Below are 56,739 nucleotides of genomic sequence, written 5' to 3' on the forward strand. Positions count from 1 at the left end.
GACCTCCTGGTGTTCGGGTGCAGATGTCGCAATCCACACCGAACCCGGAGGTCCTCACCCACATCAAGATCATCCTCAGCGTGTCAGCCATCACCAACGTCCCCGAACAGCACACCTAGCTCGTGAGGTGCCCGTCCGCGAGGGTGAGGCTCCGGGCGCGCAGCGTGGCCCTGGCCGCTTCGTCGTAGGCCTGGTCGTTCGCCCGGGCCGGGCGGGTGCGGTCGAAGAACTGGCCGGTGACGCCTTCGACTTCCGGGGCGACGGCGAGACGGCGAGTGGCCTCCACTCCGGTCTCGAGGCTGTCGGAGCTGAAGCCGATCTCGGACAGGACGATCTTGGTCGGCATGTACGTGCCCGGGTGCAGGCAGGTCGCGGTCAGCTCGGCGGGCGCGAACCGCTCGGCGAGGTCGAAGCAGTGCATGATCTGCGCCAGCTTGCTCTGCCCGTACGCACGCGTGCCCGAGTAGTCGCGTTCCAGCATCAGGTCCGCGAAGTCGAGCGGGTGCTGGCCCAGTGACGCGACGTGGACGACGCGCGCGGCGCGGTCCGCCGTCGCCGAGGCCCGCAGCAGCGGGATCAGGTTCTCGGTCAGCACGAAAGTCGCCAGGTAGTTCACCGCGAAGCGCAGCTCGTAGCCGTCCCGGCTGGTGCGGCGCTCCCGCCCGTCGGGCTCGCCGGAGCCGATGCCGGCGTTGTTCACGAGCACGTCGAGGCGGTCGACCCGCTCCGCGATCGTGCCGGCCAACCGGGCCACCTGGGCGAGCTCGGACAGGTCGGCGGTCACCGTGACCGGCGCCGGAGAACCGGCCGCGCGGACCTCGGCGGCGACCCGCTCGAGCTTGCCGGGGTCGCGACCGTGCAGGACGAGCCGGACGTCCTCGGCCGCGAGGCGCATCGCCAGCGCGCGGCCGAGGCCGTCGGTGGCGCCGGTGATCGCGACTGTCCTGGTCGGCGCCGCCGCGCTACTCATCCTCGGCGCCCGGGTCCAGCTCGTCCAGCGCCGCGACGTAGTCGTCGAGGTCGAACTCCAGCTCGCCGTCCTCGTCGTAGGTCAGGTGCTCCTCGAGCACCGCGGTCAGCTCGGCCAGCACCTCGTCGCGCTCCAGGCCGGACTCGGTCAGGCGCTGGGCGGCGATCCAGGTTTCGGCGGGCTCGCCCTCCCACAGCTGGTCGACGACCGTGGTCAGCGCGACCGCCCGCAGCTCCGACTCCTCGTCGTCGAACTCGGCCGCGAACTCGCTCAGCACCAGCATCCGCCGCTGCTCGGGGTCGGACGGGTCCAGCTCGACCTCGTCGTCCTCGGTCTCCACGGTCAGCGACGGCAGGGCGAACTGGCGGCGTTCCAGCAGGTCCTGCACGTCCTCCGGGGTCAGGTCCTCGGACCCGGTCAGGTAGGCGTCCAATGAGGACTCCTCCTCCGGGTCGCGGTCGTCCAGCCGGTCCTCGACCGCCTCGACCAGGGCGGTCAGCGCGTCCTCGGGCAGGCCCTGGCGGTCGCCGAACACCCGCGCCCACACCGGCAGCAACGCGGCCATCGCCGCGTCCTGCTCGTCGGTCAGCTCGATCTGCCCGTCGTCCACGAAGTCCACAAAGGACTCCAGCTTGGCCGGGCCGACGCGCAGCGGCTGCCGCGCGTCGTGCTCCAGGCCGAACTCGATCAGCCGCAGCGCGACCACCCGGGCGTCCTCGGTGTCGCCGACCTCGTCCCCGGCGGCGGCGAAGAACGAGTCGATGATCTCGGCCTGCTCCTCGACGGTCAGCGGCTCCGGCTCCTCGACCTCGGCCGGCTCCGGCAGCGTCCGCAGCCGGGCCAGCGCGAGCGCGCGGAACCGGACGAAGTCCTCGCCCACCTCGGGCTCGGCCTGCCACTCGGTGCCGGCGAAGGCGTCCGCGATCACCTCGTGGGCCTGCTCGGGGGCGATTTCCGCGGACTCGCCCACCGCCCGCAGCTCGGCGAGCACGTCCTGCGGCGACTCGACGATGGCGGCGTCGGTGACCCAGCCGCCGAAGCTGCCGTAGTTGATCGAGACGACCAGGCCGTGGTCGCCGAACGACACCAGCACCGAGCTCTCGTCGCCGTAGACGTCGGTGGTGCGCCAGCACTGCCCCGGCGTGACCTGGTTCAGCCTGGCCGCCCAGGCCGGCTCGGGCAGCCCGAACTTCTCCAGCGCCAGGGCCGCGGCCTCCCGCTGGTCCTCGTCGGTGGCGAGGACGCGCAGCGCGGCCAGCGGCGCGACCAGGCGCTCCGGCTCGGCGGTGTCGGCGGCGAGGTCGATCAGCCCGGCCGCGAGGTCGTCGTCGGCCTCCCACCACTCGCCGAGGATCTCCGAGGTGACCAGCTCTACGCGGGTCGGATCGGCGTCGTTCCCCAGTTCGGCGAAGGCGTTCAGAACCTCGTCGAAGGCGGTCTCCGGCTGCGGCACCTCGGTCATGGCGGACATAGTCGCACCAGCCGGGCCCGGGCCCACGCGCGGGACCGGCGTCTCAGTCCGTGGGCAGCGCGATCCGGGCGTTCCGGATTTCGGTGAGCAACCGGACCTTCCGCTTGTGCTGTCCGACCAGCTCGGCGAGGTAGGGCGCGAAGTCCGCCGGGCGGCCGACCGTGCGGTAGAGCGTGCGCAGGCGGCGCAGCGCGCGGGCCGCCTCGCGGTAGTGCTCGGCGGTCCGGCCGCCGATCAGCTCCTCGACGTGCCCGCGGTGGACCGCCAGCAGCTCGGCCGCCTCGTCCTGGCGGTCGGCCGCGACCAGTGCCTCGATCAGTGCGTCCGCGTGCTCGAGCGTCGGTTCGCGGTCGAACTCCGCGCGGCGCAGGCTCAGCACGTCGTCGGCGAGCTCGGTGGCCGCCGGGTCCTGCTTGAGCGCCCGCGCCGCGTAGGTGATCGCCTCGCTCGTGCGGCCGGCGGCGCGCAGGACGCGGACGATGCGCAGGCTCGCCTCCATCCGCGGCAGCTGCTTGGACAGGATCGCGACCAGCCCGTCGACGTCGCCGGAGATCTCCACGAGCTGCTCGTGCAGGCGCTCGGCGACCGGCCGCTTCGCCGGGTCGGGGCGGGCCCGGTCGACGTGGGACCGCAGCTGGGCCAGCCCGGTCTCGCCGAGCGGACCGGCGAACTCGGCCAGGTCGATCTCGGCCCGCCCGTCGAACGCGACCCCGGCGAGCCAGTCGGCCAGTTCGACCGGGTCCGGCGGCCGGGCCGCACAGGCCCGCGCGTAGAGGCCCAGAGCGCGGCGCAGCTCGGTGCCATCGCCCTCGTCGCGGCTGATGCGCTCGACGGTGCGGCGGGCCAGCGGGGCGACGTCGGCGCGGGTGCCGGAGTCGAGCAGCCGCTGCACGGTGTCCAGCACCGGGCCGATCTTCGAGTGCTCCGCCGCGGGTTCCGGCGTCCCGGCCCGCAGTTCGAGGGACCGCCGCAGCTCCGGATCGCGTTCGGCCTGGTCGTGCAGCAGCCCGGCCAGCGTCTCGGAGTCGAGGGAGGACAGGTAGGCGCGGAGATCCGTCACCCCGCACATCCTGGCCTACTCGCGTCGCAGCGCGATCGGCGCGGCACCGCCCGTTTCATGATCGACATCCGCGTCCTCCTCGGCGAGCAGGTCGCGGAACTCCTCGATGATCTCGTCCAGCTCCTCCAGCAGCCGCTCGATCGCGGCCGGCCGCAGCCCGGACCGCTCGCCGGCCCAGCGGCCCCACAGCGGCAGAACCTCCGGCAGGGTTTCCAGGAACTCGTCCGGGAAGCCGTCGGCGTTGAGCACGTCCTCCAGCAGGAGGTCGAACTTGCCCGGCCCGACCCGCAGCGGGCGGCCGAAGTCGTCGTCGCAGCCGTAGTCCACGACGAACCGGACGCAGTCGGTGAACCAGCGGTCGTCGCGGCCGCCGCCCGCCTCGGCGAGGAACGCGCGCACCAGCTCGTCCCGCTCCGCCTCGGTGAACGCCGGCGGCTCCTCGGGCGGGTCGGCGGGCGGCATGGCGCGCAGCCGGGCGGCCAGCAGGGCGCGCAGCGGGGTGAGCGGGTCCTCGGCGATCACGTCCGGCAGCAGGGCCGCCGCGCTGTCGTTGACCGCGACCGCGTCTTCCAGGATGCGGCGCGCCCGTGACAGCGGGAGCCGCCCGGTCACCAGGACCTCGCTGGCCTCCTCGCTCGCGCGCATGCTGTCCACCAGGTCGTCGACCTGGTCGGTGAGGTACACGTCGCCCAGGCCGCCACCGCTGAGCTCGACCTCGGCGACGAGCCCGTGGGCGTGCCCGGACCGGTCCCCCCGCAGCACCAGGGTGGCGCCGTCGCCGAAGACGTCGGCCTGCTGCCAGCACTCGGTGACGGTCAGATCGGCCAGGTCCCACGGCGGTTCGGGCATGGCGGCGAACGCGTCGGCCGCCGCCGCGGCGCGGGTGCGCTGCTCCTCGGTCAGGGCCAGGTGCTGCAGCATCCGCAGCAGCGCGCGGGCGGCCGGGCTGGGCCGGCGCGCGGCGTCGTCGATCAGCGGGAGCACGACGTCGCGACCTTCGTCGGCGGGGTGCCACAGGTCGCCGAGGATCGTCGAGGCGATCAGCTCGACCTCGATCGGATCGCGCTCGGCCAGCGCGTCCTCGGCGTCGGCGAGCACGGTCTTCAGCAGCTGGCGGCGTTCGTCGGAGACGCCGGGCTTCTTCTTGGCGGGCTTGCGCTTCCGGCTGACCGGGCTCATGCGCCCATGGTGGCAGCTTTCCGGCCGGACACCACCTTCGGCACGGCGATGCGGGCGTTGCGGACCTCGACCAGGAGGCGGGTCTTGCGCTTGTGGGTCTCGACCAGGCCGGCCAGGTACTCGCCGAACTCCGGCACCCGGTCCGCGCGCTTGTGCAGGGCGCGCAGCTCGCGCAACCGCTGGGCCGCCTCGCGGTAGCCGCCGGGGTCCTTGAGCTGGATCAGCTCCTCGACGTGCAGGCGGTAGACCGGGATCGCCTCGGCCGGGTCGTGTTCGGCGAGGCGGGCCAGCGCCTGGGCGCGCTCCTCGGGCCAGCGGCCGAGCTCCTCGGCGGCGGCGCGCAGGGCGCGGTAGGTGTCCGGGGACGGGTGGCGGCGGAACTCGGCCCGGCGCAGGGCGAGTACGCCCTCGCGGGGGTGCACGACGGTGCGGGCGGCGTGCGCGATGGCCTCGCCGTGGCGGCCTGCCGAGCGCAGCAGGCGGACGATGCGCAGCGCGGTCGCCGGCGTGGGCGGCTGGGCGGACAGGATCGCCAGTAGCGTGTCGACGTCGCCGGTGACCTCGGCGAGCTGCTCGGTCAGGCGGCGAATGACGTCGTTCTGCGGGGCCTGCGTGAGCGCGGCCTTGAGGTGCGCGAGGCCTTCGTCGCCGAGGGCGGGGGCGAAGTCGGCGAGGTTGATCTCGGGCCAGCCGGGCCGGTCGAGCTGGGTTTCCAGGATCCAGTCGGCCAGCTCGCGCGGGTCGGGGCGGTGGACGGTGCAGGCGCGGGCGTACAGGCCGATCGCGCGGCGCAGCTCGGCGCCGGTGGCGTCGCTGTCGGCCATCCGGCGGGCCAGCGGCGTCAGGTCGGCCTGGGTGCCCGCGTCGAGGAGTCGTTGCAGCGTGTCGAGGACCGGGCCGACCTTGCCGTGCGCGACCGCGCGCAGCTCCAGCTCGTGTCGTAACCGCGGGTCACGATCGGCCTGTTCGAGGAGGAGTTCGGCCAGCGTCTCCGCATCGAGAGTGCGCAGGTAGGCACGCAGATCCGGGGCCGAGGTCATGCGGACAATCCTGCCGCACCCGATGGGAGGAGAACGTCACCCAAGAGCGTCGTCTTGCCTGACGCTGCGTGAGCATCAGCAGGGGCTGAGCCACTGGAAGAAGTAACCGGTCTCGGCGCCACGATCGAGGTCGTCCAGAAGGGGGACGGGCGAGATCTCCGGGACGCTGCGCGGGTACGGGCGCCAGCGGCCCGCGTCGGCGAGGTAGTAGAGCGACCACATCTCGTCGAGGCCGTACCGGAGCTGGGCGAAGGGCCGTTCGGCCGGCCCGTCGCCCGCCCGGTCGGCCCGCCGCTCGACGAGGGTCACGATGCGCCCGCGCCAGCGGGACATGACCGTGTACTCGCCGCGCTGACCAGCCGGAACCCGCCGCTCACACCAACGATCGATCTGGCGTTGCTGGAGCTCGGGGATCGGCGACATACCCACAGTGATACCGCAACCCGATCGGGTCGTGCGGCACCGGATACTGCGCCCTGTGACGCTCGACGATCTGCAACGACGGCTGGCCGAGTTCGCCGCCGCCCGGGACTGGCAACGGTTCCACACGCCGAAGAACCTGGTGATGGCCCTGTCCGGCGAGGTGGGTGAGCTGACGGCGCTGTTCCAGTGGCTGACGCCGGCGGAGTCGGCCGCGGTGCTCGAGGACCCGGAGTCGCGCGCCGCGGTGCTCGACGAACTGGCCGACGTGACGATCTACCTCGCCCGGCTGGCCGACGTGCTCGGCGTGAACCTCCTGGAAGCCGCGGAGGCGAAGATCAACCGCAACGAGTCGCGGTTCCCGGTTGATCGTTTCGACTAACCTGGCAGCCCAATGGGGGAAACGAAGTGGCTCTTGTTCGGCACAGCGCCGATCACCTTCTCGCGGCGGCGAAGGCCGGTCAGTTGCCCGCAACGTTGACCGAGCAGGCGAAACACCAGTGGGGACACCGTCCCGGCCAGAGCGAGATCCGCTCGTGGGTGTCGTGGTGTTCGGCTGTTGCGCGCCGCGCCGGATCAGGGCGGGAGTCGATCCTCACGAGATTCTCAGCCAGCAGTTCGGGCTGATACGGACGCGACGACGAAATGCCAGGGCCGTCCGCCTTGTGCAGGTTCACCATCCCGTGCGTTCAGCCTGCGGCCACTGCTTCAGCTCGGCCGGGACGTGGCGCGGCGCTCGGCCGAGGAGTTCCTCCACTTCGAGCACGCGCCGACCAAGCCGTTGCTGAACCTGGCCGCCCGGGAGATCCAGGAGCGGGAGCAGTTCGTGCTCCTGGACGAGCAGCAGGTCGCGGTCGAGGTGGTGATGCAGGCGGTCGAGCGCGCACGCGCGGCGGCGACCCGGACGGTCGTGGTCGTGCTCGGCGGGCCCGGCTCGGGCAAGAGCGTGATCGCGCTGAGCCTGCTCGGCGAACTCGCCCGCAAGGGCCGCCGGGTGCACCACGCGACCGGTTCCAGCGCGTTCACCAACACCATGCGCAAGATCGCGGGCAGGCGCAACCGGCGCGTGCAGACGCTGTTCAAGTACTTCAACGATTACATGGAGTCCGAACCGCGCGAGCTGGACGTGCTGATCTGCGACGAGGCGCACCGCATCCGCGAGACCAGCGTGAAGCGCTACACGCCGCGGCAGCTGCGGGAGAAGGCCGGGCGGCAGATCGACGAGCTGATCAACGTGGCGTCGGTGCCGGTGTTCCTGCTCGACGAGAACCAGACCGTGCGGCCCGGCGAGATGGGATCGCTCGCGGAGATCACCGCCGCGGCCGACGCCCTGCGGTGCCGGCTGGAGGTGGTGCGCCTGGCCGGGCAGTTCCGCTGCGGCGGGTCCGACGCGTTCGACACCTGGGTGGCCCGGCTGCTCGGCCTCGACCGGTTGCCGCCCGTGCCGTGGAGCAAGCTGGGCGACGACTTCGTGGTGGCCAGCGCCGCCTCGCCGGACGCGCTGGACGCCTGGTTGCGGCAGCGGATGGACAGCCACGGCGGCACCGGCCGGCTGTCGGCGGGCTACTGCTGGCGGTGGAGCGACCCGGAGTCCACGCCGGACGGCAGGCGGCTCGTGGACGACGTCGTGATCGGGGGGTGGCGCCGGCCGTGGAACGCCAAACCCGGCCAGCGCGTCCCGGACGCCCCCGAGTCGTACTACTGGGCCTCCGACGAGCGCGGCTTCGGGCAGGTCGGCTGCATCTACACCGCACAGGGCTTCGAGTACGACTGGTCGGGCGTGATCTTCGGCCCGGACCTCGTCCGCCGCGACGGACGCTGGATCGCCCGCCGCGAGTACTCCCACGACCCGGCCGCGAAGAAGGCCGACGACCTGGAGTTCGGACGGCTGGTGCGGAACACGTACAAGGTGCTGCTGACCCGCGGGATGCAGGGGACCTGCCTGTACTCGACCGACCCGGAGACTCAGGCGTTCCTCGAGGAGATGGCCGGGTAACGGCTCTGTGAGTAGCGGCTCTGGGGGTCACCCACCGTCCAGCCGCCGAGCAACAGGCCGACACCGATCGCGCCCAGCGGGATCCCCGCGCCCAGACCCGCGCCGCCGAACAGGGCGATCACCGTCAGGAACATCAGGACCAGGCCGGTGCCCATCATGATCCAGGCGATCCACCGGCGGTCCCGCGGAACCGGTGGCAACGCGGCGGCCGGCGTCGGCACGGGAACGGGAGGCAGCACCGCCGTCGGCCGCGGCGGGGGCGCCACGCGTTGCTGCGGCGGGACCAGGCCCAGCGTCTGCCACGCGGTGGGCACGTCGAGCACGGCGGCGCCCAGTTCCCGCGCCCGCGTCAGCCGCGGTTCGGTGGCGGGAACGTCGTCCGCGACGGCGAGGTGCGTCACCGTCGCGGTGAGGTTCTTGGCGAGCGGGATCCGGGCCGCCAGCACCGCGGCGCGCAGCGCGTCGGCGGCGGCGCTCCGCCCCAGGACGAGCACCCGCGTCCGGTCCGCGGCGGTCGCCCGGCGGAGGTCCCGCAGCGCTTCCGGAACGCCCAGCGCCTGGGCCACGTGCCGCAGTTCGCGTTCCTCCTCGTCGGTGACGATGCCGTCGGACTCGGCCACCGCCCGCATCGCGGCGACGAAGTCGAGGTGCGCCCCGCGCACGTCGGACGGGGACATGCCGGACGCGGCGGCCAGCGCGGCCAGGTCGGCGGCTTCGGCGTCGGACAGGTGGTGGTCGGCGAGCGCGTCGGCGAGCAGGTCCGCATACGGCGTGCCCGCCGCCTCGATGCGGTCGACCAGGCCCGAAATCCACGTTCCGGCGGCCGCGCGCGCGGGCTCGGGACGGCTCACCGCGCGTCCGGTGACCGCCAGGCGCGGCAGTCGCGGCAGGTCGAACCGGCGCTCGAAGGCCAGTCCGTGCGTGGTCACGAGGGCAGCCAGGACCTGCGCGCACGCGCGGGCGTCGGGAGCCGCCATGTGCGCGGGGAACCCGCCGAGGCCGAGTGCCTCGGCGACGGTGGTCAGCCGGTAGTTCGGCAACCGGAGGGCGGCGCGGGCGGCGGCGAGCGTGCAGACACCCGGCAGCGTGGGCAGCCGCAGACCGATCCGCTCCAGCTCCGCGGCCAGGAAGCCCTGCTCGAACGCCAGGTTGTGGCCGACGAGCACGCTGCCCCGGCACAGGTCGAGCAGCTGCCCGACGACCTGGCCGAGTGGGGGCGCGGAGTCCAGCTGCGCCCGCGTGATGCCGTGGACCCGCGCGGGCCCCGGGTCGACTCCGGGCCCGGGATCGACCAGCGTCGAGAACTCCCCCAGCACCGTGCCGTCGGCGCGGAAGCGCACCGCCGCCACTTCGATGATCCGGCCGGGCTGCAGCCCCGTGGTCTCGAAGTCGATCGCGGTGAACTCGGCACCGGTGGCCGGAAAGCGGCCCGAACCGGACACGGGGACGATATCGATGAGCATTCCGGCTTCCCTGGTCGAGGATTGACGCGTAGTCCATCGCGCCGGACGGGAAAACGTTCCAGGCGAAACAGAATCGTGATCATCGGCGGTCCCGTAACGAATGTGGGACGCGCAGCGAGAAAAGAGCCGTGCCCGATTCTCCCGCCGCGCCGAAACGACGCGTACCCAACTGGATCAAGATCGTCCTCGCCGTGTTCGCGGTGCTCTTCGTGCTCGGCGCGGTGTTCGGAAAGCCCACCGGGAAACCGGTCGCGCAGCCCGCGCCTGCCACCACGACGTCCGCCTCCCCCAGCAGCAGCCCGCCCGCGGAGCCGGTTTTGCGGGTGATCCGGGTGACTGGATCGAGCGTGATGGTCAGCGATACCGCGGGAATCTCGAAAACCGTTTACGTTCCCGGAATCCAGCCCGCCGCGGATTGTTACGGAACGGAGACCGCGAACTGGGCCACGGCATTTCTGGTCGGCAAGGAAGTGACCCTGCGGTCGGTCAGCGAGGAGGCCGGGAAGACGCTGGCGCACGTCCTGCTCGCCGATGGCACCGACTACGCGGTCGCCGCCCTGCAGGGCGGTTACGCGCGTTTCGTCGCGGATGCGGTCACCGACTCCTACGCCGACGTCCTGCGGGCCGCGGAAAGCGCTGCCAGCGCGGCGAAGGCGGGGCTGTGGGGGCCGCCCTGCAACGGCAGCCCCACCACCCCGCCGGTCGCGCCGCCGCCGGTCACCGTTCCGCCCGCTCCCGCGAGCACGCCGAAGCCCAGTACCCCGAAGCCCAGTACCGAGAAGCCGACGGAGGAACCGGACATCTCCAGCGCCTACTACGCCAACTGCTCGGAAGCGCGGGCTGCCGGTGCCGCTCCTCTCCACGCCGGGGAGCCCGGGTACCGCGCGGCTCTCGACCGGGACAAGGACGGCGTCGCTTGTGAGTGACGTGGTCGCAGAACCTGTGATATCCACGACCGGTGGACCCCATCGTGCAGACGCGTTCCGGCTCCGTTCGTGGTGTGGCTGACGGCGATGTCAGTTCCTTCAAGGGCATACCGTTCGCCGGGCCGTTGACCGGCGCCGCGCGGTTCCAGGCGCCCACCCAGCCGGAGGCGTGGGACGAGACGCGGCCCGCGGACCGGTTTTCGGCCTCGCCGCCGCAGGGGTCTCTCTTTCCCGGCATGCCGTCGGCCTGGCAGCCGGGTGAAGGGGACGACTTCCTGAGCGTCAACGTGTGGACCCCGGACGCCGGTGGCAGCGGTCTGCCCGTCATGGTCTGGATCTACGGTGGCGCCTACCTCATCGGCACCGCGCGCCAGCCCGAATACGACGGCACCAACCTGGCCCGGGCCGGGGTGGTCGTCGTGACGTTCAACTACCGCGTCGGGCTCGAGGGGTTCGGCTGGCTGCCCGGGGCGCCCGCCAACCGGGCCTTCCTCGACCAGCTCGCGGCGCTGCGCTGGGTCCAGGACAACATCGCGAACTTCGGCGGCGACCCGGGCAACGTGACGATCTTCGGCGAGTCCGCGGGCGGCACGTCCGTCGCGGCGCTGACCGCCTCCGACGCCGGGCGCGGCCTCTTCCGCCGGGCCATCGGGCAGAGCATCGCGCAGGGGTTCCTCTCCGAAAACCGCGTGCGGCGCACCACCGAACGCATCGCCGCGGCCCTCGGCGTTCCGGCCACGCTCGACGGCTTCGCGCAGGTGCCCTCCGAAGCCATCCACGCCGTCCAGATGGTGCCCGGCGAGATCACGCCGTTCGGCCCGGTCGTCGACGGTGAGCTGGTCACCGACCTGCCGTGGCGCAACCTGCGCGCCGAGGTCGACCTGGTCGCCGGCTTCAACCACGACGAGTTCACCCTCTTCGTCGCCGGCCAGGACCTCTCCGGCGCCGACCCCGCCGCCACCGCCGACGCCGTGGGCCTGCCCGCCGGCGCGATCGCCGAGTACCGGGCCGCCCACCCCACCTTGTCGGACGCCGACCTGCACGTCCTGATCCTGTCCGACCGCACCTTCCGCCTGCCGTCGCTGTGGTCCGCGCAGAACCACCCGGGCCGCAGCTGGTGCTACGAGCTGACCTGGCAGTCGCCGGCGTTCGGCGGCCTCCTGCGGTCCTGCCACGCGCTCGACGTGCCCCTGACCTTTGGCAACTTCACCGGCCCGCTGGCCGAGATGCTGCTCGGCAACCCGGCGCCGCCGGAAGCGGACGCGCTGTCGAAGGAGATCCGCAAGGCGTGGGTCTCGTTCGCCGCCACCGGCGACCCGGGCTGGCCGGAGTACGACAAGGACAACCGGCTCACCCGCATCTGGGACGTGCCGGCCTCGGTCACCAGCGACCCGATCGCGAGTTCGCGACGGATCTGGGAGGCGGCGGCCTGACCGCGGCCGGCGGTCGAAGACCTCCCCGGCGAACTAGGCTCGGGGTATGGCCATCGAGGTGCTGCTCGTCGACGATCACGAGGTCGTGCGGCGCGGCCTGCGGGAAATGCTGAGCGACGAACCGGACATCGAGGTGGTCGCCGAGGCCGGGAGTGCCGACGAGGCACTCGCGGTCGCCATGCACGTCGAGCCGGATGTGGCCGTGGTCGACGTGCGGCTCGGCGACGGTGACGGCGTCGCGCTCTGCCGGGAGCTGCGGGCGCGGCCGAACCCGCCGTACTGCCTGGTCCTCACCGCCTTCGACGACGAGGAGGCGATGGTCGGCGCGATCATGGCCGGCGCCTCCGGCTACCTGCTGAAACAGGTCCGCGGGCAGGACGTGGTCAACGCCGTGCGGGAGGTCGCCGCCGGCCGGTCGCTGCTCGACCCGGTCACCACCGCCCGCGTGCTGGACAAGCTGCGCCACCCCGCCGAGGACGAGCTGGCGCGCCTGACCGACCGGGAACGCACGGTGCTGGAGCTGATCGGCGAGGGCCTGTCCAACCGGGAGATCGCCGAGCGCCTGTTCCTGGCCGAGAAGACCGTGAAGAACCACGTCACGTCGGTGCTGTCGAAGCTGGGCATGCAGCGCCGCACGCAGGCGGTGGCGTGGGTGGCGCGTCGGGCCAAGTAGTCAGGCCAGCTGGTAGCCGCGGCCCGGCCGGACCAGCGCGGCGGCCAGCCCGATGGCCGCGCCGAGCACGGTGTCCACCAGCCGGTCGGCGGTGACGGCCAGCGTGTCGACCGGCGCCGACATCGAGCCGAGCAGCAGCACCAGCGGCGTCACGAACACCATCGCGAGCGCGTAGTTGCGGATGACCGTCAGCTCCGCGCCCAGCAGCGCGACCACGATCAGCGTGAGCTTCACCGGCTGCGGCAGGTCGAGCGTCAGCAGCAGCGCGGCCACCAGCACGCCGACCACCGTGCCGGACACGCGCTGCACGAAGCGGTGCATCGTGTGCCGCAGGTGCGTGGCCTGCAGGACGGCGGCGGCCGCGACCGTCGCCCAGTACGGGTGGCCCAGTCCGAGCGCGTGTGCGAGCAGCCCGGCCGCCAGCACCGCGGCGAACACCTTCACCGCGCGCGGCCACTCGTGCGATGACCGGTCCACCGCCGCGCGCAGCCCCTCGCGCCACGAAGTCGCCCGGGCATGGTCGTGGTCGAAGAACAGCCATCCGGACAGCGCCACGCCCCAGGCGACCAGCGCGCCCGCGGCCGCGGCCCCGACCTGCGCGGCGACGCCCGGCCAGCCGACCGGGACGGCCGACGTGGTCCCTGCGGCGAAGACGAACATGAGCCCGCCGGGCGGCCCGGACCGGATACCGTCCGTGAACAGTTTCGCGGCCGCGGCGACCAGCGCGACCATGATCGCGACCGGCACCGGGCCCCAGCCGGCCGCCGACGCGATCCCGCCGAGGCCGACCGCGAGCGTCAGACCTGCGCCGATCACGGCGAGCAGCCGGGCCCTCACCGGATACGGCTCGAAGCGGGCGTGCACCGCGGTCATCCCGCCGAACGCCGCGGCGGGGGCCAGCTCGGTGTGCCCTGCGATCACAACCGCGACCAGGACTATGTTCGCCCCGGTCATGGCCCGTAACGCGGACACCAGGGCCCGGTCGGCCGGGCGCAGGTGCCACCAGCCGCGCGGCGACAGCGCGCGGAAGAGGTCGTGGCGGCCGAAATCATTCACAAGTAAAATACTAACGAACGATTCGTGTGCGAAGGAGCTCAGCGGTGAGTGATCTCGTCGACAGAGTGCGGCGGCAGTGGCAGGACGTGCACCCCGGGCTCGACACGTCCGGGATGGCCGTTGTCGGCCGGGTACTGCGGCTCGCCTCGCTGATCCGCCGCGCGACCGACGACCTCCTGCTGGCCAACGACCTGAACCGCGCCGAGTTCGACGTGCTGTGCGCGTTGCGGCGCAACGAGGTGCTCAACCCGGGCCAGATCAGCCGCGAGATGCTGTCCTCCGGCGCCGCGATCACCAAGCGACTGGACCGCCTGGAGCGGCTCGGGCTGGTGTCCCGGACGGCGAGCGAGCGCGACCGGCGCGTGGTGCAGGTCCGGCTGACCGAGCAGGGCGTGCGGCTGATCGACAAGCTGCTGCCCGAACACCTCGAGGGCGAGAGGGTCGCGCTGGCGAACCTGGAACCGGAGCAGCAGGAAGAGCTGGCGCGGCTGCTGAAGGTGATGCTGGAGACGGTCGAAGGCGTCGGGTGAGGTGGGCGGCCCGACGAACGTAGCGCCGCCGCGGGCCCGGTCGACAGGCATTGAGGAACGGCTCAGGCCTGGTCGGCTTCCCGTAGTGCGTCGATGACGCTGCTGAGGTGCCGGCGGATCGCCGCGGCGGCCGCGGCCGGGTCGTGGGCGCAGATGGCCTCGATGATCGCCAGGTGTTCGGGCAGCGAGACCGACGGACGGCCGGGCCGCATGGCCAGCCGGAACTGGTGCCGCACGCTCTGTGCGCGCAACCGCTCCAGCACCTGGCCCGCCGTGTGCTGCCCGGAGATCTCCCGCACCCGGCGGTGCAGCTCCTGGTTCAGCCCGGAGTAACCCATCACGTCCCCGGACGCGACGGCCTTGCGCATCGCCTTGCCGAGGGCCTTCAGCTCAGCGATCTCCTCATCGGTGACGCGCTCGGCGGCCTTCTCCGCACACAGGCTCTCCACCACCATGCGCACCTCGGAGATCTCGATGGCCTCCTCGAGCGACACCGCCCGCACCCGCGCGCCGCGGTTCTGCACCCGTTCGACCAGGCCTTCGTTGGCGAGTTCGAGCAGCGCGGTGCGGACGCCCGCGCGGCTCGCGGCGAACTGCTCGGACAGGTCGGCCTCGACCAGCCGCTGGTTCGGCACGAACTCGCCCCGGATGATCGCGTCGCGGATGGCGTCCGCCACCGGCTTCTCGACTTCGGCCCGCTCTGCCATGCCCGCTCCCGCTCGGTTTGTTGACGATTTTGTCGTGCACATCGTCTACTCGAAATGGTAGTCGCTGGCCGAGGAGGAGCCGTGGTGCGCGGGTACGACCCGGTGGTGGCGGGCGAGTTCGCCGCCGAGGGTGCGGACCTGGCGCTCAGCGTCAACAGCTCGGCCGCCGCCGTCGGCGCGCTGCGAGCCGGACTGCCGACGGTGAGTGGCGTCTGGGCCGACCTGAACACCGCCTCCCCCCGGCAAGAAGCGCGAACTCGCCGCGATCGCCGCCGACGCCGAGATCGACTTCGCGGACATCGCGATCATGGCTCCCGTCCCCGGGCGAGGGCTGCGCGTGCCGATGCTCGCGAGCGGCCCGGCGCGGACACGGTGTCGAAACTGCTGGGCGCGTGCTGCGGAGCGTGTTCTTCAAGGGCATGTCGGCCGCCGTCGTCGAGGCGCTCGCGGCCGCCCGCGCCGCGGGGGTCGAGGACTGGTTGCGCGAGGTGATCGCCGACGAGTCCACTGTGGAGCGACTGGTCACGGGCAGCGTCAAGCACGCCACACCGGCGAGATGGCGGCGGCGTCCCGCGATCAGCTGGCCCGCTTGTCCAGCGGCAGCTCGAACGCGACCAGCGTGCCCAGGCTCGGCGAGGAGTTGAGGTAGAACTTCCCGCCCGCGCGCTGGGCGCGTTCCTCCAGGTGCCGCAGACCGCGGGTCTGCACGTCCTGCGGCACTCCGGCGCCGTTGTCGCGGACCCGCAGCTTGACCCCGTCGGTGTCGCGGACCAAGGTCACCCTGGTCTCGCTCGCCCCGGAGTGGCGGACCACATTGGACAGTGCCTCGCGCAGTGCGGCGCGGATGTGGTCGGCCCGCTCGGCGGGGATGTCGGCCAGCTCGCCGGACAGCTCCAGCGTGGGCGGGAACCCGAGCAGCTCGCCCGCGATCCGCACCTCGGCGCGCGCCGACTCGGCCAGGTCGGTGGCCGGTGGTTTCTCGGCCGTCTCCGGCTCCGGCGACCGCAGCTCGCGCACGGTGTGCCGGATCTCCTCGATGGTCTGGTCGAGCTGGTCGATCGCCTCGCCGAGCCGGGTCGCGTCGGTCGAGGCGAACCGCTTGCGCATCCGGCGGCGCACCCGGTCCAGCTGCATGCCGGCCGCGTACAACCGCTGCACGATCACGTCGTGCAACTCGCGGGCGATGCGCTCGCGCTCCTGGTAGAGCGTGATCCGGTGCCGGTCGTTGGCGGCCTCGGCCAGCGCCAGCACGACGCCGACCTGCGCGGCGAACGCGGTCAGCACCTCGACAGTGGCCTCCTCGAACGGCCGCCCGGCCCGCTCCCGGTACACCGCGAGCGCGCCCAGCACCCGGCCGCCGGAGCCGAACGGCGCGGCGGCGAACGGGCCGAACCGGCGCAGCTCGGCCGGCACGTACGGGGCCGTGCGCGGGTCGGTGGTCATGTCATCGGCCACCACCGTGACCCCGCCGCGGGCGACCTGCCCGGCCGCGGACTCGGGGGGCAGCACCACGCCGCGCGGGTCCTCGTTGTGCGTCCCGTAGGCGGCTTCGACGGACACCTTGCCGTCGTCCGCGCGGACCATCACCAGGCACAGGTCGGCCCCGGCGAGCTCGGCGGCCCGGTGCACCACAGAGTCGAGGACCGCGTCGGGGTCGCCGCCGGACAGGGCGGCGGTGGTGATCTCCGTGGCCGCGGACAGCGCGCGGGCGGCGAGGGTGGGTTCCATGAGCAAGGTCAAGCGTAGCCGCCTTCCAGGGCCGGCATCCGCATGCTGACGTGCCCGTCACGCACGTCGAGGACGAGGTCGGCCTCGGCCGCCTCCTCGGCGTGGTGGGTGACGTGCACGACCGTGCGGCCGGCCAGTGCGGTGCGCAGGTTGGCCCGCAGCCGCCGCGCGGTCGGCTCGTCGAGGTGCGCGGTCGGCTCGTCGAGCAGGACGAGGTCCGCTCGCGGGGCCGCGACCAGTGCCCGCGCGACCGCGAGCCGCTGCGCCTGCCCGCCGGACAGGCCGCTGCCGGCGTCGCCGAGGACGGCGTCCAGCGGCAGGTCCAGGCAGGCCAGGCGCAGGGCTTCGCGCAGCCGGTCGTCGTCGGCGTGCGGGTCGGCCAGGCGCAGGTTCTCCGCGACGGTGGTGGAGACCAGCTGCGGTTCCTGCGGTGCCCAGGTCACCTCCGCGGCGGTGATCAGGCGCCCGCGCTGGGCCGGGAGGAACCCGAGCAGCGCGGCGAGCAGGGTCGACTTGCCGGCACCCGAGGGTCCGACGACGGCGACGTGCGCGCCCGCGGGGATCCGCAGGTCCACGTCCCGCAGGACCGGGGTGGTCCAGCCGAGATCGGCGTGGTCGAAGGCGATCGGGCCGTGTGCCACGGGCGGCTGCGGCTGCGCGCGCTCCACGTCGGCGATGCGGGCCATCGCCGTGCACAGCGGGTCCCAGTGCTGGGCGACCGGCGGCAGCGTCGCGAGGACCTCGGCCAGGGCCAGCGGCACCAGGGCGAGGACGGGCGCGAGCACCGGGTCGATGCCGGAGCCCGCGGCCAGACCGACCCCGGCGACCGCGGCCGCACCGGTGACCACCGTGATCAACGCGTCTGCCGCGCCCGCGCCGAAGGCCTGCCGCCGGGCCTGGTGGGCCAGCCGGTCGTCGGCCTCCGCCAGCTCGGCGCGGCGACGGCGGTGCGCGCCGATCGCGATCAGCTCGGCGGCGGCGTCGAACAGGCCGAGCACCTGGGCGCTGACCGTGCGGCGGCCGCTCGCGAGGGTGGCGGTGGCCCGGCGTTCCAGCCGCAGCGCGAGCGCGGGCGCGGCGAGCGCGCCGGCCAGCACGGCGACGGCGAGCACGAGCCCGGCGACCGGCAGCAGGATCGTCTGCACGGCGATCGCGCCGGCCAGCACCAGCACCGCGACCAGCGGCGGCGTGACCACGCGCGGCAGGAGATCGCGGACGGTGTCGACGTCGGCGACCAGCCGCCGCTGCCCCTCGCCGAACCGCAGGCCGAGCGCGCGGGCGGGGCCGAGCCGGACCAGCCCCCGCCACAGCCGGACCCGCAGCCGTCCGGCGATCCGGAACGCGGCGTCGTGCGTGATCAGCCGTTCCAGGTAACGCAGCGCCGCGCGGCCGAGCCCGAAGGCCCGCACCCCGACGACCGCGACGGTGAGCGTCAGGATCGGCGGCTGGAACGAGGCCTTGGCGATGAGCCAGCCCGAGGTCGCGGTCAGCGCCACTCCGGCCAGCAACGCGAGCGCCCCGACCGCGGCACCGCCGACGAACCGCCTGCTCACCACTCCCCGCAGCGACTGCGGCTTCCCGGCAGCGGCGACGGTGACGTGTGGCGTCGTCGTCGTGGCAGCGGCCGGGAGGTGGCTTTCCCGGTGGTGCGCGGCCAGGAGGACGGCCGTGCCCAGCGGCAGGGTGGACTCGATGGCGGCGTCGACCAGGGCGGCGTTGGCGGCGTCCTGGTGCGCGGTGGGCTCGTCGAGCAGCAGCAGCCAGGCGCCGTGCCGGACCCGCAGCAGCGCCCGCGCGACCGCGACCCGCTGCCGCTGGCCGGTGGACAGCTCGTGGACCGGCGCGTCCGCCAGCCCGGCGAGGTTGAGTTCGATGAGCAGCGCGTCGACCTCGACCGGGTCGGGCGCCTGGTCCAGCGCCAGGTCCAGCTCGGCCCGCACGGTGCCGCCGGTGAACGCCGGGTTCTGCGGGACCCACGCGATGTCCCGGCGGAAAGCCGACATGTCGACCTCGCTCAGCGGCAGGCCGTCGACCAGCACCGTCCCCGCGGCGGGCCGCACGAAGCCGAGCAGCACGGCGAGCGTCGTCGACTTGCCCGCGCCGCTCGGCGAATCGAGCCGGGTCAGCGTGCCGGGCCGCAGCGTGAAGGTCTCCCCGTCCGGCGCGAAGCCCCCGCGCCGCGCGACCCGCAGACCTTCGACCCGCACCTCGCCCCGGCCGGGGATCGCGCTCCCCTCCGGCGTGACCGGTTCGGCGAGCACGTCGGTGACGCGGCGGACCGCCTCGACGCCGTCCTCGCTGGCGTGGAAAGCCGCACCGACCGCGCGCAGCGGCTGGTAACACTCCGGCGCGAGGATCAGCACGCCGAGCCCGATCGCCAGCGACAGGTCGCCGCCCACCAGCCGCACGCCGATGACCACGGCGACCAGCGCGACCGACAGCGTGGCGGCCAGCTCCAGCACGAACGCCGAGGAGAACGCGACCTTCAACGTCTTCAGCGTCGCCCGGCGGTGCTTGTCGGACACCCGCCGCACCGCCTCGGCCTGCGCCTCCGCGCGGCGGAACGCGGCCAGCACCGGCAGCGCGCGCACGAGTTCCAGCAGGTGACCGGACAGCCGCTGCAGCGCGTCGGTCGCGGCGGCCGAGCGGTCGGCGGTGTACTTGCCGACGAGGATCGCGAACATCGGCAGCAGCGGCACGGTCAGCGCGATGATCACCGCGGACGGCCAGTCGGCGAACAACACGGCCGCACCCGCGCCGAGCGGCACCACCGCGGCGGTGACCAGCGCGGGCAGGTAGTCGGTGAAGTAGGCGTCCAGCGCGTCCAGGCCCTTGGTGGTCAACGCGGTCAGCTCGCCCGGCCCGCGCCGCGCGATCCACTCCGGACCGAGCCGCAGCGCGTGGTCGACCACCTTGGAGCGCAACTCTTCCTTGGCTCCGGCCGCGGCCCGCGCCGCGACCACTCGCAGCGCCCACGCGATCAGCGCACGGGCGAGGACCACCCCGCCGAGCGCGGCCAGCTGACCGGTGGCGATGCCGTGCCCGGCGACCACCGCGGCACACACCGCGGCGAGCAGGAAGGCCTGTGCCACCAGCGCCGCCGCGTTGCCGAGCGCGAGCAGACCGGTGAGGGCGAGCGCCCGGCGCGCCGCTGCGGACAACAAGGGCAGCGCGCCGAGCGGACCCTTTCCCGGACGCGTGGTGTCCGTTGTGGACACCGATGCGGGAAGGACGGAGCGTCCGGGAAAGCTCATGGGGTGTGCACCGGCGGGATGTGGGCGGCGCTGATCCGCTTGCGGAACACCCAGTACGTCCAGCCCTGGTAGACCAGCACGGCCGGGGCGCCGAACGCGCCGACCCAGGTGATCACCTCGAGCGTGTACGGGCTGGACGCGGTTTCCGCGACGGTGAGCGAGTTGGCCGGGTCGAGCGTCGAGGGCAGCACGTCCGGGTAGAGCGCGCCGAACAGGGTGACCACGGCCGCGGCGATCATGACGCCGAGCGCGGCGAAGGCCTGCCCGTCCCGATCGGCCACCAGCTTGCGCCACGCGACCACGGCGGCCACCACCGCGACCGCGAGCGCCACGACCGTCCACAGTGCACCCGACCGCCACTGGACCACCAGCAGCAGGCCGAACAGCGGCAGCAACGCGACCGGCAGCGCGCGGATGGCGAACACGCGGGCTCGTTCCCGCAGGTCCCCCGCGGTTTTCAGGGCCAGGAACGCCGCGCCGTGCACCAGCGCGAACCCGACCACGGCGAGCGCGCCGAGCAGCGTGTCCCAGCGGATCGACTCGAACGCGCCGCCGATCCGGTTGCCGTGCGCGTCCAACGGCAGCCCGAGGATCGTGGTGGTCAGGATGAGCCCGACGCCCAGCGGCGGGATCCACGAGCCGAGCACGATCACGCGGTCCCAGTTGCGGCGCCAGCGCTGCGAATCGACCTTGCCGCGGTACTCGAAGGCCACCCCGCGCCCGATCAGCGCGAGCAGCACCAGCAGCAACGGCAGGTAGGTGGCCGAGAACAGCGACGCGTACCAGTTGGGGAAGGCCGCGAACATCGCGCCGGCCGCGACGATCAGCCAGACCTCGTTGCCGTCCCACACCGGGCCGATCGTGTTGATCATGACCCGCCGCTCGGTGTTGTCGCGGCCGAGGATCGGCAGCAGCATGCCGACGCCGAAGTCGAAGCCCTCCAGGAACAGGTACCCCAGCCAGAAGGCGACGATGATGCAGAACCACAACGTTTCCAGGCTCATGGCCGTCCCCTAGTAGGCGAAGGCAAGCTCATCCTTGCCCTCTTCGTCGGTCTTCTTGGGCGGGATGACGCCGTCGATGCCGCCACGGACGTACTTGCGGATGAGGAACACCTCGACCACGCCGAGCACCGCGTACAGGGTGGTCAGGGCGATCAGCGAGGTCCACACCTCACCGGTGGAGATCCGCGACACCGCCTGCGCGGTGAACATCCACACACCGTCCACACCGGACGGGTTGGGCACCACGACGAACGGCTGGCGGCCCATCTCGGTGAAGATCCAGCCCGCGCTGTTGCCGATGAACGGCGTCGCGATGCTCAGCAGCGCCAGGCGCGGGAACCACTTGGTGTCCGGGATCCGGTTCTTGCGCGTCAGCCACAGCGCCAGGAGCCCGGTGCCGGCCGAGATCGCGCCGAAGCCGATCATGATCCGGAAACCCCAGTAGGTCACCGGCAGGTTCGGCACGTAGTCGATCGGCTTGCCGGCCAGCTCGCCGAGCTGCGGGTCGTCCGGGTAGTTCGTGCCGTAGCGGGCCTGGTACTCGGTCACCAGGTCCTCGACACCCTTGACCTCGGTGCTGAAGTCGCTGTGCGCGAGGAACGACAGCAGCGCCGGCACGTTGAACGTCTTGACGTCCTCGCAGTTCTCCGAGGTGACGTCGCCGATCGCGATGATCGAGAAGCTGGCCGGCTGCTCGGTGTGGCAGAGCGCCTCGGCCGAGGCCATCTTCATCGGCTGCTGCTCGAACATCAGCTTGCCCTGGACGTCGCCGGTGATGGCGAGCACGGCGAACGCGACGATGCCGGTCCATCCGCCGAGGCGGATCGACGACCGCCACACCGCGCGGTGCTCGTCGTCGGTCTTGCGTTTGCGCCACAGGTGCCAGGCGGCGATGCCGACGAGGAACGCGGCGGCGACCGAAAACGCGCCGGCGATGGTGTGCGGGATCGCGGCGAGCGCGGTGTTGTTGGTCAGCACCGCCCAGATCGAGTTCAGCGTCGGCTTCCCGTCGACGATCTCGGCGCCCACCGGGTGCTGCATCCACGAGTTCGCGGCGAGGATGAAGTACGCCGAGGCGATCGTGGCCAGCGAGAACGCCCAGGCGCAGGCCAGGTGCACCTTCTTGGGCAGCCGGTCCCAGCCGAAGATCCACAGACCGAGGAACGTCGACTCGACGAAGAAGGCGACCAGGCCCTCCATCGCCAGTGGCGCCCCGAACACGTCACCGACGAAGCGGGAGTAGGCGTTCCAGTTCATCCCGAACTGGAACTCCTGGACGATGCCGGTCACCACGCCCATGGCGAAGTTGACCAGCAGGAGCTTCCCCCAGAACTTGGTCATCCGGTAGTAGCGCTGCTCACCGGTGCGGACCCAGGCGGTCTGCATCCCCGCGACGAGGACCGACAGTCCGATGGTGAGCGGGACCATGAGGAAGTGGTAGACGGTGGTGATCCCGAACTGCCACCGCGCCAGCTGGAGCACGTCCACGTCATTCAGACTGCTCGCTCCCGCGGTCCGGCATCAGGTCCCGCGGTCCTGATCGTCCCGGGACCAAGGTCCCGGTGCCCGACACAGCTTTGACAAGCGGGGCGCTCGTTCCGTATCTTTCGGATTAACCGGGGCGTGCGCCCCGCTTATCGAAGGAACGCATGAACGAGCTGGTACTGGTCACCGGAGCCACCGGACAGCAGGGCGGGGCGGTCGCGCGGCGGCTGCTGGCCGATGGCTGACGGGTCCGGGCGCTCACCCGCGATCCGGCGAAGGCGGCGGGACTGGCCGGGGCGGAGGTGGTGCGCGGCGACCTGGCGGATCCGGATTCGATCGCCGCGGCCGTGGCCGGCGTGTCCGGGGTGTTCAGCGTGCACCCGGGTCCACTCGCGCCCGGGCAGGACGAGGTCCGCGCCGGGAAGCTGGTCGTCGACGCGGCCCGGCGGGCCGGCGTGCGGCACCTGGTCTACAGCTCGGCCCTCGCGGCGGACGTCTTCCAGCCGCCCAAGTGGGAGATCGAGCAGCACCTCGCGGCGAGCGGCCTGTCGTACACGATCCTGCGGCCGTCGTCGTTCATGGAGAACTACCTGAACCCGCTGTTCGGCCTGCACGACGGCGCGCTGCGGACCGCGCTCGCGCCGCACGTCCGGCAGCAGCTGATCGCGCTGGACGACATCGCCGCGTTCGCCGCGGCCGGGTTCGCGGGGCGGCTCGACGGCCGCACGCTGCCCCTGGCCGGCGACGCGCTCACCCCCGGCGAGGTGGCCGCGGCCGTCGGCGCGGCTCTCGGCGTCACCGTGCCCTACGAACAGCTCGACATCGAGGAGTTGCGCCGGGTCAATCCGCGCTTCGCCCGGGGTTACGAAATCCTCAACAACAACCCCGAGCCGACCATCGACATCCCGGCGCTGCGGGCCCTGCACCCTGGACTGATGACCTTCGCGCAGTGGCTGGAGCGGACCGGTTCCGCCCAGCTCAAGGACGTTTTCGGAGCGGCGAAAAAAATTGTGAGCCGTCGCCAGAATTAATTCTGGCGAGCCGAAAACCCGCAATTCGCGAAACCGATCTGCTGGCAATTGCGCGCACTCCCCTTTATCGTTGCAGTGAAAGGGGAGTGGAAATCACCGTGAGTACCGCACTGCTGGCGCTGCTGAGCGCGTACGTGCTCGTCCTGGCCGTCGAGCTGCCGGACAAGACGATGATCGCCACCCTCGTGCTGACCACCCGCTTCCGCGCGTGGCCGGTCCTGGTCGGCGTTTCCCTCGCGTTCGCCGTGCAGTCCACCATCGCGGTGCTGTTCGGGCGCGCGCTCACCCTGTTGCCGGACAGCCTGGTCGCGGCGGTCGTCGCGGCGTTGTTCGGGCTCGGGGCGTTCCTGTTGCTGCGCGAGGGCTTCTCCACGCCCGACGAGAGCGGCGAGGACGCGGCGCGCCAGGGCGTGAAGCCGGTGACGTTCCTGCGGTCGGCGGCCACGTCGTTCGGCGTGCTGTTCGCCGCCGAGTGGGGCGACGCGTCCCAGCTGGCGACCGCCGGGCTGACCGCCCGGTACGGCAACCCGCTGATGGTCGGCGCCGGCTCGCTGCTCGCCCTGATCACGGTGGCGTCGGTCGCGGTGTTCATCGGGCACAAGGTGCGCGGCCGCCTCAAGCCGAAGCTGCTGCAGCGCATCGCCGGGTTCGCCTTCGCGGCGTTCGCCCTGCTGGCGGTCGTGCAGGTCTTCGCCTAGGCGGTCACCGCCGAGACACCCGGCCGCACATCGGTGCCGCCGAGTACCGCGGCGCCCGTCAGGAACCGCGCAGCACGTCGGCCACCGCGGCGGCGGCTTCGACCACCTGGGGGCCCACGGTTTCAGCGTTGAGCGGGCCCAGCGCGATCACCCCGACGGCGGCCCGCAGGCCCGGCACGCCACGCACCGGCGCGGCGACGCCGGAGGTGCCGCGCTGGGGTTCGCCGGTGACCGCCGCCCAGCCCCGGCCGCCGCGACGCAACGTCAGCGCCTTGCCCGCGGCGCCGACACCGATCGGGTGGCGGGCGCCGACCCGGTAGGCCACGTGGAAGTCGGTCCACGACGGCTCGACCGTCACCACCGATTCGACCAGGTCACCCTCGGCGATCGACAGGTGCGCGGTCGCACCGGCCCGCTCCGCCAGATCGCGCAGCGCCGGGCGCGCGGCTTCGCGCAGTTGCGGCACCACCTGCCCGGCCAGCCGCAGCACGCCGATGCCCAGCCTGACCTTGCTGCCGTCGCGCCACACCAGCCCACGCGCGGACAGCGGCACCAGCAGCCGGTAGACCGCGGCGCGGCTGGCGCCGATCGCGGCGGCCAGTTCGGAGATGGTCGCCGCGTCGCCGTCGGCGTCGGCCACGGCCTGCAGCAACGCCAGGCCGCGGTCGAGGGTCAGCGAGCCTTCGGCGCTCACTACAGCAGGCCGAGCGCCTCGAGGTCGGCGACCGGCGCCTCGAAGCTGTCGCAGGCGTAGGACGCGAAGAGCGCGCGCACGGCCTTCGCGGCCGGTTCGGACAGCGACTTCGCCTCCGCGGCGAGGGCCTCGCCGTCGGTGGAGGCGAGCGCGCCGCGGACGTCGCCGCCGGAGAGGCTGCGCGCCACCGCGACGAGCAGGTTCAGGAAGCCGTGGTGGGTGATGTTGTTGTCCGGGTCGTCGTGCCGGACCGCGCGGTGCAGGCTGTTGGTCGCCTTGAAGGAGGCGCCGGGCGAGCCGGACACGACCGCGAGGAAGTCGGCGACCTCGTCGATGCTGGGGAAGTTCTCGCTGGACTGGCCGCCGCAGCGGATCTTGGGCCAGCTGCCGTGCTCGATCACGCGCCGCACGCCGTCCAGCCAGCCCACGCCGCGGCGCGGCTCGACCACGCGGATCACGTCCTCGGGGACGAACTCCGAGACGCGCTCCAGCCACACCTCGTCGACGTCGGACGGCGCCGGCATCTCGACCATGCGCAGCGACAGCAGCTCGCTGCGGGACTCGACGATCGAGATCGCCTTCGGCACGCCGCCCAGACCGGTGTCGATGATCAGCGACAGCGGCAACGGCTGCTTCGGCTTGATCTTGATCAGCTCGGTGATCAGCTCCGGCAGGCGGGACGCCTGGCACAGGAAGACGCCCAGCAGGCCCGCGTGGTCGCCCTCGCGGCCGTCCAGGTAGTTCCGCAGCGCGTCCGGCATGGTGGCCGTGCCGGGCGGGAAGAGCGCCGAGTCGTCTACGAGCCGCGCGAAGAGGGGCGGAATTCCGCGGGGGCCGGGGGGCGTGAGTTCCACAGCGCTTGACACATGGGACACGCTAGTAGCGTACGGGAACCGGACAAACGCGTACGCCCCCCGGACAGTTCACCGCAGGTTCACCAACCCGAGAACGGGATACCCGGGCAGGCCGGCCACGGCTTTCCTGCCCCGCTCGGGCGTGCCGAGCACCCACAGCCGCTGCGTGTCGCGCACGTTGACCAGCAGGTCGAGCGGCACACGCTGGAACAGCACGCGGGCCGTGCCGTCGGCGAGCATCACCCGGCCCTCCGCCTTGCCCGTGCCACCCGAGGCGCCCGGCGTGATCTCGGTGTCCAGCGTCGCGTGGAGTTCCTGCCACGGCTGTTCCTTCACCGCCGTGGACAGCGTCGCCGTGCGCACCGGCATCATCAGGCCCAGCACGGCGTAGAGCACGGCCAGCACGGTCACGAAAGTGCTCACGTACGGCAGGTCGAAGTAGGTCAGGTTCACCGTCCAGAGCACGGCCGCGAGCAGCACGAAGAACCCCGCCATCCCCCACGACCGCCGCCAGACCTCACGCAGGAACGTCGTCACCACCGGGTCCCGCAGGGCGGCCACCATCGCCCGCGGCGGCACGGGTGGTTCCACCGAGCCCGGCGCGGGCTCGGTCGTGATCCGGCCGAACCGCCCGTTGATCCCGCCCGGCAGAGCGACCAGCACGCGGCCGCGCGGATCCGGGCCGATGAAGTACACGCGCCGGAGGCCGGCCAGCAGGATCCGCTTCGACTCCGGCAACCGCACGACCAGCCAGCGCGGCTCGGGCCCGGGCAGCACGACGCTGACCTTCGACCCGGCCACCAGCAACTGTCCCGGACCGGGGGTGAGCAGGACGGACGGGTACGCGAGCAGCTTGCGGCCCGGCAGCACCCGGAAGAACAGCAGCCACGACTGGTACACGGTGGCCACCGCGAGGAACGCCGCGAAGGCGGCCGAAGCCGGGTCGGTGTCCAGTGCCAGCAGCAGCCCGGCCGCCACCACGTAGACGACCATCGAGTTGATCAGGCGGCTGCGCTGCTTCTGGATGATCTCGACTTCGAGTGAGTCCGTCGCGGCCGGTTCGCCGGGGTGCGGCTCGTAGGCGAGCACGCGTTGCTGGGTGGAGTCCACACCTCCGAGTCGATCAAGCCACCAATCGTGTTACCGATCCACTTCCCTTCCCCGATCACTCAGGTTAGGCCACCTAAGTAGGAGGTGGCCAGTGACCGAGATCCGACGTCCGCCCGCACCCAGCCCCGCCGAGCGCGCGAAGACCATCGCCGTGCGGAACGGCCCGGGCGCGCTGCTGCCCACCGCGGGCGACCCGGCCGGCAGCGACCGCGTGGTGCCCGAGCTGCACCACGTCCACCCCAGCGGCAGCGTCAGCGTCCTGCTGCCGGACGACCACCCGCTGCTGGCCCGCACCCGCGCGGCGGACCGCGGCGAGCTGGCCGTGGTGTTCGAACTCGCCGACCACGCACCGGTCGACCTGCGGGAACCCGTCCGCGGGCTGCTGTGGATCACCGGCTGGCTGCGGCACCTCAGCCCGGAGGCGGCCCGCGCGCGGGCGGTGTCGATCGCGGAGGCGCGGCCCGATCCGCGCCTGCTGGACCTCGGCCACGGCCTGAGCCTGCTGCGGCTCACGCCCGCCTCGCTCGTCCTCGCCGATGCGGAAGGCACCCACTCGCTGCGCCCGCACATGTTCAACGCCGCCGCCGCGGACCCGTTCGCCGGCTACGAATCCGGCTGGCTGCGGCACCTGGAAAGCGATCACCCCGACGTGGTCGGTCAGCTCGCCCGGCACATCCCGGAGGAACTGCGCGGCGGCCGGATCCGCCCGCTCGGCCTCGACCAGTTCGGCCTGCGGCTGCGGGTCGAATCCGGCGACGGCGACCACGACGTGCGCCTGGCCTTCGCCAAGCCGGTGCACAGCCCCGCGCAGCTGAGCATCGAGCTGCGCCGGCTGGTCGGCTGCCCGTTCCTGGCGAAGAACCAGATACGCGTCCAGCCCTAGCCCAGCTCGGGCGGAAAACCACCGGTGGCGATCGGGCCCCACCGCTCGATCGTCACGCGGATGAGGCTCTTGTTCTGCTTGACCATCGCCTGGCGGTACTCGTCCCAGTCCGGGTGCTCCCCGGAGATCGACCGGAAGTACTCCACCAGCGGCTCGACGGCCTCGGGCACGTCGAGCACCTCGGCCCGGCCGTCGAACTGCACCCACGGCCCGTTCCAGTCGTCGGAGATCACGCACGCCGACACGGCCGGGGTGCGGCGGGCGTTGCGGGTCTTGGCGCGCTGCGGGTAGGTCGCCACGACGAATCGGCCCTCCGGGTCGATCCCGGCGGTGACCGGGGACAGCTGCGGGGTGCCGTCGGCGCGGGTGGTCATCAGGATGGCGCGGTGCCGGGGCCGGAGGAACTCCAGCAGCTCGGCGCGGTCCACGCGGTCAGCGGTCGCAATCTTGGCCATGTCACCAGACGGTAGCGTGCGGACGTGCTCAGCTCCTGGCTCCGCCCCGAACGTCCCGCGATGCCCGAACCGGTGGACGCTGACACGGCACGGCGGCTGAAGATCGAGCTGGTCGTCGTCTTCTCGATCACCCTGGGCCTGTCCGGCGCACGCAGCCTGCTGTCGCTGATCGACTCGCTCCTGCAGCCGGAACCGCTGTCCGATCAGCACGTCGCGCTGAACGTCCCGCAGCGCGCGGCCGACCTGCTGGACCTGCTCGCCCAGCTGCTGTCGGCGGTGCAGCTCGTCGGCTGGGGCGCGCTCGGCGCGTACCTGCTGTGGCGCGGCGGGATGAAGCTGGCCGAGGTGGGCCTGGACCGCGACCGCCCGGGCCGGGACGTGCTGTGGGGCGCCGGGCTGGCCGCGTTGATCGGCGTTCCGGGGCTGGTGCTGTACTTCGTCGGCTGGAAGCTCGGGTTCAACCTCGCGGTCGTCCCGTCCCGGCTGAACGACACGTGGTGGCGCCCGATCGCGCTGACGCTGTCCGCCTTCGGCAACGCCTTCGCCGAGGAAGTGCTGGTCGTCGGCTACCTGCTGACCCGGCTGCGGCAGCTGGCCTGGCGCGAGAACACGGCGCTGGTCGCCGCCGCCGTGCTGCGCGGGTCCTACCACCTCTACCAGGGCTTCGGCGGGTTCGTCGGCAACTTCGTCATGGGACTGGTGTTCGGTCGCGTGTGGCAGCGGACCAACCGGCTGGTGCCGCTGGTCGTCGCGCACACGCTGCTCGACGTCGTCTCGTTCGTCGGGTACTCGCTGCTCCGCGGACACGTCAGCTGGCTTCCCTGAGCACTACGCTCAGCGCGTGACCAACGAATCCCCCCGGGTGGACAGCGAGGTCGGCCCGCTGCGCGCCGTGCTGCTCCACCGGCCGGGCAACGAGCTCACGAGGCTCACCCCGCGCAACAACGACAAGCTGCTATTCGACTCGATCCCGTGGGTCGGCCGCGCCCAGGAGGAGCACGACGCGTTCGCCGAGGTCCTGCGCGGCCGCGGGGTCGAGGTGCTGCTGCTGGCCGAGGTGCTGCGGGAGGCGCTGGCCGATCCACGCGCGCACGCCGCCGGGGTGCACGCCGCGGTCGACGACCGGCGGCTAGGCGAGGATCTGGGGGACGCGCTGCGCTCGCACCTGTCCGGTGTGGACGCCGCGACGCTGACCGAGGTCCTGATGGCCGGCCTGACCTTCGAGGAGCTGCCCGCCGCCGAGGGCGCGTCGCTGGTCCGCAAGATCCACCACCCGCACGACTTCGCGGTCGACCCGCTGCCGAACCTGCTGTTCACCCGCGACTCGTCGGTGTGGATCGCCGACCGGGTGGCGATCTCGTCGCTGGCGATGCCGGCCAGGCGCCGCGAGACCGCGCTGCTCGACCTCGTCTACGCCTACCACCCGCGGTTCTCCCACGCCTCGCGCGCGTACGGCGCCCACTCCGCCCCCGTCGAGGGCGGGGACGTGCTGCTGCTCGCGCCGGGCGTGCTGGCCGTCGGCATCGGCGAGCGCACGACGGCCGCGGGTGCGGAGTCGCTGGCGCGCTCGCTGTTCGCCGACGACATCGCCCACACCGTGCTCGCGGTGCCGATCGCGCAGGCCCGCGCCACCATGCACCTGGACACCGTCTGCACGATGGTCGCGCCGGACGCGGTGGTGATGTACCCGCTGGCGCGCGACGAGCTGGTGGCGTTCACGCTGCGCCCGGACGGTGACGGCTCGCTGCGTGTGGACGGCCCGCAGCCGTTCCTGCACGCCGCGGCCGAGGCGATGGGTATCGAGAAGCTGCGCGTGATCGACACCGGCCTCGACCCGGTGACCGCGGAACGCGAGCAGTGGGACGACGGCAACAACACGCTGGCGCTCGCGCCGGGCGTGGTGGTGGGCTACGAGCGCAACGTGGAGACCAACGCGCGGCTGGCGGACGCCGGCATCGAGGTGCTGGCCATCGCCGGTTCCGAGCTGGGCTCCGGCCGCGGCGGGCCGCGCTGCATGTCGTGCCCCGTCGTGCGTGACCCGATCGGGTAATTAGGAAAGGCTAAGCTGAATTAGTACGTCCTAAATAAGCACTTCCTAATCTCGGTAAGCCTACCCAAACGAAAGAGGAATCACCAGGTCCGAATGGTTGACGATCAGCGAAATGGCCTATTCTTGAGTCATGGCGATGCTGAAGAAAGAACCGCGCTCCAAGTTCTACGAACTCCTGCAGCAGCAGGTGCAGAACGAGTTCCACGCTTCCCAGCAGTACGTGGCGCTGGCGGTCTGGTTCGACAACGCGGACCTGCCCCAGCTGGCCAAGCACTTCTACCGCCAGGCGGTGGAGGAGCGCAACCACGCGCTCGCGCTCGTGCGGTACATGATCGACACCGACCACCACGTGGACATCCCGCCGACCCGTGAGGTCCGCAACGACTTCGCCGAGCCCGTCGAACTGGTCGAGCTGGCGCTGGAGCAGGAGAAGGAGGTCACGGCCGACTTCCACACCCTGATGAAGGCCGCCCGCGCCGAGGACGACTACCAGGGCGAGCAGTTCCTCCAGTGGTTCCTCAAGGAACAGGTCGAGGAGGTGTCGCAGATGTCCACGCTGCTCAACGTGGTCAAGCGCGCCAACGGCAACATGTTCGAGGTGGAGACCTGGCTGGCCCGCGAGGCCGTCGGCGACGACGGCGCCTCGGACATGCCGCCGGTCGCCGGTGGCGCCCTGTAGGACCGCCATACCGCGGAGCGCACCAGAGCCCGGGCCGATCGGCCCGGGCTCTGCGCTGTCAGCAGCCCGGCGCGGCGACCAGTTCCCAGTTCACGACCGTGTCGGTGGAATCGACGTAGAACGTGTAGCTGGCACCCGATCCGGTGGCGGCGCTGTAATTGCCCGCACCGGCCGTCAAATCAGGATAGGCATTCCTCAGTTCCGCGACCGTGGACCCGGTGCCGGCGTTTTCCGGAGTGCGCGCGCCGGTCGCCGCGAACACCAACACTCCACCGGACGGCGAAATGGTCACCGACGCGATGTTCGCCGCGCCTTCGGCGAGCCGGTAGGTGGTGCATTCGGTGGGCGCGGTGTCCGCGTCGTCGAGCATTCCGGTGGCCTTGGCCTCGTCGAAGCTCATCCCGAGCCGCAACTGCCGGTAGCCGCTGGGGCCGAGGACGACGCCGGTGGCCGGCTCCGGGCGGGCACTCGGGCGGCTGCTGCTCGGCGACGAGGTGCGGGTGGTGCCGGCCGGGGGCGGCGCGGGTGTCGCGGTGGTGGTCGGCACCGGCGGGGGCGGCTGCGTGGGCAACTCGGGGAACGACGGCGGCACCACGACCGGTCCGGGAGCTTCCGAGGTCGCGGCCGGGACGCTGGTGGTGGGACGGGCGGCCTGGTGCACGCCGGGATCCTGGCGTGCGGCCGCGAGACCCAGGGTGACCAGCAGAGCGGCGGTGAGGACGCCCCCGGAGGCGGCCACGGCGGTGCGGCGGCGACGACGACGGCGGGCGCCGCGGACGATGGTGCTCTCGGCTCCCGGGACAGGCGTGATCGCCAGCCGGTCGTCGTCGAACAGCCGCCGCAGCTCGTCACCGAGCTCGTCGTCGGGGTTCACCAGTCGTCCCTCCCTCCGGAGATCGAGCCGATCTTGCTCCGCAGCGTCGAGATCGCCTTGCTGGCCTGGCTCTTCACCGTGCCCGTGCTGACGCCCAGCGAGGACGCGATCTCGGCCTCGGACAGGCCCTCGTAGTAGCGGAGCACGATGACCGCGCGCTGGCGCGGCGGCAGCTCGCGCAGGGCCTGCCACAGCGGCTCGTGCTCGAACGGGTCCACCGGTTCGGCGGTGCGCTGCTCGGGCAGGTCGGCGACCAGGCTCTCCCGCTTGAGGCGCCGCCAGCGGCTGATGTGCGCGTTCGCCATCGCGCGCCGGACGTAGGCCAGCGGGTCGGCCGCCTTGCGTTGCACGTGGGTCCAGCGGGAACCGATCTTCTCCAGCACGGTCTGCACCAGGTCGGCGGCGTCGTGCGGATTACCGGTGAGCGCGTGGCCGTAGCGGAGCAGACCGGGCAGGCTCGCCTGGACGAACTCGCCGAAGTCCGCCAGCTCCTCGCTCACCGCTGACCCCCTCCCCGCCGCGCGGCCGCCTCCCCAGGCGATGGCCGTCGCGGCCGAGGTCACCGTATCGCCTCCCTCGTCCGTGCGTCTTGCCCCTTCGCCGAGTCCACGCATGACGGCCCCCTCCGGTTGTCCGGCGCTCTCCGGGGGGGACGTCTCAGCGGGGGTCTCGTTGCGCGAGGCTCCCGGGCAGCTCGAAGGTCCCGTCCGGGCCCGGCGGGAACGGGTGCACGGCCACCACGGCCTCGGCGCGGATGGGCCCGTAGACGTGCGGGAAGAGGATGCCGTCCGGATGCGGAGGATCGCCCGCTTCCCAGCGCAGCGGGACGTCCAGGCGGGCCGGGTCGATTTCCAGCAGCACCAGGTCCGTGCGGCCGGCGTAGAGCGCGTTCGCCGGGATCGCCACCGTGCCCGGATCGGAACAGTGGATGAAGCCCACGGTGTCCAGGGACGGGGCGCGGTAGTCCGCGCCCGTCCACTCGGCGGCCGCACAGAGGTGCAGGATCACTAGCGGAGCGTCAGCTGCCGTCCGACCAGGCCGTCGCGGGCGCGACGCTCGGCGGCGGTCAGCGGCTCGGCGTCCACCGACTTGAGGGCCTCGTCCAGGCGCGCGCCCAGCTGCTCGGCCGGCTCGACCCACTCGCGGGCGTGCGCCTCCGGGTCCAGGTCCCAGACCGGCACCAGCAGGCCGTGCGCGCGGAACGACCCCGCGTAGCGGGAGCCCTCGCCGAGCGACAGCTCACCGGCCGCGGACAGCCGCGCAAGCGCTTGCATCAGGCGACCCTCCGGCTCCGGGCGGACCCAGCGCAGGTGCGCCTTCTCCCCGGCGAGCACCCAGTACGAGCCGGTGCCCAGCCGCTCGGTCGGCATGATCGCCTCGTTGGCGCGCTCCAGCGACACCTTGACCTCGCCGCTGGGGTCGGTGTCCTCGGGCAGCCACCAGTCGAAGTTCGAGTGCAGGGTGACGTCCAGCTCGGCGTCGGCCACCAGCAGGTCCTGCAGGCGCTCGCCCTCGGCGGGCGGGCTGGTGGTGTCCGGCACCGGCAGCACGTCGCCCGGCTCGGCCGTCAGCGCCCAGCGGATCGCGCGGCCCAGGTCGCGGCTCACGTCGCTGGAGCGGGTCTGCACCTGGAGGCCGACGAACACCTCGCCGTCGGTGCGCACGAAAGCGGCCGCGGCCATCGGCAGCACGGTCGCCAGCGTGATCTTCCGGTCCCCGGCGTCCACAAGGGACAGCGGCGCGGTGGCCGACGGCACGAACTCGCGCAGCGCGATCAGCTCCGGCTCGGCGGCCAGCCCCTCGAACGGCTGCCCCACGAACACGTCGCGGATCTTCGGTGCCTTGTCCTTCTTCGGACCCCGCTTGCGCGCGCCCTTGCCCATCTCGCCTCCTCGACTACAGGCCGCAGACGCTACCGAACCGGGCACGGCCCGCCGGATCGGGGGATTAGGCTCGGGTCGTGTTCGATCCCCGTGACCCCGCCTTCCTCGCCGACCCCTACCCGGAGTTCGCCCGCCTGCGCGCGCAGGCGCCGGTGCACCGGCACGACGGGCTGGGCCTGGCGATCGCGGTGTCCCACGCGGCCGCGTCGGCCGTGCTGCGCCACCGCGGGCTGGGCCGGATCTGGACCGACGCGAGCCCGGCCGAGCAGTTCGTGTCGTTCAACCTGCTGCACCGCAACTCGCTGCTGGAGAACGAACCGCCGGTGCACACGCGGCTGCGCCGGTCGATCTCGTCGGCGTTCGGGCGCGGGCACGTGGAGCGGCTGCGGCCGACGGTGATGAAGCTGGCGGACGACCTGGTGGCGAAGCTCGCCGCGGCCGGCTCGGGTGACCTGCTGGAGGCGCTCGCGCAACCGCTGCCGGTCGCGGTGATCTCCGAGCTGCTCGACGTGCCGGAGGCCGACCGGCCGCGGCTGGTGCCGTGGTCGAACGCGATCGTGAAGATGTACGAGTACGGGCTGCCCGAGGAGGGCCGGGTGGCGGCCGAGCGCGCGGCGACCGAGTTCGTCGAGTTCCTGCGGGAACTGGCCGGACGGCGGCGCCGGGAGCCGGGCGAGGACCTGATCACGGACTTGCTGAACGCCGAGTTGACCGAGGACGAGGTGGTCGCCACCGCGGTGCTGCTGCTGATGGCCGGCCACGAGGCGACGGTCAACGTGATCGGCAACGGCGTGTGGGCCCTGCTGCGGCACCCGGACCAGTGGCAGCGCCTGGTCGACGACCCGGAGCTGATGCCGACCGCGGTGGAGGAGCTGATCCGCTTCGACGCGCCGCTGCAGCTGTTCGAGCGCACCGCGACCGAGGATGTCGAGATCGCCGGCTTCCGGGTGGCGAAGGGCGAGAAGATCGCCGCGCTGCTGGGTGCGGCCGCGCGCGACCCGGAGGTGTTCGCCGACCCGGACACGCTGGACGTCGGCCGCACCGAGGGCACGCACCTGGGCTTCGGCGCGGGGATCCACTACTGCATCGGCGCGCCGCTGGCCCGGATCGAGATCGCCGCCGCGCTGGCAGCGTTGACCACGCGGCTGCCCGGCCTGCGCCTGGTGGCCGAACCAGAGCGGCGGCCGGAGTTCGTGATCCGCGGGCTGAAGAACCTGCCGGTGACGGTCTAGCGAGCCGCGCCCGCGGGGCGCGCCGTGCGCAGCTCCGGCGCCGGGGCGCCCTTCACCGAGCGCACCTGCAGCGGGCGCAACCGGTCAGCGCGGACCGGGGCCAGCAGCGTCGTCAGGCGGTAGACCAGCACCGCGGTCAGCCCGGCCAGCGCCGCGGCCGAGGTGTTCAGCAGCCCGGTCAGCAGCACGCCGTCCGCCATCGCCTGGACGCCGTCCTTGAAGCGCCACCAGATGACGAGCACCATCAGCACCTCGTTGACCACCCAGGCCGCCCACCAGGCCAGCACCATCCGCGACGGGCGGGGACGGCGGTCCGGGGCGCGGCCCAGCACCAGGTGCTCCAGCTCGGCGAGGATGGAACCGGCCATCACCAGGTTCACGCCCGGCACCAGAACCCCGGCCACGACCTCGCGCGTCGAGCGGGCCGGTTCCTGGCCGGCGGCCTCCGCGGCGGCGCTGCGGGCGACCAGCAGCCACCACAGCGTCGCCCCGATGGCGATCAACCCGAACACCACGGTCAGCAGCGACGCGATGATCTCCAGCGCGTCGGAGAACGCCACGGTCGCCGCGTGCAGGGCCGTCGTGCGGCTCATCACCAGCAACGCGTAGCGCCAGAACTCGGCCCCCGCCGCCACCACCGCGAGCCCGGCGAGGAACCACAGGATCGTGACCGCATTGCGGTGCAGCACCCGCACGCGCTCGACCGGGCTCGGGTAGCCGGACGGCGTGCCGGGCACCGCCGTCGGCACCCGCCAGGCCAGGTGCGGGAAGCCCCAGCGCGGCGGCACGTGGTAGGACGGCGGGCCGTCGTAGCGCTCGGCGGCGCGCACCGGCCGGGGACGGATCGCACCCGGCGGAGGGCTCGCCACCCAGCGGACGCGGGGTCGCGCTCGGTAGGGCCGCGGGGACGGGTGCATGGGACCTACAGGACCTCGGGTGGACCGTCGTGCTCGCCGACGACCGGGCGCCCCTCGGTCTCCCAGGACTTCATGCCGCCGGCCACGTTGATCGCGTCCCACCCGCTGGCGTTGAGCCAGGCCGCGGCCCGGGCGGAGCGGCCACCGGTGCGGCACACCACGTAGAGCGGCTGGTCGTCGGGCAGCTGAGCCAGTTCGTCGGTGCGCGCGGGCAGCTCGCCGAGCGGGATGTGGACCGCGCCCGGGGCGTGGCCGGCGTCCCACTCGTCCTGCTCGCGCACGTCCAGCAACACCAGCCCGTCCGTGGGGAGTTCGGAGACGGACGCGGTCGGGATGTCACCTGGTTGCACGTTCACATACTGACACGCGCACCCATCAACTGCACGTGAACCCGAAAAGGGCCACCTCCGGGCATCGGAGGTGGCCCTTTCGCCGGTCAGGTCAGTGCACGGTCGCCTTCTCGGCGTGCGCACCGGTCAGCGACCGGACCTCCATCTCGGCGTACTTCTTCTCGTTGTGCTCCTTCGACAGGATGGTGCCGAGGAAGCCGAGCAGGAACGACGCCGGGATGGACACCAGGCCCGGGTTCTCCAGCGGGAACCAGTGGAAGTCCACACCCTTGATCATCGGCTTCGGCCCGCCGGACACCGCGGGCGAGAAGACGATCAGCACGATGCAGACGATCAGGCCGCCGTACATGCTCCACAGCGCGCCCTGGGTGTTGAACCGCTTCCAGAACAGCGAGTACAGCAGGGTCGGCAGGTTCGCCGAGGCCGCCACCGCGAAGGCCAGCGCGACCAGGAAGGCCACGTTCTGGTTCTTCGCCAGGATGCCGCCGACGATCGCGAGCGCACCGATCACCAGGGCGGTGATCCGGGCGACCCGCACCTCGGCCTGCTTGCTGTCCACCTGACCCTTCTTGATCACGTTGGCGTACACGTCGTGCGCGAACGACGCCGACGCCGTGATCGTCAGGCCGGCCACCACCGCGAGGATCGTCGCGAAGGCGACCGCGGAGATGAACCCGAGCAGGACCGGCCCGCCGAGTTCGAGCGCCAGCAGCGGCGCCGCCGAGTTGGTCGTGCCCGGCGCCGAACTGATCGTCTGCGGCCCCACCAGCGCACCGGCACCGTAGCCCAGCACCAGGGTGAACAGGTAGAAGATGCCGATCAGCACGATCGCCCAGACGACCGACTTCCGCGCGTCCTTCGCGGTGGGCACCGTGTAGAAGCGCATCAGCACGTGCGGCAGGCCCGCGGTGCCCAGCACCAGCGCGATGCCCAGCGACAGGAAGTCCAGCTTGCTGGTGCCGGTCTTGCCGTACTGCTTGCCGGGGTTGAGCAGCGCTTCACCTGTCTTCCCGCCGTTCTCGACGGCGCCCTGCAGCAGGTGCGAGAAGTTGAAGCCGAACTTGCCCAGCACCCACAGCGTCATCGCCAGCGCGCCGAGGATCAGCAGCACCGCCTTGATGATCTGCACCCAGGTGGTGCCCTTCATGCCGCCGATCAGCACGTAGACGATCATCAGGACGCCGACGATCGCGATGACCGCGTTCTGACCCCAGTCGCTCTTGATACCGAGGAGCAGGTTGACCAGGCCGCCGGCGCCGGCCATCTGCGCGAGCAGGTAGAAGAACGACACCGCGAGCGTGGACACCGCGGCCGCCGCGCGGATCGGCCGCTGCCGCATCCGGAACGCGACGACGTCGCCGAGGGTGAACTTGCCGGTGTTGCGCAGCAGTTCGGCGACCAGCAGCAGCGCGACCAGCCACGCGACGAGGAACCCGATGGAGTAGAGGAACCCGTCGTAGCCGTTCACCGCGATCGCGCCGGCGATGCCGAGGAACGACGCCGCGGACAGGTAGTCGCCCGAGATCGCGATGCCGTTCTGCGGGCCGGTGAACGAGCGGCCGGCCGCGTAGTAGTCGGAGGCGGTCTTCGTGTTGCGGCTGGCGCGGAACACGATCACCAGGGTGATCGCGACGAAGATCGCGAAGATGATGATGTTGAGCGTCGGGTTGCTGCCCTTGACGCCCTGCGCGAGGGTGCTCACTGCGCGTCTCCTTCGATCTCACCGCGGAGCCTGTCGGCGATCGGGTCCAGCTTGCGGTTGGCGTACCGCACGTAGAGCCCGGTGATGAGGAACGTCGACACGAACTGCAGCAGGCCGATGAGCAGGCCGACGTTGAAGTTGCCGATCAGCTTCGTCGACATGAAGCCGTGGGCGTAGTCGGCGAGCAGGACGTAGACGAGGTACCAGACGAGGAAGAGGACGGTCATCGGGAAGACGAAGGTCCGCAACCTCTTGCGGAGCTCGGCGAACTCGGGGCTCGCCTGCACCTTCTGCCAGTTGTCACCCGGACCCGTCTCGTCGACGAGGTCCTGGTCGCTGGTGCTCACGGGACAACCTCCCTTTCCATGGTCTCTACCTCTTCCGCTCGTGTGATGCGGGTAGATCTTGCCGTGAAACGTGAGAGTTGTTGTTAATCCTTTTGAGTGAATGATCTTACGGAGAGTTGACGATCTTACGCCGGTTTGACGTAGGTATGTCCATTTGACGAATCACCAAACGGCAAAGATTCGCCAAAGGGTCAACCGACGGTAAACGAAACCGCCAAGCGAGTGAAACTCTTGCGGGTGAGAAGTGGGGTCACGGAGCGTCCGGGCCGGTTGACGGCTGGAAGTCGCTTGAACGGTGTTGCCGGCGGTGTGGAGGCGGCGGGGTGATGCGGGCGCGCGCCCGTGAGTCGAAGCGGCACCAGACCCGAGCCCTGATGTCCGGCCCGGCGCGGCCATCCAACCGCCTACTTGCGGTGCCGGCCCCGCCCCATGCGGGTTCGCTCCTCAGCCTGTCCGAAGCGCGCCACCGCGCGGTCCCGCATGAAGCCGAGTCGGTCGGGGGCGTGCAGGCGCAGCATCACCGCGTTCACATCCGCCGGCTTGCCGTTCGGCGTCGCCAGGCTCACCAGGATCGTCACCGCGAACGTGACCGGCACCGTGATCAGCGCGGGCTGGTCGGTGAACCACGGCGCCCAGTCCCCGGTGAACCGGCTGGCCATGTCCACCCCCAGCGCGCCCAGCACCAGCCCACCGCCGATGACCATCCCCGCCATCGCGCCCGGCCAGGTCAGCCCGCGCCACCACACGCCGAGCAGCAGCAACGGCGAGAACGTCGACGCGGCCAGCGCGAACGACATCCCGACGCTCAGCGACAGGTCGTTGGGCCGCAGGAACAGCGCCAGCGCCAGCGGCACCAGCCCGACCACCCCGGCGGCGATCCGGAAATCCAGCACGCGGCCCTTCGACAGGTCCGTCGACACCACACCCGCCAGGCTCACCAGCAACCCCGACGACGTGGACAGGAACGCCGCGAACGCCCCGGCCAGCACGACCGCGCCGAGCACCTGCCCGGCCACCCCCGGCACCATCGCCGACGGCAGCCGCAGCACGGCGGCGTCGGTCTGGCCGGTCACCAGCAGCTCCGGCACGTACATCCGGGACAGCGCCCCGAGGATCGTCGGGAACAGGTAGAACAGCCCGCACAGCAGCAGGACGTGCACCGTGGTCCGGCGCGCCGCCCGGCCGTCCGGGTTGGTGTAGAAGCGGACCAGCACGTGCGGCAGGCCCATGGTGCCGAGGAACGTCGCGAAGATCAGCGAGTACGTCTGCAGCAGGTCCCGCAGCCCCTCGGACCCCGGCCGCAGCCAGTCGGAGTTGGTGACCTGCGCGTCGCTCACCGTCGGCACCGGGGTGCCCGCCGCGAACCACACCTGGCTGCCCCGCGGCAGCTCCTGCGTCGAGCCCCGCAGCCAGATCTCGTCGTGCGGGACCGGTTCGCCGGGGTACCGGATCTGCACCTGCGTCAGCGTGCCGACCTCGAAGGCGACGTCGGTGCGGATGTCCACGGTGGTCGCCGACGCGAACACCGGCGGCGCCGGCGAGCCGAGCGAACCGGCCGGGCCCGGCTTGCCGCCGGCCAGGAACACCGCGCACAACACGAACGCCGGCACCGCGATCGCGAACAGCTTGAGCCAGTACTGGAACGCCTGCACCACGGTGATCGCGCGCATCCCGCCCGCGATCACGTTGACGCCGACCAGGACGCTCACCGTCACCGCGCCGACCCAGGCCGGCGCGTCCAGCACCGTCGTGAGCGCCAGCCCGGCGCCCTGCAGCTGCGGGACCATGTAGAGGATCCCGATGAGCACCACGAAGAACGTCCCGCACCGGCGCAGCGCGACCGAACCGAGCCGCGCCTCCAGGAAGTCCGGCAGCGTGTAGGCACCCGAGCGGCGCAGCGGCGCGGCGACGAACAGCATCAGCGCGAGGTAGCCGGCGGTGAAGCCGATCGGGAACCACAGCCCGTCGGCGCCGTCCTTGAGGATGATCCCCGCGATGCCCAGGAACGACGCGGCCGACAGGTACTCACCGGAGATGGCGGCGGCGTTGCGGCGCGAGCGGACCGTGCGGCGCGCGACCAGGAAGTCGTGCGTGGTGTTGGCGAACCGGGACGAGCGGTGACCGAGGTAGAAGGTCAGTCCGGCGACGGTCGCGATGCCGCTCAGCGCCCACGGGTTCAGGTGCACGATCCGGATTGTCCCCTGCTGCGGGTCCGGTCCCGAAGGCCGGTCACGACTCGATCATGTCCACGAAGTCCCGCTCGTGCCGCTCGGCCAGCCGGTTGTAGGCCAGGCCCGCGAGCAGCAGCAACGGGAACGGCAGCAGCCCCAACAGCAGCCACGCCAGCGGCACGCCGACCACGCGCAGCGCCGCGAAGCCCGGCCACAGGTAGAAGGCCAGTGGAAGCGCGCCGAGCAGCACCAGCACCAGCGCGCTCAGGCCGATCGCGGTGCGCAGCTGGTGCTTGACCAGGTCGCGGATCAGCAGCTCACCCCAGCTGGTCTGCTGCTCCAGCTCCAGACGCGCGCGCAGCGTCGGCGTCGCGCGCCGGGACCGCGGATCGGCCAGCACCACCCGCTGACGCTTCGGCGGTTTCGCCGGTTCCGGTGGCGCCTCGGGCGGCGGCGCGGGCGACACCGGCTCCACCGACGCCGGCTGGTAGTTCTTGCCCAGCGTCGGGTCCGGTTCCCGCACCCCGTCGACGCGACGGTAGAAGTCCTCGGTCATCGACCACCCGTGAGTCGGTCCTTGAGCTCACGGGTGTGCCGCCGGGAGACCGGGAGCAGCTTCTCCTCGTTGCCGATCACGACCTGGTAGCCGCCCTGCCCCATGCGCAGCTCGGTGATCAGGTTCAGCGCGACCAGGAACGACCGGTGGATGCGCACGAACCCGGCCTTCTCCCACCGCTCCTCGAGCTGGGTCAGCGGGATGCGGACCAGGTGGCTGTTGCCGTCCTTGGTGAACAGGCGCGCGTAGTCGCCCTGCGCCTCGACCCAGCGCACCGACGAGCGCGGCACGAGCTTCGTGGTCCCGGCGAGCTCGACCGGGATCACCTCGTCGTCGTCCGCCGCGGCGGGCGCGGCCGCACCCGGCCCGGGCGGGGCCACCGTCTTCAGCTTCTCCAGCACCCGCTCGACGGCCCGGTCCAGCCGGTGCTGGTTGCACGGCTTGAGCAGGTAGTCCACGGCGCCCAGGTCGAACGCGTTGACGGCCTCGTGCGCGTGCCCGGTGACGAACACCAGCACCGGCGCGGGGCTCATCGCGGAGAACACGCGCGCCATCTCCATGCCGGACAGGCCGGGCATCTGGAGGTCGGCGAACACCGCGTCGATCGGCGGCAGGCCCCGCTCCTTGCGCTCGCGCACCTCCGGATCGTCCGAGGCCAGCACGCGCAGCGCCTCGGAGGCGTCGACCGCGGTGAAGACGCGGCCGATGTGGGGGTTGTTCCGCAGGGTGTCGACCAGGAGGTTCAACCCGTGCGGCTCGTCGTCCACGGCCAGGACGAGCAGTCTGGTGTCTTGTTGCGCACTCACAGTGACTCGCATCCTGCCTAGTGGCGCCCGCGATGTCCATACCGCTTCAGGGCTAGTGCGTGGCGGCTACGCACCGCCACCGCGTGCCGGCCCTTGTCCTGGTTCTCGGCGACGCAGGACCGCTTCCGCGGCGCCGCGTTCGACGTGCTCGCTGAGATGGGCTTGCCAGGTACCAGGCCAGAGCGGTACCGGATATCAACGCGGCCGGGGCCCGCACGACAGTCCGCGACATCGTGGCCGGGATCAGCCACGCCGCCATCGGCTACCAACTCGGATCTCGGGACGCGCTTCCCACGCCGGCGCTGATCGACAGCTTCACGACCCACCGCGCGCTGTGGGTGGCGCAGCCGGAGGCCGTGGTCCAGGCGCAGCGGTCACCGAGTCGTCCGCGCGGGCTCGGCGGTTCGGTGCCGCTGGCGTTGATGGCCGGGCTGATGCTGCGGTAGCTGGTGGACCCGAGCGCGTCCCCTCCGCGGCCGACGTCACCGCCGAGCTGCGGTCATCGGCCGCCGAGCTCGAGGGTCAGAGGCCGTAGCGGGCCCACGCCGCGCGGCGTTCCACCGCCTCCAGGAGCGCGGCCGCCGGTGCGCCGATTCCCAGCCGGGCCAGCAGCGGCTTCTTCGGCTCGGCGATCGTGATCTCGGCGTCCGGCCAGCGCTGCTCGACGACCTCCCGCAGGTTGCCGATCCCGTCGACCAGGCCCAGCTCGACCGCCTTCGCGCCGAGCCAGACGTCGCCGGTGAACAGCTCCTCGGTGTCGGCGAGCCGGTCGCCGCGGCGTTCCTTCACCCAGTCCACGAACATCTCGTGCAGCTGGCTGTGCATCTTCTTCAGCCACTCGACGTCCTCGGGCTTCTCCGGGGCGAACGGGTCGAGCCGCTTCTTGTTCTCGCCGGCGGTGTGCACGCGCCGCTCGATGCCGAAGCGCTCCAGCAGCCCGGTGAACCCGAACCCGCCGCTGATCACCCCGATCGAGCCGACCATCGACGTGCGGTGCGCGTAGATCTCGTCCGCCGCGCAGGCCAGCCAGTAGCCGCCGGAGGCGGCGACGTCCTCGCAGAACGCGATCACCGGCACGCCCGGCTTCCTGGCCGCGAGCTGGCGGATCCGCTCGGCGACCAGGCCGGACTGCGTCGGCGCGCCGCCCGGCGAGTTGATCTGCAGCGCGACCGCCTTGAGCCGGTCGTGGTCGAACGCGCGGGTCAGCGCCGACTCGACGGCCGCGAGGTTGATCGTGCCGCGCGCGAGCGGCGAGGGCGTCGGGGTGATCACCCCGTGCAGCTTGACGACGGCCACCACGTCCTTGCGGTCGCCCCGGTCGCCGATGCGCGAGATCCTGCTGCTCAGCCTGTCCGTCACGCTGGTCATGGCGCCAGGTTACGGACTCCTTCGGATTTGTGCAGACGGCCGTTGCGGGCCGGCTCGGGCGGGGCGTCCGCGTAGTCCGGCAGGTCGGTGCGCACGCCGGGCGCGAACTTCGGCACCCGCAGCGTCACCTTCATCCCGGCACCCGGGGCGGTCTCGACCATCAGCGCGTACTCGTCGCCGAACAGCTGCCGCATGCGGGCGTTGATGTTGCCCAGCCCCACGTGCGCGCCGGTGCGGTGCGAGTTGCGCAGGTCCGCCAGCCGCGCCGGGTCCATGCCGATGCCGTCGTCCTCGACGCTGATCAGCGCCTCGGTGCCGTAGTCGGACGCGGTCACCGTGACCATGCCGCCGGTCGGCTTGTTCGCCAGCCCGTGCTGCACGGCGTTCTCCACGAGCGGCTGGATGATCAGGAACGGCACCACGACCGACAGCACCTCGGGCGCGATCTTCAGGCGCACCTCGAGACGGCCGCCGAAGCGGGCGCGCTCGATGGTCAGGTAGCGGTCGATGTTGCGCAGCTCGTCGGCCAGCGTGGTGAACATGCCGGAGGTGCGGAACGAGTACCGCGTGAAGTCGGCGAACTCCTGCAGCAGCTCGCGCGCCTCCTCCGGGTCGGTGCGGATCAGCGCGGAGATGGTGTTGAGCGCGTTGTAGATGAAGTGCGGCGAGATCTGCGCGCGCAGCGCCTTGATCTCGGCCTGCTGCAGCTGGTGCTTGGACTCCTCGAAGCGGGCCAGCTCGAACTGGGTGGTGACGAACTGCGCGACCGCGTCGGCCATCTGGATCAGCCGCTTGCCGGAGCTGCGGCCGACCACGATGAGCGCGGCCTCGACCTCGTCCTCGACCAGCAGCGGCACGATCACCGCGGTCTTCATCTTGCAGGTGCCGCGGTGGTCGCACGGGACGTCGTCGTGCGAGACGACCTCGCGGCGGGCCTTGCGGATCGACAGCATCACCGCGCTGCTCAGGTCGAGGTAGTGGTCGTTGGCCTCGCCGTCCCAGGAAACCAGCGTGCCCTCGTTGTCGGTGATGCCGACGGCGACGCACTTGAGCAGTTCGAGCAGCTGCGAGGTGATGCGATCGGCGCTGGCCTGGTCGAAGCCCTCGCGGAGGTCCGGGGTCGCGCGGGACATGTGGTAGACGGCCTCGAGCACCGCGTCCTCGATCGAGCTGCTCGGCTTGCGCGTCCGCGCCAGGACCACGATCAGGACGATCAGCAGAACACCCGCCACGCTCCACGGGATGATTTGCGAGATCGGCAGACCGGACACGGCGTCAATGCTCTGCGCTCGTGACGCCGCGTGCAAGCTCTTCAACGCACTTTCTGTGCAGACTTCGCCACCCTGCGGGGTGACGGGCTACTTGAGCAGGCGCGACAGGCGACGGTCCGCCAGCGGCTTGCCACCAGTCTGGCAGGTGGGGCAGTACTGGAACGACTTGTCGGCGAACGACACCTCACGCACCGTGTCCCCGCACACCGGGCACGGCAGGCCGGTCCGGGCGTGCACCCGCAGGCCGGACCGCTTCTCGCCCTTGAGGCGGGCCGCGTCCTGGCCCACCGAGCGCTCCACCGCGCTGGTCAGGATCTCGTGCACCGCCTGGGCGAGCCGGTCCAGCGCGTCGTCGGACAGCTTGCCCGCCGTCGCGAACGGGGACAGCCGCGCGGCGTGCAGGATCTCGTCGGAGTAGGCGTTGCCGATCCCGGCGATCACCGACTGGTCGGTCAGCACCCACTTGAGCCGCTCGGTGCGGCCTGCCAACAGCTCCGCCAGCGAATCCCGGTGGAGTGACAGGGCGTCCGGGCCGAGCCGGGCGATGCTGGGCACCTCCCGCGGGTCCCGCACGACCCACACCGCCAGGCCCTTCTTCGTGCCCGCCTCGGTCAGGTCGAAGCCGCGGTCTCCGAAGTGGACCCGCAGCGCGATCGGCCCCTTGCCCGGCTTCGGCGGCGTCGGCGAGAGGTTGTCCGCCCAGCGCAGCCAGCCCGCGCGCGCCAGGTGCACCACCAGGTGCAGGCCGTCGCAGTCGAGGTCGAGGTGCTTGCCGAACCGGCCGGCCCCGGTCACCTCACGACCGTGCAGGTCGGTGTAGGGCGGGTCGAACGTCTTCAGCACGGCCAGCGACGCCACGTCGACACGGCTGACCAGCCGCCCCACCGCGTGTTCCCGCAGGTGGTAGGCCAGCGCTTCGACCTCGGGCAACTCCGGCATCGCTACTCCATCGGCCGCAGCGGGCCCTCGAAGTCCGGGCCCGCCTCCCGCTGGATGGTCTTCGCGAGTCTGGTCAGCTCGCTGCGCACGCGGAACATGCCGGAGATGATCCCGACCCAGCGCTCCGGCGGCGGATCGCCGGTGACGCCGCCGTCGGTCTCCGCGACGACCGTCCACGGCCGGTTCAGCACCCACCGCAGCGGGAAGAACACCGCGATCAGCAGCAGACCGTAGATCACCCACGGCGGCACCACCACGGTGTCGGGCAGCCAGGCGACGAGGATGACGGCCAGCAGGACGCACACGGCGAGCATCGCGATGCCCGAGGTGTAGCTGCCGGAGATGTCGCGCTCGAAGTCCTCGGCGGTTGCCGGGCGGCGCCATTCCATCTGCGCCCGGACGACCCACTCGCGGCCGTCGCCTCCCCGCACCACGCGGTTCATTGTTCGCTGCCTCCCGCTACGGTCGTACGCCCGCCCAACCGTAGCGTGGCCGCGGGCCGCCGCGCGAGACGCGGACAGAGATCGACTACTTGGATGACCCCTGGCCGGAGGGCGCCCGATCCTCGCCGGACCCTCGCAGCCACCACGGCGACGCCCACGACGGCGGCCCGTGCTCGGCCTGCGTCGGCTTGTCCTTGTCCCGGCCCCAGCCCTTGCCCGGCTTGTCGCGCGTCGGCGAATCCTCGGACGAGTACGGGGTCGCGTCCGTGGTCGGCAGGTCGTCCCGCGCGCTGCCGCTGGACGAGGACCCGGTCGGCTCGACCGGATCCGACCGGCCACCGACCGCGCCCGTCCCGTCCGCCGTGCGCGACTGCTGTCGCGCGGGCGGAACGGCGGCCTTCGTCGGCTCGACCGGCGCCTCGGACCGGGGCTTGTCGACGGCCGTGTGCGTCACCGGCGCGCCCGGATAGGGCAGCGTGACCTCGTCCGGCGCGATCAGCACCTGCGGCGGCGGGCTCAGCCGCGACTCCGGATCGGCGATCCGCAACTCGACCCCGCCCTGCTCGGGCAGGCCCATCGGATGCGACTCGTCGACCATCGCCGGGCCCACCGCGAACCCGACCACACCCGCGGCCGTCGTCGAAGCCAGCGCGACGCCGATCTTCAGCTTCGACACCAGCATCGTCTTCAGCGTGGTCAGCACCCCGCCACCGCTCGCCGCCCCGCCCGCCACGGCCGCCGTCGCCGGCACCAGCATCGCCACCGCACCGGCGTGCGCCCGCAGCGACGAACACACGTCCCGCAGCTCGGCGTGCATCGCCCGGCAGGACGCGCACCCCAGCAGGTGACCGCGGATCCGCCGCGCCTCCGCACCCGTGACACTGCCCGCGGTGTACCCGCCGAGCTTCTCGATCACCCCGCGGCAGCTGACGTCGGAAGTCCGGTTCATCGCCAGGTGCGCCTGCAGGTAGGCGGCACGCAGACCCTGCCGGGCCCGCCGCGCCAGCGCCGCCGTCGCGTTCGCGCTCAACCCGAAGTGCGGCGCCACCACCGCCGGCTGCTCACCCTCCACCTCGGTCTGCCACAACACCGTCCGCCACCGCTCCGGCAGACTCGTGAACGCCGTGGTGATCAGGCTGTGCTCCGCGGTGCGCGCGTGCGCGTCGGCGCCCGCCCCCGCGCGGTGGGTCAGCTCGTCATCGGTGACCGGCACATCGCGGCGCGCGCCGTGCCACTCCCACGACACCCGGCGCGCCACCGTCAACAGGTACGCGCGGATGTGCTCCTTCGGGCCGTTCCCGCGGCGCAACGCCTGCAACACGCGGAAGAACGTCTCGGCCGTGATGTCCTCCGCCTCGGACGAATCGGCGGCCAGACTCCGGGCCAGCCTGCGGACGGCGGAAGCGTGCAGCTCGAACAGCTCGCGGAACGCGGCATCCTCACCGGAGCGGAGCCTGCTCAACAGAGCCTGCTCGTCCTCCGATGCCGTGCGCTGTTCCGGCACCGCCGCGTCGTCCGTCATGCGGCCAGCCACCTCCTCCCCCGCGGGACTAACCCGTTCGGTTGAATGGAGACACCATACGGAGCGAAACGCTCGCCGTCACCCCTTGTACTCCCGGAGTGACCAGGTTCCCTCCGACAGGGCGACACACACCTCCGGCCACCCAAGATCACCCCAACAAGGCCACCCCGTCAACCCGGCGAACCGCACCCGTATAGACTGTCCCCCGCACCGGTTGAACCGGAGCGCGCGGACGTAGCGCAGCTGGTAGCGCATCACCTTGCCAAGGTGAGGGTCGCGGGTTCGAATCCCGTCGTCCGCTCGTAGCTGGCCCACCCCTGCTCGCGCTTTGCGCTTCGCCGGGGCTACTCGCCATTGCATTGGGGGTCGGACCCCCAAACCCCCGCCAGGGAGGGCTTCGCCCCCCTGGACCCCCCACGCGAGTCGCCTGCCTGGCCCTTTTGTGCCGCGAGTTGCGCGTTCGAATTCACCTGATCGTGTGGCGTTAGGAATCTCGGCGGATCATTCGGCCGGCTCCGGCGGCGACTGTGGTGGCGAGGATCCAGCCCATCGCGGTGAAGCCGTTCGAGACCCACTTGTCCAGGTCGTGCATGTACCAGCGGCCCTTGTTGCCGAAATCGACGATCGGCACCAGCAGATCCAGCGTGTACAGCACCGGGTTCCACTCCAGGCCGGTCTCCTGCTGGTCCACGGCGCAACGCGGACCGCTCACCATGTACCGGGCCGGGTCGGTCACACACGAGTCCGTGCCCATGCCGAAGTAGATGCTGCCGGCCGCCAGCAGCGCGATCAGCCAGGCCAGCGCCCGCACCGGACGGTAGCCGTAGCCGACCATCCACCGCTGCAGCCAGCTCCACAACCGCACACCCGGGCCGAGCACGCGGTAGCCCTGCGCCAGCGCCTCGTAGCGGTACTGCTGCTTCTTGAACAGCACCGTCGAGGCGTGCTCCTCGTTGCCGCTGTTGCGCAACATCGCGGCGAGCTGGTCGTAGGGGCCCGGCCGGTAGCCGGCCATCGCGGTGCGCAGCCGCTCGATGCGGTCCCGCACCGCGGCGTCGTCCTTCATGTCGATCGGGCGCTTGAGCACGTCGTAGCGGAAGTCCTCGAGCTCGATCCCGCCCTCGGCCTGCCAGAACTGGTCGTTGTCCTCCAGCGTCTGGCAGTGCGCGTGCCGCAGCACGATGCTGCCCGTCGCGGGCGCGGCGAAGTTGAGCAGGAACTCGTCCGCGCCCACATCACTGGCGTCCAGCGCGATCGCGTGCTTGTTGTACGAGCCCAGCACCGCACCGGTGAAGTCGATGCGGCGGCCCGCGGTGGCGCCGTCCATGTTCACGCCACCCTCGGCGTGGAACGGCTGCTCACCGGCGTTGGTGAGGGTCATGTCGCGGCCCACCCGCACGGTGCGCAGGTCCACCGAGAAACTGGTCCGGTTGCGCACCGCGGGTTTGGTGACGTCGGTGCCGTAGAGGTAGACGCTGCCGCCGACCTCGATGCCCTGCAGCCGCAGCGTGCCCTCGATGGTCGCCTCGTGCAGGTGGAAGTTGCCGGCCACCGTCATGCGGCGGGCGGACAACACGTCGCGTTCCGCGTGCCGCAGGTGCACCCGGCCGGCGAGCAGGTTGCCGCGGACCGTCACGTCGGCCATGCGCAGCTGCCCGGACGGGACCTCCAGCCCGGTCGCCTCGAGGTCGCTGCTGATCTGCGAACCGTCCAGGTGCAGCGCGCGGTCGTAGTACGGCTCGACCGAGCCGCGCGGCACGGTGATGCGCGCGCGGGCCAGGCGCAGCGTGCCGCCGATCTTCGCGTTGATCATGCGCAGCGTGCCGACCGCGGACAGCCCGTCGGACAGCTCGACGTTGCCGTCCACCTGCCACCGGTCGCCGACCAGCGCCGGCCACGGGTCGACGTACGGGTCGCTGGACTTCCACGCCTCCACCACGATCCGGCCCTGCTGCTCGCTGACCAGCTCGGCGGCGCGCAGCACGATGTCGCCGTTGACGCGCATGCTCGGCAGGTGCAGCACACCGTGCGCGGAGAACGGCTGCCGCGTGCTGGCGGCGCCGAAGTTGTCCACCTCGCACAGCAGGCTGCCGCCGATGTGCGCGCCGTTCCCGTCGAGCGCGAAGCCGTCCGGGTTGCGCAGCTTGGCGCCGGAGAAGTTCACGTTGCCGCCGGTGCGCATGCCCGGGAGACGGACCTCGCCCTCGGTCTGCATCCGGTAGGCCAGCAGCGCGCCGGTGATCTTCAGCCGGTCGGCCTGGATCGCGCGGCCCTGCGGGTAGTCCACCGCGGTGCGGGTCAGGACGACCGACCCTTCGACGACAGCGTCGGTCAGGTTGATGGCGGCGTCCGGCACGCCACGCTCGCGGGTGTCGCCGCGCTGCACGGCGGTTTCACCGTCGTCGCTGCCCGGCAGGACCTGCACGACGCAGCGGATCAGGCGGACGTCGTTGCGGCTGCGCAGGTTGCGGGCCTTGAGGCCGGGCAGCCAGCAGCGCCGGAACACCAGCCCGAGGATCTTGGCCTCACGCACGTCCGGCGGGTGCTCGAACCGGCAGTTCTCGAAGCGGAACAGGCAGTCCAGGTCGGCCCCGCGCAGGTCCAGCCTGCCGGTGATGTAAGCGTTTTCCACAGCGAGGATCGGGGCGTTGCTGGTCTGCTTGCGCCACCGCAACAGCCCGCCGCTTTCCGGCTCCAGCAACGGTTTGAGCAGCTCGTCCGCAGCGAGGTGGTAGCGCCGGTCGGGCACCCCGCGGAAGGGATCCAGGGGCGGCAGCTCCCGCTCCACCTGCCCCGGCTGGCCTACCGGCATCCGTGACTCCCCCTCCTTCACCCGCCTGCCCACAGGGGTCCGACGAACGGGCGGGCCGGTGGGTTCCCAGGCCGATGCGCTAGAAGCCTATCGCCACTTTGATGGCCGCGGCAGCAACTCCGGTGCCGATCGCGGTCGCCGCGCCCAGTGCCCACTTGCCGGCTCGCTGCAGGCGGCTGAGTGTTTCCGGACCGTCGCCGCGCTCGGCCGCCTCCGCGGCCGCACCGATCTCGGCCACGACGGCGTCGTGCTCGCGCGTCGTCGCCTGGCGCTTCAGCTCCAACCGGAGGATCTCCAGTTCACCGGCCAGCCTCGGGAGATCCAGGCGGTCACCTTCGCCCTGCCAGACCTGCTGGAACGTCATGTCCTTCGCGCGCGCGTTCCGGCCGACGGCGCCCGCCTGGCCGGAGACCTCGTACTTGTCACCCATCACAACCTCCATCGCGGTCTCGCGGGTCGTCGAGTCGTAGTCCCCCTCGAGATCAACGAGGAAGGACGTGTAGCGGTCGACCGCGTCCTGGTCGGTCAACTCGAGGAAGTCCTGCTCGAAGAGCTCGAACTCGGTGGCGAGGACTCCGGGCAGCTCCTCCGTCCCACGCACCAGCCGAGGCTGGTACTCGTCGGGGATCGCCGGGTGGTGGCGGTAGCCGGAATCCGCGGTCAGTTCGATCGTCGGCACGCCCGCGGCCGTCGCGAAGCCGGTCAGGTGATCCCTGGGCTGTCCGCTGGAAGCGAAGGTGACCAGCACGGAGGCGGACCGGATCTCGTCGAACGGCCGCCACGGCGGCGAGTCGGCCCGCTGGTCCAGGACGCCCACCTCGTACTCCGCGTACTGCGCTATCCAGCGCGCGGTCGCATCGACCAACCGTGCCGGAGCGGACTGGACGATGAGGCAGGAACGGCGGCGGCCGAGTGGCACGTAACCGCCGGGTGGCGTCGAGGCGAGGTAGGCCTTGAAGAACCTCAACGCCTGGCGGTGCGCCGGAGCCTGGCGCAGGAACGACCGGTAGGAAAACCGTTGCTGCGGAACGTGCGGTGACACCGCGTCGTTCGGCAGCGTGTCCTCGATGAAGACGAGCACCGGGAACCCCGCCCGCATCGCCAGCGCGAGTTCGAACAGGATGTGCGGCGACGTGCCGTCCTCACGGCGGCTCAGCACGGCGATCATCCCGTCACTGGCGTTGAGGTGGCGCTGCAGCTTCGCGCCGTTGACCGAGTCCGATGGTGGATCGAGGCTGGGCACCAGGCCTTCGCTGCGCATCAGGCGGCCGAAGTAGTCGACGACGCGCGCGTCCCGCTCGCGGTAGCTGTGCGCGAAGTACAACACCGGCATCCGTGCACCCCTCCCCGCGACGATCGCCCGCCTGGCTCCGACGATCGTCGCGGACGAGGGGGTTCCCGCGCTACTACTCGTCGACGTGGGCGGGGTTCAGCACGCGCGACAGGAACGTCTGCGTCCGCTCGTGCTGCGGGTCCCCGATCACCTGGGCCGGCGGGCCCTGCTCGACGACCACGCCGCCGTCCATGAACAGCACCGTGTCCGCCACCTCGCGTGCGAACTGCATCTCGTGGGTGACCACGAGCATCGTCATGCCGTCGCGGGCCAGCTGGCGCATCACGGCGAGCACGTCGCCGACGAGTTCCGGGTCCAGCGCGGACGTCGGCTCGTCGAACAGCATCACGTCCGGGTCCATCGACAGCGCCCGCGCGATCGCCACCCGCTGCTGCTGGCCGCCGGACAGCTGCGTGGGCAGCGAGCGTTCCTTGCCGGTCAGCCCGACCTTGCGCAGGTTCTCCAGCGCGATCCGCTCGGCCTCGGCCTTGTCCCGCTTGAGGACCTTGCGCTGCGCGATGGTCAGGTTGTCCAGCACCGACAGGTGGCTGAACAGGTTGAACGACTGGAACACCATGCCGATGCCCCGCCGCGCGCGGTCGATGTCGATGTCCGGGTCGGTGATCTCGAACCCGTTCACCACCACCGTGCCGCCGTTGGGCTCCTCCAGCAGGTTGACGCAGCGCAGCAGCGTCGACTTGCCCGAGCCGGACGGCCCGATGATGCAGACCACCTGCCCGCGGCGCACCTCCAGGTCGATGCCCTTGAGCACTTCCAGCCTGCCGAACGCCTTGTGCAGCCCGGTCACCTGGACGATCACGTCGCCGGTCACGCCTCGACCTCCAGTCCGCGTTCGCTCTTGCGCCCGGTGCGCCGTTCCAGGTACCGGGACAGGTAGCCCAGCGGAATCGTGATGATCAGGTAGCACAGGCCCGCGAGCAGGATCGGCGTCAGCGACCCGGTCGCGTTCAGGCCCTCCCGGCCGAACTTCGTCAGCTCGTACTCGTCGCGGGCCAGGCCCAGCAGGTAGATCAGCGACGAGTCCTTGGTGAGCAGGATCAGTTCGTTGGTCAGCGGCGGCAGGATGATGCGGAACGCCTGCGGGATGACGATCGAGATCATCGCCCGCCCCTGGGACATGCCCAGCGACCGCGCCGCCTCCCGCTGACCGGCGGGCACCGCCTGGATGCCGGCCCGGATCGTCTCCGCGATGTAGGCGGAGCCGACCAGGCCCAGCGACAGCATGACGGTGGAGTAGATGTCGAACTTCAGCCCGAACGCGAGCGGCGCCCCGAACCCGAGCGTGATGAACACCAGCAGCGCCGGCACACCGCGGAAGAACTCGATGTAGACGGTCGCGATCCAGCGGTACGGCCCGACCGGCGACAGCTTCATCAGCGCCAGCACGAGACCGACGGCCAGCCCGAACGCGAACCCCAGCGCCGTGTAGACGATGGTGTTGACCAGTGCCGTCGTGATGACGCCGGGGAACTGCGCGCGGGCCGCGCCGACGTTGAAGAACGCGCGCTGGATCTCGCCCCAGTCGGCCACGAAGGCCGCGACCAGGATGACGATCACCAGCAGCGCGTACTGCGCGCCCCGGAACAGCTGGGCGCGTTTACGGCGAGACATCGCCACGGTGGAACTCCTCGCAGAAGTGGCGTCCGGTTACTTGCTTTCCGGCAGCCTGTTGAACCACTTCTGGTAGATCGCGTCGTAGCGGCCGTCCGCCTTGGCGGCGTTGATGACCTCGTTGACCTTCGCCAGCAGCGCGCCGTTGCCCTTGCGCACCGCCACGCCGTACTGGTCACCGGTCTTGAACTCGGTGGTCACCTCGACGTCCGGGTTGGTCTTGAGGAACTCGTAGTGCACCGAGTTGTCGTTGATGCCCGCGTCGACCTGCCCGGTCTTGACGGCCGTCTGCTCCAGGGCGAGGTCCTCGAACTGGACGATCTCGTAGCCGTACTGCGCCTTGTTCGCCTCGGCGTAGTCCTCACCGGTGGTGCCCAGCTGGACGCCGAGCTTCTTGCCGCGCAGCTTCTCCAGGCTGTCGATGCCGGAGCCCTTCTTGACCAGCAGCGCCTGGTTGGCGTCGAAGTAGCCGACCGAGAAGTCCATCACGCCCTGCCGCTCCGGGGTGATCGTCATGGCGGCCGCGGCCACGTCGCACTGGCCCGTGTTGAGCGACTCGCCCGACTCGATGCCCTCGAACGGGGTGTCGAAGATCTTCTGCTTCACCCCGAGGTTCTGCGCGATCAGGTCCACGAGGTCCACGTCGAACCCGACGGTCCTGTCACCCTCGGTGAACTGGAACGGCGCGTACGGCAGGTGGGTGCAGGTGGTGAGGAAGCCGGTCTCCTTGAGGGAGATCTGCCCTCCAGCCTGGGTGTCGCCGCCGGTGTTGACCTCCTGCGCGCACGCCGTGGCGGTCGCCGCGATGGCGAGCGTGGCCGACAGAACAAGCGCATTGCGTAACGAACGACGCGACACGGTTTACTCCTAGTAGGTCATACTTATCGAGTGCACGCATCCTGCCACTTGGAGGTCGTCACGCACAGCATCGAGTGGTTACGGCCGCATTTCGGGGCTGCTTGGTAACCGGTTGGTTACGGACAGGTGACCCTCCGGCGAAACGATCGCCGGGGCCGGAGCGATCTTCGATCGTGAAGAACCGCTGGTGGCTGCCGGCCACCGTGATGACCCTCGGCCTCGTGATCGCGGCCGCGGCCGGCCTGTGGTCCGTGCTCCGCTACGACAGCGTCGAGCTTCCGGCCTCGTCCATGGAACCGACGCTGCGGCAGGGCGACCAGCTCACGCTCGTGGACGCGGATGGCGATGTCCGCCACGGCGACGTGATCGTGTTCAGCGGTGCGTCGTGGGGGCACGCGCCGCTGTTCGTGAAGCGGGTGGTCGGTGTCGGCGGGGACACCGTGGCCTGCTGCGACGGGGCCGGCCGGCTCCTGGTGAACGGCGTGCCCGTCGAGGAGGAGTACCTGCTGCGTGACGGACCCACGTACACCTTCAGCGCGCAGGTGCCGGCCGGCAGCGTGTTCGTCCTCGGGGACTGGCGGAACAACTCCGCCGACTCGCGCATGCACCTCTCCGGACCGAACGCCGGCGCGATCCCGATGTCCGACGTCCGGGCCAGGGTGGTGGCCGTCAACGGGGCGAACCTCGTCCCCACCAGCGCTTTCGCCGACGCGGGGCTGTCGGGTCGACGACTGCCGGAGTCGCCGGATCAGCGGACGCGGCTCCTGGTGATCGGGGCCGGGGTCGCGGTGTTCCTCAGCGGGCTGGTGTGGTTGGTGCTCGCCGTCGCCCGGCCCAGGCGGGTACGCCCCTGACCCGGGCCGGGCGACCGACGATCAGCCTCGCGCGTGGGCGTTCAGCATGTGTGCCACCGCCTCGGTCAGGCGCTGCGCCTGGGCCAGGTGCAGCCACTCGTTCGGGACGTGGGCGTTCGAGTCGGGGCCGAGCGCCCCCGTGACCAGGAACTGGGCCTCCGGGTACTTCTCGCCCAGCAGGCCCATGAACGGGATCGACCCGCCGAGGCCGACGCTGCGCCACGGCGCTCCGAAGACCTCGTCGCTGACCTGCTCCAGCGCCGAGGCCAGCCACGGGGACGCCTCGGGCGCGTTCCAGCCGTCCGCGGCCTCCACACCGGACAGTTCCACCACCGCGCCGTACGGCACGTCCGTGGTCAGCGCCTTCTCGACCGCGTTCAGCGCGGCCGCGGAATCGGCCGTCGGGGGGAGGCGGAAGCTCAGCGCCAGCGTCGTGTGGTCGCGCAGGACGTTGCCCGCGTTCGCCGGCTCGGGCAAACCGGACGCGCCGATCACCGACAGCGTGGGCCGCCACGACTGGTTCAGCAGCAGCTCCAGCTCGTCGTCCGACACCGGGCTCATCCCGGGCATCAGCGGGAACGAACCGCTGATCGCGCCGGGGGCCACCGCGACCGTCGCGGCCGCCTCCGCGCGGCGGTTTTCCGGGATCGCCACGTTCAGCTCGGCCAGCTTGATCTCGCCCGTCGCCGGGTCCTCGATGCGGTCCAGCAGCTGCCGCAGCACCCGGAACGAGCTGGGCACCACCCCGCTCGCCAGCCCGGAGTGCGCCGACGCCTCCAGCACCCGCACCGTCACGTGCACCTGCGCCAGCCCGCGCAGGCTCGTGGTCAGCCACAGCCGCTCGTAGTCGTTGCCGCCGGAGTCCAGGCACACCACGAACGTCACGCGACCCAGCCGCTCCGACAGGTGCTCCAGGTACACCGGCAGGTCGGGGCTGCCCGACTCCTCGCCGGTCTCCAGCAGGATCACCGAGCGCGCGTGCGCGCCACCGGCCGAGTGCACGGCCTCCAGCGCCGCTGTCGCCGCGTAGCCGGCGTACCCGTCGTCCGCCGAGCCGCGGCCGTACAGCCTGCCGTCGCGCACCACCGGCGTCCACGGGCCCAACCCCTCGGCCCAGCCGCCGACCGGGGGCTGCTTGTCGAGGTGGCCGTAGAGCAGAACCGTGCCGCGATCCTCCGCGCCAGGGGTGGCCGGGACGTCGACCAGCAGCACCGGGCTGCGGCCGTCCACCTGTACGACGTCGATCGTCGCGCCGGGCAGCCCGCGACCGCTGATCCAGTTCTGCACGTGCCGCACCGCGGCGGCGAGGTGCCCGTTGGCGGCCCAGTCGGGGTCGAACGCCTGCGACAGGGCGGGGATCTCCACCAGGCCGCTCAGGCTCGGCAGCACCTCGTCGGACCAGAGGCGCCGGACGGTTTCACGCACGGTCGTTTGCTCCACCCGGGCCATTCTGCCAGCCATCTCCAGGTCACAGTTCGGCTCCGCATTGGCCGCTGCTCGTGACCGGCAGCCACCTTCCGTATTCAATGTGATCTCAATCACCCACATTGGGGACAATTCGCCCGGTTCAACGAGGAACGGAGGGCACGCCTTGTCACCACCCGTGTTGTCGGTGAACAACCTCGAAGTGGTGTACGACGACGTGGTGCTCGTCCTGCGGGGACTCAGCCTGGAGGTCCCCGACGGCGCGATCGTCACGCTGCTGGGCGCGAACGGGGCGGGCAAGACGACCCTGCTGCGGGCGATCACCGGCCTGCTCGTGCCGCACCGGGGCAAGATCACCAAGGGCACGGTCCGCATCCGCGACGAGGACATCACCGGCGCCGATCCGGCCGACGTGGTGCGCAAGGGCATCGCGCAGGTGATGGAGGGCAGGCGGATCTTCGCCGAGATCACCGTCGACGAGAACCTGCGCACCGGCGCCTACACCCGCCGCTCCCGCACCGAGGTCCGCGAGTCCTACGCCCGGGTGATGGACCTGTTCCCCGTGCTCAAGGACCGCCGCCGCTCGATCGCCGGT

Annotated in this window: 55 protein-coding genes, 1 tRNA gene and 1 pseudogene (1 of these 57 only partly in view); 17 read left to right on the forward strand and 40 right to left on the reverse strand. The window is 71.7% G+C overall.

Features of this window, described 5'->3' with window-relative positions:
- Positions 1 to 115: 115 nt before the first annotated feature.
- The 6 genes from IE290_RS23850 to IE290_RS23875 all read right to left on the reverse strand — a co-directional run bounded on the left by IE290_RS23850 (position 116) and on the right by IE290_RS23875 (position 6,143).
- A complete protein-coding gene (locus tag IE290_RS23850) occupies positions 116 to 970 on the reverse strand; it encodes an SDR family NAD(P)-dependent oxidoreductase (protein ID WP_191246934.1) in 855 nt (284 codons plus the stop codon).
- Complete coding sequence (locus tag IE290_RS23855) at positions 963 to 2,432, reverse strand: hypothetical protein (protein ID WP_191246935.1); 1,470 nt, start codon at positions 2,430 to 2,432, stop codon at positions 963 to 965. Before IE290_RS23855 ends, IE290_RS23850 begins: the two co-directional genes overlap by 8 nt.
- A 52-nt stretch (positions 2,433 to 2,484) precedes the next feature.
- A complete protein-coding gene (locus IE290_RS23860) occupies positions 2,485 to 3,510 on the reverse strand; it encodes a hypothetical protein (RefSeq protein WP_191246936.1) in 1,026 nt (341 codons plus the stop codon).
- A gap of 6 nt (positions 3,511 to 3,516) precedes the next feature.
- Positions 3,517 to 4,680: a hypothetical protein gene (locus IE290_RS23865; RefSeq protein WP_191246937.1), complete on the reverse strand. Its 1,164-nt coding sequence runs from the start codon at positions 4,678 to 4,680 to the stop codon at positions 3,517 to 3,519.
- Complete coding sequence (locus IE290_RS23870; RefSeq protein ID WP_191246938.1) at positions 4,677 to 5,720, reverse strand: hypothetical protein; 1,044 nt, start codon at positions 5,718 to 5,720, stop codon at positions 4,677 to 4,679. Before IE290_RS23870 ends, IE290_RS23865 begins: the two co-directional genes overlap by 4 nt.
- 75 nt (positions 5,721 to 5,795) lie before the next feature.
- Positions 5,796 to 6,143 (reverse strand): DUF3024 domain-containing protein, encoded by a 348-nt coding sequence (locus IE290_RS23875; protein WP_191246939.1) that lies wholly within the window; start codon positions 6,141 to 6,143, stop codon positions 5,796 to 5,798.
- A gap of 55 nt (positions 6,144 to 6,198) precedes the next feature.
- Between IE290_RS23875 and IE290_RS23880 the strand changes: the two genes are divergently transcribed.
- Positions 6,199 to 6,522, forward strand: a complete 324-nt coding sequence (locus IE290_RS23880) for a nucleotide pyrophosphohydrolase (RefSeq protein WP_191246940.1) — start codon at positions 6,199 to 6,201, stop codon at positions 6,520 to 6,522.
- A gap of 342 nt (positions 6,523 to 6,864) precedes the next feature.
- The gene (locus tag IE290_RS23885; protein ID WP_373300504.1) at positions 6,865 to 8,136 is read left to right on the forward strand and encodes a DNA/RNA helicase domain-containing protein; all 1,272 of its coding nucleotides are present in this window, start codon (positions 6,865 to 6,867) and stop codon (positions 8,134 to 8,136) included.
- Here the strand turns inward: IE290_RS23885 and IE290_RS23890 are convergent.
- Positions 8,106 to 9,599, reverse strand: coding sequence for a 3'-5' exonuclease (locus tag IE290_RS23890; RefSeq protein WP_191246941.1), 1,494 nt, complete (start codon positions 9,597 to 9,599; stop codon positions 8,106 to 8,108). The two genes, IE290_RS23885 and IE290_RS23890, sit on opposite strands and share 31 nt — an antisense overlap.
- A gap of 128 nt (positions 9,600 to 9,727) precedes the next feature.
- On the opposite strand from IE290_RS23890, the gene IE290_RS23895 reads away from it, so the two are divergent.
- From IE290_RS23895 to IE290_RS23905, 3 genes are read left to right on the forward strand one after another with little or no spacing between them, the layout of a single operon-like run.
- Positions 9,728 to 10,525: an excalibur calcium-binding domain-containing protein gene (locus tag IE290_RS23895; RefSeq protein WP_229874678.1), complete on the forward strand. Its 798-nt coding sequence runs from the start codon at positions 9,728 to 9,730 to the stop codon at positions 10,523 to 10,525.
- 32 nt (positions 10,526 to 10,557) lie between these two features.
- The gene (locus IE290_RS23900) at positions 10,558 to 11,958 is read left to right on the forward strand and encodes a carboxylesterase/lipase family protein (protein ID WP_191246942.1); all 1,401 of its coding nucleotides are present in this window, start codon (positions 10,558 to 10,560) and stop codon (positions 11,956 to 11,958) included.
- A gap of 46 nt (positions 11,959 to 12,004) precedes the next feature.
- The gene (locus IE290_RS23905) at positions 12,005 to 12,631 is read left to right on the forward strand and encodes a response regulator (protein WP_191246943.1); all 627 of its coding nucleotides are present in this window, start codon (positions 12,005 to 12,007) and stop codon (positions 12,629 to 12,631) included.
- Here the strand turns inward: IE290_RS23905 and IE290_RS23910 are convergent, their stop codons facing one another.
- Positions 12,632 to 13,687, reverse strand: a complete 1,056-nt coding sequence (locus IE290_RS23910) for an FUSC family protein (protein WP_191246944.1) — start codon at positions 13,685 to 13,687, stop codon at positions 12,632 to 12,634. It lies immediately after the preceding gene.
- 44 nt (positions 13,688 to 13,731) lie between these two features.
- Between IE290_RS23910 and IE290_RS23915 the strand changes: the two genes are divergently transcribed.
- A complete protein-coding gene (locus tag IE290_RS23915) occupies positions 13,732 to 14,217 on the forward strand; it encodes a MarR family winged helix-turn-helix transcriptional regulator (RefSeq protein WP_229874680.1) in 486 nt (161 codons plus the stop codon).
- 62 nt (positions 14,218 to 14,279) lie between these two features.
- Here the strand turns inward: IE290_RS23915 and IE290_RS23920 are convergent, their stop codons facing one another.
- From IE290_RS23920 to IE290_RS23945, 6 genes are all read right to left on the reverse strand, one after another.
- Positions 14,280 to 14,924, reverse strand: coding sequence for a GntR family transcriptional regulator (locus tag IE290_RS23920; RefSeq protein ID WP_191246945.1), 645 nt, complete (start codon positions 14,922 to 14,924; stop codon positions 14,280 to 14,282).
- A 45-nt stretch (positions 14,925 to 14,969) separates the two neighbouring features.
- Complete coding sequence (locus IE290_RS23925; protein WP_191246946.1) at positions 14,970 to 15,233, reverse strand: hypothetical protein; 264 nt, start codon at positions 15,231 to 15,233, stop codon at positions 14,970 to 14,972.
- A gap of 267 nt (positions 15,234 to 15,500) precedes the next feature.
- Positions 15,501 to 16,652 (reverse strand): GAF domain-containing sensor histidine kinase, encoded by a 1,152-nt coding sequence (locus IE290_RS23930; protein WP_191246947.1) that lies wholly within the window; start codon positions 16,650 to 16,652, stop codon positions 15,501 to 15,503.
- An 8-nt stretch (positions 16,653 to 16,660) separates the two neighbouring features.
- Positions 16,661 to 19,906: a thiol reductant ABC exporter subunit CydD gene (cydD, locus tag IE290_RS23935; protein ID WP_191246948.1), complete on the reverse strand. Its 3,246-nt coding sequence runs from the start codon at positions 19,904 to 19,906 to the stop codon at positions 16,661 to 16,663.
- On the reverse strand, positions 19,903 to 20,910 hold the full coding sequence (gene cydB, locus IE290_RS23940; protein WP_191246949.1) for a cytochrome d ubiquinol oxidase subunit II: 1,008 nt from the start codon (positions 20,908 to 20,910) through the stop codon (positions 19,903 to 19,905). Before cydB ends, cydD begins: the two co-directional genes overlap by 4 nt.
- A gap of 9 nt (positions 20,911 to 20,919) precedes the next feature.
- Positions 20,920 to 22,398 carry a cytochrome ubiquinol oxidase subunit I gene (locus tag IE290_RS23945; RefSeq protein ID WP_191246950.1) on the reverse strand — a complete coding sequence of 493 codons (1,479 nt, stop codon included), beginning with the start codon at positions 22,396 to 22,398 and terminating at the stop codon, positions 20,920 to 20,922.
- A gap of 254 nt (positions 22,399 to 22,652) precedes the next feature.
- On the opposite strand from IE290_RS23945, the pseudogene IE290_RS23950 reads away from it, so the two are divergent.
- Positions 22,653 to 23,426: pseudogene (locus IE290_RS23950) on the forward strand (NmrA family NAD(P)-binding protein); the annotation flags it as partial.
- Between the two features lie 110 nt (positions 23,427 to 23,536).
- Positions 23,537 to 24,124, forward strand: a complete 588-nt coding sequence (locus IE290_RS23955; protein ID WP_191247402.1) for a TMEM165/GDT1 family protein — start codon at positions 23,537 to 23,539, stop codon at positions 24,122 to 24,124.
- Positions 24,125 to 24,182: 58 nt separating this feature from the next.
- Here IE290_RS23955 and IE290_RS23960 read toward each other — a convergent pair whose 3' ends face one another.
- The 3 genes from IE290_RS23960 to IE290_RS23970 all read right to left on the reverse strand — a co-directional run bounded on the left by IE290_RS23960 (position 24,183) and on the right by IE290_RS23970 (position 26,782).
- A complete protein-coding gene (locus tag IE290_RS23960) occupies positions 24,183 to 24,818 on the reverse strand; it encodes a helix-turn-helix domain-containing protein (protein ID WP_191246951.1) in 636 nt (211 codons plus the stop codon).
- A complete protein-coding gene (locus IE290_RS23965; RefSeq protein ID WP_268246398.1) occupies positions 24,818 to 25,672 on the reverse strand; it encodes a hypothetical protein in 855 nt (284 codons plus the stop codon). The genes IE290_RS23960 and IE290_RS23965 overlap by 1 nt, the downstream gene beginning before the upstream one ends.
- A 69-nt stretch (positions 25,673 to 25,741) precedes the next feature.
- The gene (locus IE290_RS23970; RefSeq protein ID WP_191246952.1) at positions 25,742 to 26,782 is read right to left on the reverse strand and encodes a hypothetical protein; all 1,041 of its coding nucleotides are present in this window, start codon (positions 26,780 to 26,782) and stop codon (positions 25,742 to 25,744) included.
- 91 nt (positions 26,783 to 26,873) lie between these two features.
- Between IE290_RS23970 and IE290_RS23975 the strand changes: the two genes are divergently transcribed.
- Positions 26,874 to 27,665: a DUF2470 domain-containing protein gene (locus tag IE290_RS23975; RefSeq protein WP_191246953.1), complete on the forward strand. Its 792-nt coding sequence runs from the start codon at positions 26,874 to 26,876 to the stop codon at positions 27,663 to 27,665.
- Here IE290_RS23975 and IE290_RS23980 read toward each other — a convergent pair.
- The gene (locus IE290_RS23980; RefSeq protein WP_191246954.1) at positions 27,662 to 28,120 is read right to left on the reverse strand and encodes a PPOX class F420-dependent oxidoreductase; all 459 of its coding nucleotides are present in this window, start codon (positions 28,118 to 28,120) and stop codon (positions 27,662 to 27,664) included. The two genes, IE290_RS23975 and IE290_RS23980, sit on opposite strands and share 4 nt — an antisense overlap.
- 60 nt (positions 28,121 to 28,180) lie before the next feature.
- On the opposite strand from IE290_RS23980, the gene IE290_RS23985 reads away from it, so the two are divergent.
- From IE290_RS23985 to IE290_RS23995, 3 genes are all read left to right on the forward strand, one after another.
- Positions 28,181 to 28,945: a CPBP family intramembrane glutamic endopeptidase gene (locus IE290_RS23985; RefSeq protein WP_191246955.1), complete on the forward strand. Its 765-nt coding sequence runs from the start codon at positions 28,181 to 28,183 to the stop codon at positions 28,943 to 28,945.
- Positions 28,946 to 28,982: 37 nt separating this feature from the next.
- Positions 28,983 to 30,170, forward strand: coding sequence for an arginine deiminase (locus IE290_RS23990; RefSeq protein ID WP_191247404.1), 1,188 nt, complete (start codon positions 28,983 to 28,985; stop codon positions 30,168 to 30,170).
- 130 nt (positions 30,171 to 30,300) lie between these two features.
- Positions 30,301 to 30,849, forward strand: a complete 549-nt coding sequence (locus IE290_RS23995; RefSeq protein ID WP_308431373.1) for a ferritin — start codon at positions 30,301 to 30,303, stop codon at positions 30,847 to 30,849.
- Between the two features lie 58 nt (positions 30,850 to 30,907).
- On the opposite strand, the gene IE290_RS24000 is transcribed toward IE290_RS23995, so the two are convergent.
- From IE290_RS24000 to IE290_RS24015, 4 genes are all read right to left on the reverse strand, one after another.
- Positions 30,908 to 31,723, reverse strand: a complete 816-nt coding sequence (locus tag IE290_RS24000) for a hypothetical protein (protein ID WP_191246956.1) — start codon at positions 31,721 to 31,723, stop codon at positions 30,908 to 30,910.
- A complete protein-coding gene (locus tag IE290_RS24005) occupies positions 31,720 to 32,223 on the reverse strand; it encodes a SigE family RNA polymerase sigma factor (protein ID WP_191246957.1) in 504 nt (167 codons plus the stop codon). The genes IE290_RS24000 and IE290_RS24005 overlap by 4 nt, the downstream gene beginning before the upstream one ends.
- 157 nt (positions 32,224 to 32,380) lie before the next feature.
- Positions 32,381 to 32,731, reverse strand: a complete 351-nt coding sequence (locus IE290_RS24010; RefSeq protein ID WP_191246958.1) for a DUF952 domain-containing protein — start codon at positions 32,729 to 32,731, stop codon at positions 32,381 to 32,383.
- Entirely contained in the window at positions 32,731 to 33,606 is an 876-nt protein-coding gene (locus IE290_RS24015) for a DUF5926 family protein (protein ID WP_191246959.1), read from the reverse strand. The genes IE290_RS24010 and IE290_RS24015 overlap by 1 nt, the downstream gene beginning before the upstream one ends.
- A gap of 77 nt (positions 33,607 to 33,683) precedes the next feature.
- Here IE290_RS24015 and IE290_RS24020 point away from each other — a divergent pair, with 77 nt between their 5' ends.
- Positions 33,684 to 34,838, forward strand: a complete 1,155-nt coding sequence (locus IE290_RS24020; protein ID WP_191246960.1) for a cytochrome P450 — start codon at positions 33,684 to 33,686, stop codon at positions 34,836 to 34,838.
- Here IE290_RS24020 and IE290_RS24025 read toward each other — a convergent pair.
- The 7 genes from IE290_RS24025 to IE290_RS24055 form a co-directional block, all read right to left on the reverse strand.
- On the reverse strand, positions 34,835 to 35,707 hold the full coding sequence (locus IE290_RS24025; RefSeq protein WP_191246961.1) for a DUF4328 domain-containing protein: 873 nt from the start codon (positions 35,705 to 35,707) through the stop codon (positions 34,835 to 34,837). The two genes, IE290_RS24020 and IE290_RS24025, sit on opposite strands and share 4 nt — an antisense overlap.
- A 53-nt stretch (positions 35,708 to 35,760) precedes the next feature.
- Positions 35,761 to 36,111 (reverse strand): rhodanese-like domain-containing protein, encoded by a 351-nt coding sequence (locus IE290_RS24030; RefSeq protein ID WP_191246962.1) that lies wholly within the window; start codon positions 36,109 to 36,111, stop codon positions 35,761 to 35,763.
- Between the two features lie 85 nt (positions 36,112 to 36,196).
- A complete protein-coding gene (locus IE290_RS24035; protein WP_191246963.1) occupies positions 36,197 to 37,807 on the reverse strand; it encodes a monocarboxylic acid transporter in 1,611 nt (536 codons plus the stop codon).
- On the reverse strand, positions 37,804 to 38,154 hold the full coding sequence (locus IE290_RS24040) for a DUF485 domain-containing protein (RefSeq protein WP_191246964.1): 351 nt from the start codon (positions 38,152 to 38,154) through the stop codon (positions 37,804 to 37,806). The genes IE290_RS24035 and IE290_RS24040 overlap by 4 nt, the downstream gene beginning before the upstream one ends.
- 404 nt (positions 38,155 to 38,558) lie before the next feature.
- Entirely contained in the window at positions 38,559 to 40,340 is a 1,782-nt protein-coding gene (locus IE290_RS24045) for a sodium/solute symporter (RefSeq protein ID WP_191246965.1), read from the reverse strand.
- A 43-nt stretch (positions 40,341 to 40,383) separates the two neighbouring features.
- The gene (locus IE290_RS24050) at positions 40,384 to 40,881 is read right to left on the reverse strand and encodes a hypothetical protein (protein ID WP_191246966.1); all 498 of its coding nucleotides are present in this window, start codon (positions 40,879 to 40,881) and stop codon (positions 40,384 to 40,386) included.
- Positions 40,878 to 41,699 (reverse strand): LytR/AlgR family response regulator transcription factor, encoded by an 822-nt coding sequence (locus IE290_RS24055; protein WP_191246967.1) that lies wholly within the window; start codon positions 41,697 to 41,699, stop codon positions 40,878 to 40,880. The genes IE290_RS24050 and IE290_RS24055 overlap by 4 nt, the downstream gene beginning before the upstream one ends.
- A gap of 221 nt (positions 41,700 to 41,920) precedes the next feature.
- On the opposite strand from IE290_RS24055, the gene IE290_RS37980 reads away from it, so the two are divergent.
- Positions 41,921 to 42,133 carry a hypothetical protein gene (locus IE290_RS37980; RefSeq protein ID WP_229874682.1) on the forward strand — a complete coding sequence of 71 codons (213 nt, stop codon included), beginning with the start codon at positions 41,921 to 41,923 and terminating at the stop codon, positions 42,131 to 42,133.
- A gap of 76 nt (positions 42,134 to 42,209) precedes the next feature.
- Here IE290_RS37980 and IE290_RS24065 read toward each other — a convergent pair whose 3' ends face one another.
- The 5 genes from IE290_RS24065 to IE290_RS24085 form a co-directional block, all read right to left on the reverse strand.
- On the reverse strand, positions 42,210 to 43,055 hold the full coding sequence (locus tag IE290_RS24065; RefSeq protein WP_191246968.1) for a S49 family peptidase: 846 nt from the start codon (positions 43,053 to 43,055) through the stop codon (positions 42,210 to 42,212).
- Entirely contained in the window at positions 43,052 to 44,335 is a 1,284-nt protein-coding gene (locus IE290_RS24070; RefSeq protein ID WP_191247406.1) for a sensor histidine kinase, read from the reverse strand. Before IE290_RS24070 ends, IE290_RS24065 begins: the two co-directional genes overlap by 4 nt.
- 78 nt (positions 44,336 to 44,413) lie before the next feature.
- A complete protein-coding gene (locus IE290_RS24075; protein ID WP_191246969.1) occupies positions 44,414 to 45,265 on the reverse strand; it encodes an Fpg/Nei family DNA glycosylase in 852 nt (283 codons plus the stop codon).
- 2 nt (positions 45,266 to 45,267) lie between these two features.
- Positions 45,268 to 45,708: a DUF983 domain-containing protein gene (locus tag IE290_RS24080; RefSeq protein ID WP_191246970.1), complete on the reverse strand. Its 441-nt coding sequence runs from the start codon at positions 45,706 to 45,708 to the stop codon at positions 45,268 to 45,270.
- A gap of 85 nt (positions 45,709 to 45,793) precedes the next feature.
- On the reverse strand, positions 45,794 to 47,230 hold the full coding sequence (locus tag IE290_RS24085) for a sigma-70 family RNA polymerase sigma factor (RefSeq protein ID WP_191246971.1): 1,437 nt from the start codon (positions 47,228 to 47,230) through the stop codon (positions 45,794 to 45,796).
- Positions 47,231 to 47,458: 228 nt separating this feature from the next.
- Between IE290_RS24085 and IE290_RS24090 the strand changes: the two genes are divergently transcribed.
- Positions 47,459 to 47,531 (forward strand) — tRNA-Gly (locus tag IE290_RS24090).
- 183 nt (positions 47,532 to 47,714) lie between these two features.
- On the opposite strand, the gene IE290_RS24095 is transcribed toward IE290_RS24090, so the two are convergent.
- The 5 genes from IE290_RS24095 to IE290_RS24115 form a co-directional block, all read right to left on the reverse strand.
- Positions 47,715 to 50,042, reverse strand: coding sequence for a translocation/assembly module TamB domain-containing protein (locus tag IE290_RS24095; protein WP_229874683.1), 2,328 nt, complete (start codon positions 50,040 to 50,042; stop codon positions 47,715 to 47,717).
- A gap of 79 nt (positions 50,043 to 50,121) precedes the next feature.
- A complete protein-coding gene (locus tag IE290_RS24100; protein WP_191246972.1) occupies positions 50,122 to 51,375 on the reverse strand; it encodes a hypothetical protein in 1,254 nt (417 codons plus the stop codon).
- A gap of 73 nt (positions 51,376 to 51,448) precedes the next feature.
- The gene (locus IE290_RS24105) at positions 51,449 to 52,207 is read right to left on the reverse strand and encodes an amino acid ABC transporter ATP-binding protein (RefSeq protein ID WP_308431374.1); all 759 of its coding nucleotides are present in this window, start codon (positions 52,205 to 52,207) and stop codon (positions 51,449 to 51,451) included.
- The gene (locus IE290_RS24110) at positions 52,204 to 53,013 is read right to left on the reverse strand and encodes an amino acid ABC transporter permease (protein ID WP_191246973.1); all 810 of its coding nucleotides are present in this window, start codon (positions 53,011 to 53,013) and stop codon (positions 52,204 to 52,206) included. Before IE290_RS24110 ends, IE290_RS24105 begins: the two co-directional genes overlap by 4 nt.
- A 30-nt stretch (positions 53,014 to 53,043) precedes the next feature.
- On the reverse strand, positions 53,044 to 53,865 hold the full coding sequence (locus IE290_RS24115; protein ID WP_191246974.1) for a transporter substrate-binding domain-containing protein: 822 nt from the start codon (positions 53,863 to 53,865) through the stop codon (positions 53,044 to 53,046).
- A gap of 173 nt (positions 53,866 to 54,038) precedes the next feature.
- Here IE290_RS24115 and lepB point away from each other — a divergent pair, with 173 nt between their 5' ends.
- The gene (lepB, locus tag IE290_RS24120) at positions 54,039 to 54,719 is read left to right on the forward strand and encodes a signal peptidase I (RefSeq protein ID WP_191246975.1); all 681 of its coding nucleotides are present in this window, start codon (positions 54,039 to 54,041) and stop codon (positions 54,717 to 54,719) included.
- Positions 54,720 to 54,740: 21 nt separating this feature from the next.
- On the opposite strand, the gene IE290_RS24125 is transcribed toward lepB, so the two are convergent.
- Positions 54,741 to 56,168 carry a M20/M25/M40 family metallo-hydrolase gene (locus IE290_RS24125; protein WP_191246976.1) on the reverse strand — a complete coding sequence of 476 codons (1,428 nt, stop codon included), beginning with the start codon at positions 56,166 to 56,168 and terminating at the stop codon, positions 54,741 to 54,743.
- Positions 56,169 to 56,322: 154 nt separating this feature from the next.
- On the opposite strand from IE290_RS24125, the gene IE290_RS24130 reads away from it, so the two are divergent.
- Positions 56,323 to 56,739: the 5' portion of an ABC transporter ATP-binding protein gene (locus IE290_RS24130; protein WP_191247409.1), read on the forward strand. Its footprint extends 375 nt past the window's final position; the window shows 417 of its 792 coding nt (coding positions 1–417); it begins with the start codon at positions 56,323 to 56,325; its stop codon lies beyond the right edge, outside the window.

The organism is Amycolatopsis deserti (genome assembly GCF_014653945.1).
GTDB lineage: Bacteria > Actinomycetota > Actinomycetes > Mycobacteriales > Pseudonocardiaceae > Amycolatopsis_E > Amycolatopsis_E deserti.

Coding starts and splice junctions, on each gene's coding strand:
- cydD (WP_191246948.1), bottom strand. CDS start 19,906: ATGAGCTTTCCCGGACGCTCCGTCCTTCCCGCATCGGTGTCCACAACG.
- IE290_RS24125 (WP_191246976.1), bottom strand. CDS start 56,168: ATGGCCCGGGTGGAGCAAACGACCGTGCGTGAAACCGTCCGGCGCCTC.
- IE290_RS23890 (WP_191246941.1), bottom strand. CDS start 9,599: ATGCTCATCGATATCGTCCCCGTGTCCGGTTCGGGCCGCTTTCCGGCC.
- IE290_RS23920 (WP_191246945.1), bottom strand. CDS start 14,924: ATGGCAGAGCGGGCCGAAGTCGAGAAGCCGGTGGCGGACGCCATCCGC.
- IE290_RS23850 (WP_191246934.1), bottom strand. CDS start 970: ATGAGTAGCGCGGCGGCGCCGACCAGGACAGTCGCGATCACCGGCGCC.
- IE290_RS24065 (WP_191246968.1), bottom strand. CDS start 43,055: ATGACCAGCGTGACGGACAGGCTGAGCAGCAGGATCTCGCGCATCGGC.
- IE290_RS24100 (WP_191246972.1), bottom strand. CDS start 51,375: ATGCCGGTGTTGTACTTCGCGCACAGCTACCGCGAGCGGGACGCGCGC.
- IE290_RS24085 (WP_191246971.1), bottom strand. CDS start 47,230: ATGACGGACGACGCGGCGGTGCCGGAACAGCGCACGGCATCGGAGGAC.
- IE290_RS23865 (WP_191246937.1), bottom strand. CDS start 4,680: ATGAGCCCGGTCAGCCGGAAGCGCAAGCCCGCCAAGAAGAAGCCCGGC.
- IE290_RS24080 (WP_191246970.1), bottom strand. CDS start 45,708: ATGAACCGCGTGGTGCGGGGAGGCGACGGCCGCGAGTGGGTCGTCCGG.
- IE290_RS24050 (WP_191246966.1), bottom strand. CDS start 40,881: ATGACCGAGGACTTCTACCGTCGCGTCGACGGGGTGCGGGAACCGGAC.
- IE290_RS23855 (WP_191246935.1), bottom strand. CDS start 2,432: ATGACCGAGGTGCCGCAGCCGGAGACCGCCTTCGACGAGGTTCTGAAC.
- cydB (WP_191246949.1), bottom strand. CDS start 20,910: ATGAGCCTGGAAACGTTGTGGTTCTGCATCATCGTCGCCTTCTGGCTG.
- IE290_RS24075 (WP_191246969.1), bottom strand. CDS start 45,265: ATGCCGGAGTTGCCCGAGGTCGAAGCGCTGGCCTACCACCTGCGGGAA.
- IE290_RS23870 (WP_191246938.1), bottom strand. CDS start 5,720: ATGACCTCGGCCCCGGATCTGCGTGCCTACCTGCGCACTCTCGATGCG.
- IE290_RS23905 (WP_191246943.1), top strand. CDS start 12,005: ATGGCCATCGAGGTGCTGCTCGTCGACGATCACGAGGTCGTGCGGCGC.
- IE290_RS23860 (WP_191246936.1), bottom strand. CDS start 3,510: ATGTGCGGGGTGACGGATCTCCGCGCCTACCTGTCCTCCCTCGACTCC.
- IE290_RS23995 (WP_308431373.1), top strand. CDS start 30,301: ATGGCGATGCTGAAGAAAGAACCGCGCTCCAAGTTCTACGAACTCCTG.
- IE290_RS24055 (WP_191246967.1), bottom strand. CDS start 41,699: ATGCGAGTCACTGTGAGTGCGCAACAAGACACCAGACTGCTCGTCCTG.
- IE290_RS23930 (WP_191246947.1), bottom strand. CDS start 16,652: ATGGAACCCACCCTCGCCGCCCGCGCGCTGTCCGCGGCCACGGAGATC.
- IE290_RS24015 (WP_191246959.1), bottom strand. CDS start 33,606: ATGGGCAAGGGCGCGCGCAAGCGGGGTCCGAAGAAGGACAAGGCACCG.
- IE290_RS24095 (WP_229874683.1), bottom strand. CDS start 50,042: ATGCCGGTAGGCCAGCCGGGGCAGGTGGAGCGGGAGCTGCCGCCCCTG.
- IE290_RS23985 (WP_191246955.1), top strand. CDS start 28,181: ATGCCCGAACCGGTGGACGCTGACACGGCACGGCGGCTGAAGATCGAG.
- IE290_RS23980 (WP_191246954.1), bottom strand. CDS start 28,120: ATGGCCAAGATTGCGACCGCTGACCGCGTGGACCGCGCCGAGCTGCTG.
- IE290_RS23875 (WP_191246939.1), bottom strand. CDS start 6,143: ATGTCGCCGATCCCCGAGCTCCAGCAACGCCAGATCGATCGTTGGTGT.
- IE290_RS23925 (WP_191246946.1), bottom strand. CDS start 15,233: ATGATCGCGATGTCCGCGAAGTCGATCTCGGCGTCGGCGGCGATCGCG.